This window comes from Micromonospora sp. AB353 (genome assembly GCF_049538395.1).
GTDB classification, from domain to species: Bacteria; Actinomycetota; Actinomycetes; order Mycobacteriales; family Micromonosporaceae; genus Micromonospora; species Micromonospora aurantiaca.
Window position 1 is genome coordinate 1 of the sequence record NZ_JBMVFV010000005.1, and the last position, 56,161, is coordinate 56,161.

Annotated in this window: 52 protein-coding genes, 3 tRNA genes and 1 pseudogene (1 of these 56 cut by a window edge); 37 read left to right on the plus strand and 19 right to left on the minus strand. The window is 70.3% G+C overall.

Annotation, left to right across the window (positions count from 1 at the left end):
- On the minus strand, nucleotides 1-633 hold a 633-nt coding region (locus tag ACPCK6_RS03800; RefSeq protein WP_423480344.1), incomplete at its 3' end, for an RICIN domain-containing protein.
- Nucleotides 634-941: 308 nt separating this feature from the next.
- Between ACPCK6_RS03800 and ACPCK6_RS03805 the strand changes: the two genes are divergently transcribed.
- The 7 genes from ACPCK6_RS03805 (at nucleotide 942) to fxsT (ending at nucleotide 14,073) form a co-directional block, all read left to right on the plus strand.
- On the plus strand, nucleotides 942-2,987 hold the full coding sequence (locus ACPCK6_RS03805; protein ID WP_423480345.1) for a hypothetical protein: 2,046 nt from the start codon (nucleotides 942-944) through the stop codon (nucleotides 2,985-2,987).
- 10 nt (nucleotides 2,988-2,997) lie between these two features.
- Entirely contained in the window at nucleotides 2,998-5,259 is a 2,262-nt protein-coding gene (locus ACPCK6_RS03810; protein ID WP_396881930.1) for a hypothetical protein, read from the plus strand.
- Nucleotides 5,260-5,531: 272 nt separating this feature from the next.
- A complete protein-coding gene (locus ACPCK6_RS03815; protein WP_318336107.1) occupies nucleotides 5,532-5,705 on the plus strand; it encodes a hypothetical protein in 174 nt (57 codons plus the stop codon).
- 6 nt (nucleotides 5,706-5,711) lie between these two features.
- On the plus strand, nucleotides 5,712-8,018 hold the full coding sequence (locus tag ACPCK6_RS03820) for an FxsB family cyclophane-forming radical SAM/SPASM peptide maturase (RefSeq protein ID WP_423480346.1): 2,307 nt from the start codon (nucleotides 5,712-5,714) through the stop codon (nucleotides 8,016-8,018).
- Nucleotides 8,015-8,821: an AAC(3) family N-acetyltransferase gene (locus ACPCK6_RS03825; protein ID WP_396881928.1), complete on the plus strand. Its 807-nt coding sequence runs from the start codon at nucleotides 8,015-8,017 to the stop codon at nucleotides 8,819-8,821. The genes ACPCK6_RS03820 and ACPCK6_RS03825 overlap by 4 nt, the downstream gene beginning before the upstream one ends.
- 129 nt (nucleotides 8,822-8,950) lie before the next feature.
- A complete protein-coding gene (locus ACPCK6_RS03830; RefSeq protein WP_396881927.1) occupies nucleotides 8,951-10,141 on the plus strand; it encodes a TIR-like protein FxsC in 1,191 nt (396 codons plus the stop codon).
- Nucleotides 10,138-14,073, plus strand: a complete 3,936-nt coding sequence (gene fxsT, locus ACPCK6_RS03835; protein WP_423480347.1) for an FxSxx-COOH system tetratricopeptide repeat protein — start codon at nucleotides 10,138-10,140, stop codon at nucleotides 14,071-14,073. The genes ACPCK6_RS03830 and fxsT overlap by 4 nt, the downstream gene beginning before the upstream one ends.
- On the opposite strand, the gene ACPCK6_RS03840 is transcribed toward fxsT, so the two are convergent.
- A complete protein-coding gene (locus ACPCK6_RS03840) occupies nucleotides 14,051-14,971 on the minus strand; it encodes an alpha/beta fold hydrolase (RefSeq protein ID WP_423480348.1) in 921 nt (306 codons plus the stop codon). The two genes, fxsT and ACPCK6_RS03840, sit on opposite strands and share 23 nt — an antisense overlap.
- Before the next feature lie 41 nt (nucleotides 14,972-15,012).
- On the minus strand, nucleotides 15,013-18,489 hold the full coding sequence (locus tag ACPCK6_RS03845; RefSeq protein WP_423480349.1) for an NACHT domain-containing protein: 3,477 nt from the start codon (nucleotides 18,487-18,489) through the stop codon (nucleotides 15,013-15,015).
- A gap of 165 nt (nucleotides 18,490-18,654) precedes the next feature.
- Between ACPCK6_RS03845 and ACPCK6_RS03850 the strand changes: the two genes are divergently transcribed.
- The 5 genes and pseudogenes from ACPCK6_RS03850 to ACPCK6_RS03870 all read left to right on the plus strand — a co-directional run bounded on the left by ACPCK6_RS03850 (nucleotide 18,655) and on the right by ACPCK6_RS03870 (nucleotide 22,017).
- Entirely contained in the window at nucleotides 18,655-19,263 is a 609-nt protein-coding gene (locus tag ACPCK6_RS03850; protein WP_423480350.1) for a class I SAM-dependent DNA methyltransferase, read from the plus strand.
- Nucleotides 19,264-19,335: 72 nt separating this feature from the next.
- On the plus strand, nucleotides 19,336-19,866 hold the full coding sequence (locus tag ACPCK6_RS03855) for a response regulator (protein ID WP_423480351.1): 531 nt from the start codon (nucleotides 19,336-19,338) through the stop codon (nucleotides 19,864-19,866).
- Nucleotides 19,867-19,914: 48 nt separating this feature from the next.
- Nucleotides 19,915-20,256, plus strand: a complete 342-nt coding sequence (locus tag ACPCK6_RS03860; RefSeq protein ID WP_396881921.1) for a DUF1330 domain-containing protein — start codon at nucleotides 19,915-19,917, stop codon at nucleotides 20,254-20,256.
- Between the two features lie 95 nt (nucleotides 20,257-20,351).
- Nucleotides 20,352-21,160 (plus strand): annotated as a pseudogene (locus ACPCK6_RS03865) (P1 family peptidase).
- Nucleotides 21,161-21,336: 176 nt separating this feature from the next.
- On the plus strand, nucleotides 21,337-22,017 hold the full coding sequence (locus ACPCK6_RS03870; RefSeq protein ID WP_423480352.1) for an excalibur calcium-binding domain-containing protein: 681 nt from the start codon (nucleotides 21,337-21,339) through the stop codon (nucleotides 22,015-22,017).
- 41 nt (nucleotides 22,018-22,058) lie between these two features.
- On the opposite strand, the gene ACPCK6_RS03875 is transcribed toward ACPCK6_RS03870, so the two are convergent.
- The gene (locus ACPCK6_RS03875; RefSeq protein ID WP_423480353.1) at nucleotides 22,059-22,436 is read right to left on the minus strand and encodes a winged helix-turn-helix transcriptional regulator; all 378 of its coding nucleotides are present in this window, start codon (nucleotides 22,434-22,436) and stop codon (nucleotides 22,059-22,061) included.
- A 78-nt stretch (nucleotides 22,437-22,514) separates the two neighbouring features.
- On the opposite strand from ACPCK6_RS03875, the gene ACPCK6_RS03880 reads away from it, so the two are divergent.
- The 3 genes from ACPCK6_RS03880 (at nucleotide 22,515) to ACPCK6_RS03890 (ending at nucleotide 24,391) form a co-directional block, all read left to right on the plus strand.
- On the plus strand, nucleotides 22,515-22,925 hold the full coding sequence (locus ACPCK6_RS03880) for a RidA family protein (RefSeq protein WP_396881918.1): 411 nt from the start codon (nucleotides 22,515-22,517) through the stop codon (nucleotides 22,923-22,925).
- 388 nt (nucleotides 22,926-23,313) lie between these two features.
- Entirely contained in the window at nucleotides 23,314-23,991 is a 678-nt protein-coding gene (locus ACPCK6_RS03885) for a hypothetical protein (RefSeq protein WP_423480354.1), read from the plus strand.
- 7 nt (nucleotides 23,992-23,998) lie between these two features.
- Entirely contained in the window at nucleotides 23,999-24,391 is a 393-nt protein-coding gene (locus tag ACPCK6_RS03890; RefSeq protein WP_423480355.1) for a hypothetical protein, read from the plus strand.
- 173 nt (nucleotides 24,392-24,564) lie between these two features.
- On the opposite strand, the gene ACPCK6_RS03895 is transcribed toward ACPCK6_RS03890, so the two are convergent.
- On the minus strand, nucleotides 24,565-25,632 hold the full coding sequence (locus ACPCK6_RS03895) for a polysaccharide deacetylase family protein (RefSeq protein WP_423480356.1): 1,068 nt from the start codon (nucleotides 25,630-25,632) through the stop codon (nucleotides 24,565-24,567).
- A 623-nt stretch (nucleotides 25,633-26,255) separates the two neighbouring features.
- The gene (locus tag ACPCK6_RS03900) at nucleotides 26,256-26,927 is read right to left on the minus strand and encodes an HNH endonuclease family protein (protein ID WP_423480357.1); all 672 of its coding nucleotides are present in this window, start codon (nucleotides 26,925-26,927) and stop codon (nucleotides 26,256-26,258) included.
- Between the two features lie 568 nt (nucleotides 26,928-27,495).
- Here ACPCK6_RS03900 and ACPCK6_RS03905 point away from each other — a divergent pair.
- Nucleotides 27,496-28,749, plus strand: coding sequence for a DNA cytosine methyltransferase (locus ACPCK6_RS03905; protein WP_423480358.1), 1,254 nt, complete (start codon nucleotides 27,496-27,498; stop codon nucleotides 28,747-28,749).
- A gap of 74 nt (nucleotides 28,750-28,823) precedes the next feature.
- Complete coding sequence (locus tag ACPCK6_RS03910; RefSeq protein WP_423480416.1) at nucleotides 28,824-29,525, plus strand: very short patch repair endonuclease; 702 nt, start codon at nucleotides 28,824-28,826, stop codon at nucleotides 29,523-29,525.
- A 19-nt stretch (nucleotides 29,526-29,544) separates the two neighbouring features.
- Here ACPCK6_RS03910 and ACPCK6_RS03915 read toward each other — a convergent pair whose 3' ends face one another.
- Nucleotides 29,545-30,279, minus strand: a complete 735-nt coding sequence (locus tag ACPCK6_RS03915) for an Eco29kI family restriction endonuclease (protein ID WP_423480359.1) — start codon at nucleotides 30,277-30,279, stop codon at nucleotides 29,545-29,547.
- A 218-nt stretch (nucleotides 30,280-30,497) separates the two neighbouring features.
- On the opposite strand from ACPCK6_RS03915, the gene ACPCK6_RS03920 reads away from it, so the two are divergent.
- Nucleotides 30,498-31,958 carry a hypothetical protein gene (locus ACPCK6_RS03920; RefSeq protein WP_423480360.1) on the plus strand — a complete coding sequence of 487 codons (1,461 nt, stop codon included), beginning with the start codon at nucleotides 30,498-30,500 and terminating at the stop codon, nucleotides 31,956-31,958.
- Between the two features lie 829 nt (nucleotides 31,959-32,787).
- Here ACPCK6_RS03920 and ACPCK6_RS03925 read toward each other — a convergent pair.
- The 3 genes from ACPCK6_RS03925 to ACPCK6_RS03935 all read right to left on the minus strand — a co-directional run bounded on the left by ACPCK6_RS03925 (nucleotide 32,788) and on the right by ACPCK6_RS03935 (nucleotide 34,961).
- Entirely contained in the window at nucleotides 32,788-33,288 is a 501-nt protein-coding gene (locus ACPCK6_RS03925) for a hypothetical protein (RefSeq protein WP_423480361.1), read from the minus strand.
- 114 nt (nucleotides 33,289-33,402) lie between these two features.
- Nucleotides 33,403-34,098, minus strand: a complete 696-nt coding sequence (locus tag ACPCK6_RS03930) for an HAD family hydrolase (RefSeq protein WP_423480362.1) — start codon at nucleotides 34,096-34,098, stop codon at nucleotides 33,403-33,405.
- Nucleotides 34,095-34,961 (minus strand): GntR family transcriptional regulator, encoded by an 867-nt coding sequence (locus ACPCK6_RS03935; RefSeq protein ID WP_423480363.1) that lies wholly within the window; start codon nucleotides 34,959-34,961, stop codon nucleotides 34,095-34,097. The genes ACPCK6_RS03930 and ACPCK6_RS03935 overlap by 4 nt, the downstream gene beginning before the upstream one ends.
- 185 nt (nucleotides 34,962-35,146) lie before the next feature.
- Here ACPCK6_RS03935 and ACPCK6_RS03940 point away from each other — a divergent pair, with 185 nt between their 5' ends.
- The 13 genes from ACPCK6_RS03940 (at nucleotide 35,147) to ACPCK6_RS04000 (ending at nucleotide 43,823) form a co-directional block, all read left to right on the plus strand.
- The gene (locus tag ACPCK6_RS03940) at nucleotides 35,147-35,545 is read left to right on the plus strand and encodes a hypothetical protein (RefSeq protein WP_013477439.1); all 399 of its coding nucleotides are present in this window, start codon (nucleotides 35,147-35,149) and stop codon (nucleotides 35,543-35,545) included.
- The gene (locus ACPCK6_RS03945; protein ID WP_423480364.1) at nucleotides 35,545-35,751 is read left to right on the plus strand and encodes a hypothetical protein; all 207 of its coding nucleotides are present in this window, start codon (nucleotides 35,545-35,547) and stop codon (nucleotides 35,749-35,751) included. Before ACPCK6_RS03940 ends, ACPCK6_RS03945 begins: the two co-directional genes overlap by 1 nt.
- A 262-nt stretch (nucleotides 35,752-36,013) precedes the next feature.
- Nucleotides 36,014-37,660, plus strand: coding sequence for an FtsK/SpoIIIE domain-containing protein (locus ACPCK6_RS03950; RefSeq protein WP_423480365.1), 1,647 nt, complete (start codon nucleotides 36,014-36,016; stop codon nucleotides 37,658-37,660).
- Nucleotides 37,657-37,968 (plus strand): spread protein, encoded by a 312-nt coding sequence (locus tag ACPCK6_RS03955; protein ID WP_423480366.1) that lies wholly within the window; start codon nucleotides 37,657-37,659, stop codon nucleotides 37,966-37,968. Before ACPCK6_RS03950 ends, ACPCK6_RS03955 begins: the two co-directional genes overlap by 4 nt.
- A 27-nt stretch (nucleotides 37,969-37,995) precedes the next feature.
- Entirely contained in the window at nucleotides 37,996-38,184 is a 189-nt protein-coding gene (locus ACPCK6_RS03960) for a hypothetical protein (protein ID WP_356987282.1), read from the plus strand.
- Complete coding sequence (locus ACPCK6_RS03965; protein ID WP_423480367.1) at nucleotides 38,181-38,441, plus strand: hypothetical protein; 261 nt, start codon at nucleotides 38,181-38,183, stop codon at nucleotides 38,439-38,441. Before ACPCK6_RS03960 ends, ACPCK6_RS03965 begins: the two co-directional genes overlap by 4 nt.
- Entirely contained in the window at nucleotides 38,426-39,010 is a 585-nt protein-coding gene (locus tag ACPCK6_RS03970) for a hypothetical protein (RefSeq protein WP_423480368.1), read from the plus strand. The genes ACPCK6_RS03965 and ACPCK6_RS03970 overlap by 16 nt, the downstream gene beginning before the upstream one ends.
- The gene (locus ACPCK6_RS03975; protein ID WP_423480369.1) at nucleotides 39,007-39,153 is read left to right on the plus strand and encodes a hypothetical protein; all 147 of its coding nucleotides are present in this window, start codon (nucleotides 39,007-39,009) and stop codon (nucleotides 39,151-39,153) included. Before ACPCK6_RS03970 ends, ACPCK6_RS03975 begins: the two co-directional genes overlap by 4 nt.
- A gap of 84 nt (nucleotides 39,154-39,237) precedes the next feature.
- Entirely contained in the window at nucleotides 39,238-39,681 is a 444-nt protein-coding gene (locus ACPCK6_RS03980) for a hypothetical protein (protein ID WP_423480370.1), read from the plus strand.
- A 214-nt stretch (nucleotides 39,682-39,895) separates the two neighbouring features.
- The gene (locus ACPCK6_RS03985) at nucleotides 39,896-40,657 is read left to right on the plus strand and encodes a DNA cytosine methyltransferase (RefSeq protein ID WP_423480371.1); all 762 of its coding nucleotides are present in this window, start codon (nucleotides 39,896-39,898) and stop codon (nucleotides 40,655-40,657) included.
- Nucleotides 40,654-42,369, plus strand: a complete 1,716-nt coding sequence (locus tag ACPCK6_RS03990; protein WP_423480372.1) for a replication initiator — start codon at nucleotides 40,654-40,656, stop codon at nucleotides 42,367-42,369. The genes ACPCK6_RS03985 and ACPCK6_RS03990 overlap by 4 nt, the downstream gene beginning before the upstream one ends.
- 15 nt (nucleotides 42,370-42,384) lie before the next feature.
- On the plus strand, nucleotides 42,385-42,591 hold the full coding sequence (locus tag ACPCK6_RS03995) for an excisionase family DNA-binding protein (protein WP_184680303.1): 207 nt from the start codon (nucleotides 42,385-42,387) through the stop codon (nucleotides 42,589-42,591).
- Nucleotides 42,591-43,823, plus strand: a complete 1,233-nt coding sequence (locus ACPCK6_RS04000; RefSeq protein ID WP_356987269.1) for a tyrosine-type recombinase/integrase — start codon at nucleotides 42,591-42,593, stop codon at nucleotides 43,821-43,823. Before ACPCK6_RS03995 ends, ACPCK6_RS04000 begins: the two co-directional genes overlap by 1 nt.
- A gap of 76 nt (nucleotides 43,824-43,899) precedes the next feature.
- Here the strand turns inward: ACPCK6_RS04000 and ACPCK6_RS04005 are convergent.
- Both ACPCK6_RS04005 and ACPCK6_RS04010 read right to left on the minus strand, forming a co-directional pair.
- A tRNA-Arg gene (locus ACPCK6_RS04005) sits at nucleotides 43,900-43,972 on the minus strand.
- Between the two features lie 36 nt (nucleotides 43,973-44,008).
- Nucleotides 44,009-44,099: transfer RNA gene (locus ACPCK6_RS04010), tRNA-Ser, on the minus strand.
- A gap of 863 nt (nucleotides 44,100-44,962) precedes the next feature.
- Between ACPCK6_RS04010 and ACPCK6_RS04015 the strand changes: the two genes are divergently transcribed.
- Nucleotides 44,963-45,565 (plus strand): hypothetical protein, encoded by a 603-nt coding sequence (locus ACPCK6_RS04015; protein ID WP_423480373.1) that lies wholly within the window; start codon nucleotides 44,963-44,965, stop codon nucleotides 45,563-45,565.
- 100 nt (nucleotides 45,566-45,665) lie between these two features.
- Here the strand turns inward: ACPCK6_RS04015 and ACPCK6_RS04020 are convergent, their stop codons facing one another.
- Nucleotides 45,666-46,439 carry a CPBP family intramembrane glutamic endopeptidase gene (locus tag ACPCK6_RS04020; protein WP_030499361.1) on the minus strand — a complete coding sequence of 258 codons (774 nt, stop codon included), beginning with the start codon at nucleotides 46,437-46,439 and terminating at the stop codon, nucleotides 45,666-45,668.
- 122 nt (nucleotides 46,440-46,561) lie between these two features.
- Between ACPCK6_RS04020 and ACPCK6_RS04025 the strand changes: the two genes are divergently transcribed.
- A complete protein-coding gene (locus tag ACPCK6_RS04025) occupies nucleotides 46,562-47,683 on the plus strand; it encodes a globin domain-containing protein (protein ID WP_396881894.1) in 1,122 nt (373 codons plus the stop codon).
- A 69-nt stretch (nucleotides 47,684-47,752) separates the two neighbouring features.
- On the opposite strand, the gene ACPCK6_RS04030 is transcribed toward ACPCK6_RS04025, so the two are convergent.
- Entirely contained in the window at nucleotides 47,753-49,285 is a 1,533-nt protein-coding gene (locus ACPCK6_RS04030) for a peptide deformylase (protein ID WP_396881893.1), read from the minus strand.
- A 321-nt stretch (nucleotides 49,286-49,606) separates the two neighbouring features.
- Here ACPCK6_RS04030 and ACPCK6_RS04035 point away from each other — a divergent pair, with 321 nt between their 5' ends.
- Nucleotides 49,607-50,389: a hypothetical protein gene (locus ACPCK6_RS04035; protein ID WP_423480417.1), complete on the plus strand. Its 783-nt coding sequence runs from the start codon at nucleotides 49,607-49,609 to the stop codon at nucleotides 50,387-50,389.
- Nucleotides 50,390-50,393: 4 nt separating this feature from the next.
- Here ACPCK6_RS04035 and ACPCK6_RS04040 read toward each other — a convergent pair whose 3' ends face one another.
- A complete protein-coding gene (locus ACPCK6_RS04040) occupies nucleotides 50,394-52,172 on the minus strand; it encodes a DUF6311 domain-containing protein (protein ID WP_423480374.1) in 1,779 nt (592 codons plus the stop codon).
- A 209-nt stretch (nucleotides 52,173-52,381) separates the two neighbouring features.
- Here ACPCK6_RS04040 and ACPCK6_RS04045 point away from each other — a divergent pair, with 209 nt between their 5' ends.
- Nucleotides 52,382-53,086 (plus strand): class I SAM-dependent methyltransferase, encoded by a 705-nt coding sequence (locus ACPCK6_RS04045; protein ID WP_013289245.1) that lies wholly within the window; start codon nucleotides 52,382-52,384, stop codon nucleotides 53,084-53,086.
- 53 nt (nucleotides 53,087-53,139) lie between these two features.
- Here the strand turns inward: ACPCK6_RS04045 and ACPCK6_RS04050 are convergent, their stop codons facing one another.
- From ACPCK6_RS04050 to ACPCK6_RS04060, 3 genes are all read right to left on the minus strand, one after another.
- The gene (locus ACPCK6_RS04050) at nucleotides 53,140-53,673 is read right to left on the minus strand and encodes a YbhB/YbcL family Raf kinase inhibitor-like protein (protein ID WP_091413270.1); all 534 of its coding nucleotides are present in this window, start codon (nucleotides 53,671-53,673) and stop codon (nucleotides 53,140-53,142) included.
- 40 nt (nucleotides 53,674-53,713) lie between these two features.
- Complete coding sequence (locus tag ACPCK6_RS04055; RefSeq protein WP_423480375.1) at nucleotides 53,714-54,403, minus strand: DNA alkylation repair protein; 690 nt, start codon at nucleotides 54,401-54,403, stop codon at nucleotides 53,714-53,716.
- Nucleotides 54,404-54,762: 359 nt separating this feature from the next.
- A tRNA-Ser gene (locus tag ACPCK6_RS04060) sits at nucleotides 54,763-54,852 on the minus strand.
- Between the two features lie 95 nt (nucleotides 54,853-54,947).
- On the opposite strand from ACPCK6_RS04060, the gene ACPCK6_RS04065 reads away from it, so the two are divergent.
- Together ACPCK6_RS04065 and ACPCK6_RS04070 are read left to right on the plus strand one after the other, a co-directional pair.
- Nucleotides 54,948-55,076: a hypothetical protein gene (locus tag ACPCK6_RS04065; RefSeq protein WP_423480376.1), complete on the plus strand. Its 129-nt coding sequence runs from the start codon at nucleotides 54,948-54,950 to the stop codon at nucleotides 55,074-55,076.
- Between the two features lie 9 nt (nucleotides 55,077-55,085).
- On the plus strand, nucleotides 55,086-56,060 hold the full coding sequence (locus ACPCK6_RS04070) for an NAD(P)H-quinone oxidoreductase (RefSeq protein WP_423480377.1): 975 nt from the start codon (nucleotides 55,086-55,088) through the stop codon (nucleotides 56,058-56,060).
- Nucleotides 56,061-56,063: 3 nt separating this feature from the next.
- On the opposite strand, the gene soxR is transcribed toward ACPCK6_RS04070, so the two are convergent.
- A protein-coding gene (gene soxR, locus ACPCK6_RS04075; RefSeq protein WP_269703510.1) for a redox-sensitive transcriptional activator SoxR crosses the window boundary here: on the minus strand, nucleotides 56,064-56,161 show its 3' portion. 355 nt of this gene lie beyond the right edge of the window; the window shows 98 of its 453 coding nt (coding positions 356-453); its start codon lies off the right edge, out of view; it ends in the stop codon at nucleotides 56,064-56,066.

The window sequence follows — 56,161 nt, forward strand, 5'->3', positions numbered from 1 at the left end:
CCCACCCGGCGGCGGGGTCGTCGGAGGTGGCGTGGTGGGGTTGCCGCCGCCACCGTCCACCCGGACGAGCTGCCACTGCTGGTTGGCGCCGTTCCAGTCGTCGTACTGGACGATGTTTCCGCCGTCGGCGGTCGAGGCGCCCTGCACCTCCACCACCTTGTTGCTGTGGCGGCTGATCAGCCGGACGTAGCCGCTGTCGGAGTCGGCCAGCCGGAACTGCTGGTTGGTCCCGTTGAGGTCGGAGTACTGCACGATGCTGCCGCCGTTGGCGGTCGACCAGTTGTAGACGTCGAGCACCTTGCCGGACAGCCGTGACTTCAGGCGGTAGTAGCCGCCGCCGGAGTCGACGAACTGCCACTGCTGCTGGTTGCCGTTGTTGCGTGACCACTGCACGATCCGCGCGCCGTCGTTCGTGGCCAGGTTGTAGACGTCGAGCGCCTTGCCGCTGTTGCGGTTGACCAGGACGTACCAGGCGTTCGTGTCGACGCTCGCGGCGGCGGCGGGCGCGGACACGGCAGCCACTGCGGCGGCGCCGACGAGTACCGCGGTCGCGCCCGACGCGACGACTCGCGGCAGCCATCCGCGCCGTCGCGGCGGCGACACCGTCGATGGGGACCTACCGAATGCGAACATGTTCCTCCCTCTGAACACACGTTGTGAGCGCTAACAATTCGTCGTCACGCACTGATCCCACACCCGGCCTGGCACCCGGCGACCCGCGCCCGCCCGGTGGGCCATCGATGCCGCCGTCCCGTGCCATCGACTGTGAGCGATAACACGTCGTACGTCAAGTCGTAACAATCGATGGACCGACGAGCGCGCGGTCGGCGGGACGATGTCAGCTTCTCGACCCAGCACTACCGCCGCCCGCACTGCGGCCCGACAGTGCACACGGCTGGAGGGGGGTGGGGGAATTGGGGCAGCCGGCGAACGAATCCGTCATGATCCGGGACTGGTTCAGCGTGCCGCGGGTGCCCGTCGAGGACCGGGCCGCGGTCTTCGGCGCACGTACCCAGGATCCACGGGTGGAGTTCGTCGCGCTGACGGTCAGGTACTGGATGGACGCGCACGCCACGCGCTCGATGACCCGCGAGCGCGTGCTGGCCGCGATGACCGGCCGTATCACCCCGGACAACGTCTGGGACCTGGTCTCGATGCTCGCGCGACTGCGACTGGCCGAGGCGTTCTTCGACCTGGCCGCCTCCGACGTCGACTCCGACGGCACGTTCCGACGCTACCTGCTCGGTCTCGACCCCGCGCTACTCGACGCGATGCGGCACTACGCGGCCTGGAACGGGATCAACCCGAAGCTGTTCCTGGACGGCTTCGCCGTCGGCGTCGGGGAATCAGTGGCGACAGTGGTGGTCGACCTCGGCAAGCTCGTGCAGGTGATCGGCCGCCTCCAGCAGGAGCAGTTCACCACGCTCATCGTGCTCACAGTCGACCCCCGCGCCGGTGTCCAGCGCCTCGCCGACCAGGCGACAGTCGTACGCCAGGCGCTGGCCGGCATCGTCGCCGCGCTCGACCCGACGACCGTCCCGGAGCGGCTGCTGGCGCTGTGGCGCGGCTGGGCGGCCGAGTTCGCCCGGCACCTGGAGAACCTCGACCCGTTCGCCGCCGGCCGGCTGCTCGGGCGCGTCGCCGGCGACCTCTACCAGGTGCTCACCGGTCTGGTGCATCTCGCCCGGCTGCTCGGCGGCGTCGCGGTCCGCGCCGCCGTCCGGTACGTGCCGCTGCTGCTCGCGGGCGCCCGGGAGGCGCGCCTGCTGACCGCCCGGACGGCCGCGCTGCTGGTGGCGATCGGCCGGGCGGCGATCCTCGCCGCGCCCCAGGTGGGCCTCGCGGTGCTGCGGACGCTCTTCCCCCCGAAGGTGCTCGACGCGCTGTTCCGGCAGGGCCGGGTGCTGCTCGCCGACGCCGAACTCACACTGACCCTGTTCAACCAGGCGGCGCACGCCGAGGCGTTCGCCGGCGCCGGGGCGGGTACCCGGCTCGGCGCGCTGGTGAGTCTCGACGGCCGGCCCGTGCTGATGGCGAGCATGTCGGAGACGGTGTCGTCGGCCGGCCGGGCCGCGACCCGCGCCGAACTGAACGAGGCGCTCGACGAGATCATCAAGCGGGTCGAGGACCTGCGTGAGCTGAAACCACCGAAGACACCCCGGGACATCCAGGCCGCCGTCGTACGCGCCGCCATCGCCCGGCAACTGGAGCAGCGGCTGACCACCGCGTTCAACAGGGCGCTCCAGACCGTCGCGTACGAGGAGTTCCGCGCGTTGCGCAAGGCCGGGCAGGCGCAGCCGTGGCGGCTCGGCCAGCAGGTGCACCGGCGGATGGCCGCCGAGATCGCGCAGCTCGTCGGCCGGTCACCGGGCCTGGAGCCGTTCGCGGAGAAGTCGCTGGCGACAGTGGTCGAGACGGTCCGCGCGGCCCACCCGGAGCTGGCGCCCGCGCTGCGCGGCTCCGAGACGGTGCTGCGCCAGACGGTCGCCCAGATGCTGCTCGGCCACCCGGACCGGGATCTGCTGCTGCGGCTCGTCGGGTTCACCGGCAACCCGGCCGCGACCGGCGCGGAGAAGGCACTCGCCACCCACCTGGCCGAACGGTTCCGGTGGAAGGCGTCCACCACGGTCGGGGACCTCCGCTCCGACCTGCTGCTCGTCGACCCCGAGGCGGCCCGCGTCACGAACGTCGACTGGACCTCCTCGACGAAGCTGGAGCGCTTCGAGAAGACCTGGGGGACCGTCGCCGACGACCTCGGGGAGACGTTCGACGGGCGCTGGGAGGCGATCGCGGAGGCGTACCAGCGCGCCGCCAAGGGCGGTGTGCCGGCGGAGGTCGTCGCCGGCCTCGACGAGCTGACCGCGCACGCCGTACGCGAGACGGTCGTCCGCCAGGCCGCCCTCAGCCAGTTGTTCCCCGGGTTCTTCGTCACCTCGCACGAGATGACGTACCGGGGCCTGCAAACCCTGTTCAACCTGCCGCAGTAGAGGAGCACCGATGGGCAGAGTCGTCGTCGCCGACGCCGATCCGGCGACGCTTGGTTTCAGCACCGCGCATTCCGACCGGTACGTCTACTCCAACTACTTCGTACCGGTGCGGCTCACGTTCGGCGGTGGCGAGACGCCCATCCTGCCGTTCTACGTCAAGCAGGCACTGATCGAGGCGATCCGCTACGGCGGGCTCGACGGCGACCGGCTGCCGCACCTGCTCAAAGAACTCGGCCTCGCCGACCTGTGGAAGGCCAACGAGATGGACGCCGCCACCGAGGCGCTGCCCGGCGCCGACTCGGGCATGTCGTACCGGGAGCCACCGGCGCGGCGCCAGACGCTGCTCGGCGACCAGCAGGCGGAGTTCCTCGCCGGCCTGCTCCAGTCCGACGTGGGCATCGCGTTCCTCGACCGCACCCGGATCCGGCCGGTGGGTTTCGCGCTCGGCGAGCACGTCTACGCGCTGGCGCTCGCCCCCGGTGAGGAGGCGGTGCTGGAGCAACGCACCTACACCAAGCGCGAGCTGACCCTGGAGGAGCAGAACGAGTCGGAACAGCAGACCGACGTCGAGCTGACCAGCGCGCTCACCACCGAACTCCAGGAGGGCTTCGAGCGGCAGAAGTCGCTGACCGACACCTGGGGGCTCAACGCGAGCCACACCGGCCAGTACACCAGCCCGACCGGCATCTGGGGCACCTTCAACGCCAGCCACACGATCGGCTTCGCCAGCAGCGTCACCGCGGCGAGCCAGGAGACGAGCCGCCGGGCCGTGAAGGACAGCCGGACCGCCACCTCGAAGGTCGCGGCGCGCTACCGCACCCAGCACAAGACCGACTTCAAGCTGGTCACCGAGACCGGCACGGAGTCGTCCTCGAAGCGCACCGTCCGCAACCCGAACCGGGCCACGCCGATCACGCTGCACTACTTCAAGGTGTTGCAACGGCTGGAGCTGGCGCACGAGCGGTACGGCGCGCGGGTCTGCTGGGCCCCCACGATCAAGGATCCGGCGTTCGCCTTCGCCCAGAAGATCATCGGCGGACGGCAGCGGATCCGCGACAACGCGGTAGCCGCGCTGCCCCCGATGCCGGTGAAGCCGGAGCGCCCGCCGCGTGGCGCACCCGCCGCGGTGGAGACGCGCGTCGTGTACTCCCCCGTGGTCACGCTCGACAAGTGGGGATTCACCGGCGACATGAGCGCCGACTACGACGTCGACGTCGCGTTCGACGCCGGCTGGGAGTGGGACGGCGACATCGACACGATCCGGCAGAACCTCACGCTGATCACCCGCCGTCCGCCGGACGCGATCGCCGCCCGGGTGGTGGGCGTGCCGGTGGTCACCGAGGCCGACGGGCGGCCGGTGCTGCGCGTACGCGTGCACGTCGGCGCCCGGAGCTGGCTGGCGGGTCCGGGTGCCGACGTGCAGCTCGCCGCCGGGTTCCGGCGTACCCCGACAGTGGTGGACCAGACCGCCGACGACGCGGCGTACAACGCGCTCGTCGCGGGTTACCTGACCGATCTCCAGGAGTGGCAGGACCGGCGCGACGAGGCACTGGCCGCGGCGGAGGCGGCCGGGGACGAGTTCGAGGCGCGGCTGCGGGCCGGCTTCTCGCCGGTGAACGAGATGGTCTCGCAGATCGTGGAGTCGCACTTCCCGGCCAGCGTGCGGGACGAGGCGTGGGAGATCGACTTCTGGCACCGGGTCTTCGACTGGGAGCGCGCGTCGTTCGTGGCGTACCCCGGCTGGTGGTCCGGCGGCGACGCCCGCGCCCCGGAGCGCGACCCCGGCGACTTCGTCAACGCGAGCTGGGCGAAGCTCTACCTGCCGGTCCGGGCCGGCATGGAGCTGACCGCGCTGCGGTGGATCTTCGGGAAGGTGGTGGCGACGCGCCTGGCGCCGGAGGTGGAGCGGGAGCTGGAGGCGTTCGTGGACGAGCTGACGACGTACCGGACCGGCCACCTCGGCAGCGGCGACGAGATGCCCGAGCTGACCACCGAGTGCCAGGACGTGCCCGAGCGGGTGTACTGCCTGGCGAAGTGGACCGAGCTGATGCCCACCGACGGCACCCACCTGGAGGTGGTGCAGGGCATCACGACCGCGGCCGACGCGGTGACCGCCAAGGAGATCAGCGACGCGGAGGCGCTGCGGGCGGCGCTGCTCGACGGCGAGGTGCAGACCAACCGGCTCCGGACCAAGGCGTACGACCAGATGACCGAGCCCGCCGACGTCGACATCCGCCTCGGCTCGCCGTCCGGGAGCGGCCCGGCGCTCTGAGCCGCTCGTCCACCCCGGTCCCTCGTCTGACCAGGGGATCGGGGTGGACGATTTCTGTAAAAGTCTGGACTTTTGATTCGTGGCCTAGATGGTTAAAAAGGCGCATAATTGATCCCTTCCGGTCGCTACCGCCGATGACGACGAGGCCGGTCGGTGAACCGTCCAGAGATTCACCTTCGCGCCAATGGGTCCATTGTGCTGGATCCCCTGAGCTAATAGTGTGCCGTCGCCGCTGTGCTCGACGGGCGCATACACGAACCTAAGGAAAAGTCATGACTACCGTACCCATGCGCCAGGAAGAGCCCCCGGTGTCGCTGGGCAGGGTCCGCGCGGAGCCCCTCGACCGGCTCTCCGCAGCGGACATATCCCCGATAGTGCGCCGGGTGATGGCGGCTCATCTCGATGAGACCCGGGTTCCGGCGGCGAAGTTCGGCTCGTTCATCTGATCTGCGATGTCCCCGGGGCCGGCCCGCGCGGCGCTCACCGAGTTCGTCCTGAAGGTGCACGCCAGGTGTGACCTGGCGTGCGACCACTGCTACGTCTACGAACACGCCGACCAGAGCTGGCGCCGCCGCCCGGTGCGGATGACGCCGGACGTGCTCCGGGCCGCGGCCGGACGGATCGCCGAGCATGCCGACGCCCACCGGCTGCCGGACGTCACCGTCGTCCTGCACGGCGGTGAACCGCTGCTCCTCGGCCCCGAACGGCTGGGTCAGGCGCTCGCCGACCTGCGGCGCGTCATCGGCCCGGTCACGCGGCTGCGGATCGGCATGCAGACCAACGGCGTACTGCTCTCCGAGCGGTTCTGTGACCTGCTCGCCGACCACGACGTCGCGGTGGGCGTGTCGCTCGACGGCGACCGGGCCGCCAACGACCGGCACCGGCGCTTCCGGTCCGGCGCCGGCAGCTACGACCAGGTGCTGCGCGCGCTCGCGCTGCTGCGCCGCCCGGCGTACCGGCGGATCTACTCCGGCCTGCTGTGCACGGTGGACGTGCGCAACGACCCGATCGCGGTGTACGAGGCGCTGCTCGCCCAGGAGCCACCACGGATCGACTTTCTGCTCCCGCACGCCACCTGGGACGACCCACCGTGGCGGCCGGCGGGCGGCGGCACCGCGTACGCGGGCTGGTTGCGCACCGTCTACGACCGCTGGCTCGCGGACGGCCGGCCGGTCGCCGTCCGCCTCTTCGACTCGCTGCGGTCCACCGCCGCGGGCGGACCCAGCGGCACCGAGTGGCTCGGTCTCGACCCGGTCGACCTGGCGGTGATCGAGACGGACGGCGAGTGGGAGCAGGCGGACTCACTCAAGACCGCGTACGACGGCGCGCCGGCCACCGGCATGACCGTCTTCTCGCACGCGGCCGACGACGTGGCGGCCAGCCCGCTCCTGGCCCGCCGCCGCTCCGGCCGGGCCGGTCTCAGCGACGAGTGCCGGCGGTGCCCGGTGGTCGACCAGTGCGGCGGCGGACTGTTCGCCCACCGGTACGGCGCCGGGCACTTCGATCATCCGAGTGTCTACTGCGCCGATCTGAAAGAGCTGATCGTGCACGTGAACGAGAACCCACCGGCACCCGTCCGGCTCGACGCCGGCCTGCCCGACGACTTCATCGACCGCCTCGCGGCCCCGACCGGCGACCGGGTCGCCATCGGCCGGCTCGTGGAGGCACAGATCGCCATCGTCCGCGCCCTGCTCGCCGAGGTGGCCGACCGGCTGCCGGCCGGCGGGGCCGGAGCCGACGGCTGGGAGGCGCTGACCGCGCTCGACCGCAGCGCGGCGGAGTCGGTGGCCCGGATCGCGGCCCACCCGTACGTGCGGGCGTGGGCTGTCGACTGCCTCGCCGGCACAGGCAGCGGCGCGCGGCAGGGGCCCGACTACCTGAGCGCGCTCGCGGCCGCCGCCGCGCTCGGCGCCGGCACCCCGGTACGCCTGGACGTGCCGGTGCGATCCGGCCGCCTGCACCTGCCGACGGTGGGCACAGTGCTGCTGCCCGAGGTGGGCGACGGCACCGCACGGGTCGAGACCGGCCCCGGCTCGCTGCGGGTGACCGCCGGGGACGTGAGCGTGGCGATCCGACCCGGGACGCCCGGGGACGCGCCCCGGTGGTGGCCGACCCGCGTGCTCGCCGCGGCGGACGTGAGCGTCCTGCTGGAGGACGGCGACCCGCACCGGGACTGCCACCGGCTGCCCGCCGGTGACCGGCTCGACGACGCGGGCGCCGTGCGCTGGGCCGAGACGTTCGCGGCGGCGTGGCAGGTGATCCGGGACGAGGTGCCGGGCCACGCCGAGGAACTGCGTACCGGGCTGCGGGCCGTGGTCCCGTTGCGGCGCAGCGGCGCGGGTGTCAGCGAGGCGTCGACCGCCCGGCAGGCGTTCGGCGGCGTCGCGGCCACGGAGACCGACGCGGGCTCGCTCGCGGTGCTGCTCGTGCACGAGTTCCAGCACAGCAAGATGAACGCGCTGCTGGACGTCTGCGACCTGGTCGACGGCACCCGTCCGATCGACATCACCGTCGGCTGGCGGCCCGACCCGCGCCCCGCCGAGGCCGTCCTGCACGGCATCTACGCGCACGCGGCGGTGGCCGACATCTGGCGGATCCGGGCCGACCGCCAGGTCGACGGCGCGCAGGCGGTCTACCGCCGGTACCGCGACTGGACGGCCGAGGCGATCGGCGCGCTGCAACGGGCGGACGCGCTCACCCCGGCCGGTTCGCGGCTGGTCCGGCAGGTCGCCCGCTCGATGTCCGGGTGGCCGTCGTGACCACCGCCGTCCCGCCCGCGTACCGGGTCGACACGCTCACCGCCGATCTGCGCGCGCTCGGGCTCGGCCCCGGCGACGTGGTGCTCGTGCACTGCTCCCTGCGCGCGCTCGGACCTGTCGACGGTGGGCCGGCCACGCTGGCCGGCGCGCTGCGGGCCGCCGTCGGCCCGTCCGGCACCGTCGTGGTCCCGGCGCAGACCCCTGACAACTCGGTGAGCAGCCCCGCGTACCGCGCCGCGACCGCCGGGCTCACCGACGAGGAACGCCTGGCGTACGAGGAACGGATGCCCGGCTTCGACCCGGCCGTGACGCCGTCGTTCGGGGTCGGCGCGTTCGCCGAGCACGTACGCCGGCTGCCCGGCGCGGTCCGCAGCCGGCACCCGCAGACGTCGTTCAGCGCGTGGGGGCCGCGGGCCGAGGAGTTGATGCGCGTCCACGACCTCGACTCCCATCTCGGGGAGCGGTCCCCGCTCGCCGCCCTGGAGGCGGCCGGCGCCCGGACACTGCTGCTCGGTGTCGGTTATGCGACATGCACCGCGCTGCACCTCGCCGAGTACCGGTTGCGGCGCCCGGCACCGCGTCGTCCGTACCGCTGCTACGTGCTGCGCGACGGCCGCCGGGAACGGCTCGACTTCGAGGCTCCGCACCTGGATGCGGCCCCTTTTCCGGCGATCGGCGCGGAACTCGACCGGGCGGCGTTCACCCGGCACGGGACGGTCGGTGACGCACGGGCCCGGCTGCTGCCGATATCCGACGCGGTCGGCGCCGCCGTCGCGTGGATGGACGCCCACATCGGACGGTGAGGGCCTGGTAACCCGGGCGCAACCTCTCTACCCTGATCGATAGACGCCGCATCGTGTCGACTGGGGAGCAGCGCGTGATCACTACCGGTTGGGGGTCAGACACTCGTCCCGTGGAACGGTCGTGTCGTCGTGACCTCTGAGCGGCCCACGCTGCCGGGCCCGCCCTATTTCTTCCTCAGCTATGTCCCCCCGCCGACACACAACGACCGCACCCCGGGCGACCACTGGGTCCGCCGCTTCTACCACGATCTCAACCTGGCGATCGACGGCCGGCCCGGCGACCGGGTACGCCGGCAGGGCTTCGCCGACTTCATGGTGCGGCCGCCGGAGGCCCGGACGGAACGAAAACGCACCGCGCTGGCCGAGGCCGAGGTGTTCGTCCCGCTGTACTCACCGGACTACCTCAACCGCGACGACTCGCGCCGGGAACGGGAGTGGTTCCGGCAACGGTTGATCCGGGCCGGCCGCCCGCCGGACGGCGACAACATCCTGCCGGTCCTGTGGATCCCGTCGCCCGCCGCGCTCCACGCGCCGGACCAGTCCCGGGCCGTGGCGATGGCCGCCGACGTGGACGTGTACGCCGCGAACGGCATGAGCGCGCTCTGCCGGCTCCAGAAGTTCCAGGACGCCTACAAGGAGGTGCTGGGCCGCCTGGCGCAGCACATCGTCGACACCGCCGAGCAGACGCCGCTGCAACCGGCCGAGCCGCCGACCGGCCCGACCGACCTGCCGTCGTCCCCGACCAGCGAGGTGCCGTTCCGGGCGGTGGTGATCGCACCCGACCAGCCGGCCGACCCGGGGCGGCTCAACGGCCGGTCCGACACGCACGCCGGCCGGTGGCGCCCGTTCCGCGGCCGGCCGCCGGTGATCGAGGACGTGACCGACGCGGTGCAGCGACTGCGGATGCCGATCGACGTCCGCGACTTCGTCCCCGACGCCGGACTGTTCCGGTCCTGCCCGGGCGTACTCATGATCGATCCGCTGGTGGTCGCGACGCCGGACGGCGCGGAAGCCGTCCAGGCGGCCGTCGACTGCCTGCACGGCTGGGTGGGCGTCGTGCTGATCAGCGAGGACGCCCACCACGCCCACCGCTCGCACGCGGCCGGGCTGCTCGACCGGGCGGTGACCATGCTCTCCGCCACCACACGCCCGCTGAAGATCACCACGTGGGACGACTGGCGGACCGAGATCCACGATCTGGTCCGCCGGATGCGTCGCCGCTACCTGGAGGCGGGACCGACCTACCCGCCGCCGGGACCGCCCATCAACAAGCCCCGGCTCTGGGAGAACCCGCCGTCCGACGAGGGAGTGGACACATGACCCGACGTGAGGGACAGGTCGTCACCTTCTACTCCTACAAGGGCGGCACCGGCCGGACGATGGCGCTGGCGAACGTCGCCTGGATCCTCGCCGCCAACGGCAAGCGGGTGCTCGCCGTCGACTGGGACCTGGAGTCCCCCGGCCTGTCGCGCTTCTTCGCGCCCTTCATCGACCGGGACGCGCTGGAGAGCACCGGCGGGGTGATCGACCTGATCCGGGAGTACGAGTGGGCGACCACCACCAAGCAGGACAAGGGCGACGACCGCTGGCACGAGCAGTACGCCCGGGTGCACAAGTACTCGTTCTCGCTGAACTGGTCCAACTTCCCCGGTGACGGGACGCTGGACTTCCTCGGCGCGGGCCAGCAGAACAACGACTACGCGGGCGCGCTGGCCGGGATGAACTGGGACGAGTTCTACGAGCGGCAGGGCGGCGGCTACTTCTTCGACGCGCTGCGCGCCGACATGAAGCGCAACTACGACTACGTGCTGATCGACAGCCGCACCGGCTTCTCCGACGTCGCCGACATCTGCACCATCCAACTGCCGGACGTGCTCGTCACCTGCTTCACCCTCAGCGAGCAGGGCATCACCGGTGCGGCGAAGGTGGCCCGACTGGTCGAGCACCGGTACGGGTCGCGGCGGATCCGGGTGCTGCCGGTGCCGATGCGTATCGACCCGGCGGAGAAGGTCAAGGCGGACACCGGGCGGGCGGTGGCGCGGCAGCGGTTCAGCGGTCTGCCCAGCGGCATGAGCGAGGCCGAACGGGACCGGTACTGGGCCCGGATGCAGGTGCCCTACCAGGCGTTCTACGCGTACGAGGAACTGCTCGCCACGTTCGCCGACCAACCAGGCGTCAACGGGTCGCTGCTGTCCGCGTACGAGCTGCTGGCCCGGGAGATCACCCGGGGCGAGGTGGAGTCGCTGCCGCCGATGAGCAGCGCGATCCGCGAACGGGTCAACGCCCGGTTCACCCGGACCTCCAACTCGGTGGAGAACGAGATCATGCTCCGGCACGCCCCGTACGACCGGGTGTGGGCGGAGTGGATCGGGCACCTGCTGGTCTCGGCCGACGTCCGGGTGACCGACCCGTGGTTCACCGACGACGAGGCGCCCCGGACCGCCCGGGAACTGATCATCGTCTCCGAGGCGAACGCCAACGAGGAGGCGGTGCTCGCCGCGCCGGACCGCTCGCCCGACCAGGTGCCGCTCGTCGTCTACGTGGCGGACGTGCGACGCCTGGCGAACGTGCCCGCCGCGCACACCGTGTCGGTCGCCGGGCTGGAGGCACGCACCGCCGCCGCGCGGATCCTGCGCCTGGTCGGCCGCGAGGGTGTGCCCGCCGACCTGGAACTGCCGACCGGTCCCCGGTTCCCCGGCCGGGACAACACGGTGTTCGAGGTGCCGGGCCGTAACAAGCGCTTCACCGGCCGCGAGGCGGACCTGCGCGAGCTGCGGACACTGCTGCGCAGCAGCCCGAAGGTGGTGCTCTCCGGCACCGGGCCGGTGGCGTTGCAGGGCATGGGCGGCATCGGCAAGAGCCAGCTCGCGCTGGAGTACGCCCACCGCTACCGGGCCGCGTACGACATGGTGTGGTGGATCGACGCCGACCAGGTGCCGTTCATTGAGTCCGCCATCGGTGACCTCGCGCCCTACCTGGGCGTACCGTCGTCGGAGTCGAACCGGGAGAACGCCCGGCTGGTGCTCCAGGCGCTGCGCCGCACCGACCTCCGGTGGCTGCTGATCATGGACAACGCCGACGAGGTCGAGGGCGTCCTGCCGTACGTGCCGGACGGCAAGGGCCACGTCGTCATCACGTCCCGGAACCTGCAGTGGGTCGAGCGGGCCACCACGATCCCGGTCGACGTGTTCAAGCGCGCGGAGAGCATCCAGCACCTCACCGAGCGGGTGCCGACCATGCGCGTCGACCAGGCCGACCGGATCGCCGCCCTGCTGGGCGACCTGCCGATCGCCGTCACCGCCGCCGCTGCGTGGCTGGCCGACACCGGCCACTCCGTCGACAGCTACCTCACCGAGATCGCCAAGTTCGGGCCGGGCGCGGTGATGGAACCGAACAGCAACGTCTCCGTGGAGGCCACCTGGGAGCTGTCGCTCAACCACCTGCGGACCCGGAACCCGGCGGCCTACCGGGTGCTGCAACTGTGCTCGGTGTTCGCCCCGGAGATCTCCGCCGACCTGGTCTACAGCGACGAGTTCGCCGAGGCGCTGGTGCCGTTCCACCCGCAGGCCAAGGAACGGCTGGTCCGCCAGCAACTGGTGCAGCAGGCCAACCGGCTCGCCCTGGTCCGGGTCGACCTGCGGGCCGAGAGCCCGTCCGGCGGCGAGCGGGGCCGGGGCGGCCTGGTGCTCATGCACCGCCTGCTCCAGCACGCCGTCCGGTCCCGGATGACCGAGGAGGAACTCGACGAGGCGCGCCGCCAGGTCCACCTCGTGCTCGCCGCCGCCCGGCCCGAGGGCGAGGTGGACGACCCCGACGGCTGGCCCCGGTTCCGGGTCATCTGGCCCCACCTGGAGGCGTCGAAGGCACCGCTGAGCCACCGGGTGGAGGTGCGGGCGCTGATGATCGACCGGGTCCGCTACCTCCAGTTGCGCGGCGACCTGGAGACCGGCCGGCGGCTCGGTGAGGAGGTCGCGCAGACCTGGGAGCAGATGCTCGCCGAGGAGACCGACGCACGGGCGCGCGACGACCTGCGCCGGCAGTTGCTGCACCTGCAGTTCAACCTCGCCAACATCCTCGCCTTCCTCGGGCAGTTCACCGAGTCCCGCGCGCTGGACGAGGAGGTCCTCGCGGCCCAGCGGGAACTGCTCGGCGAGGACCACCCGCACACCCTGATGACCGCCGGCGGGCTCGCCCGCGACCTGCGCGGCATGGGCAAGTACAACGAGGCGCTGCGCCTGGACGAGATCACCTTCAACGCGTGGAAGCGGAACTTCACCGAGGAGCACCCGCGCACCCTCGTCGCGCTGAACAACCTCGCCACCACCCAGCGCCTGATGGGCGACTTCCGGGAGGCCCGCAAGAACGACGAGATGGTGCTGGCCGGGCGCCGCGCGATCCTCGGCGAGGACCACCCGGACACGCTCGCCTCGTCCGCGTACGTGGGCATCGACATGCGCGACGCCGGCGACTACGAGCAGTCCATCGCCCGGCTCCGCGGCGTACACCGGGACCTGCTGCGCACGGCCGGGGCCGAGCACCTGATGACCCTGCGCGCGCAGACCAACCTGGCGGTGTCGCTGCGCTCGGCGGGGCACGCGGTCGAGGCGGGCAAGCTCCTCGAAGCCGCGTACGAGCTGCTGAACGAGCGGTTCGGGCCGGACAATCCGGAGACGCTGACCTGCCGGCTGAGCCTGTCCGTCAACCTGCTCACCGTCGACCTGTTCCAGCGGGCCAGCCGGGAACTGACCGAGGTGCACCGCGTCTACCAGAACAACCTCGGCCCGGGGCACCCGCTGACGCTCGTCTGCTTGGTCAACCTCGCCATGGTGGCCCGCCGCGCCGGGGACTTCGCCGAGGCCCGGCAACTCGCCGGCCGGTCCGCTGACGCGCTCGCCGACGTGCTGGGCGACGACCATCCGTACCCCCTCTCGGGGTGGATGAACCAGGCCATCTGCATCGCCGAGCAGCCCGACCCGCCGGAGGGCCGGGAGGCGGCGGACCTGGAGGCGCTGGCGCTGTTGCGACGTGCCCACGACGGCCTGGACCGGATGCTCGGCCGCGACCACCCGAACACGCTGCGCTGCCGGGCGAACCTGACGGTGATGCAGGAGCGGGTGGAGGGCGGCCGGCGGGCGGAGCTGGAGGCGATCACCCGCGAACTGACCTACCGGCTGGGCGAGAGCCACCCGGCGGTCGAGACCCTCCGGGAGAACCGGTTGCAGCGGCGCATCATCGACCCGCATCCGATCTGACGGTGGCCCGCTCGACGGGGTCGGCCAGCCAGGCGAGGATCTCCGGCAGCACCTCCACCGCGCCGAAGTGCGCGCTGCGCGGCTGCACGTGCAACTGTGCGCTGGGGATCTGTTCGGCCAGCCAGCGGGTGTGGCTGGCCGGAGCGAAGTTGTCGTCCGCGCCGTGCCAGAGCCGGACCGGCATCCGGATGTCCGGGAGCGTGACGCCCCAGTCGGCGCGCAACGCCAGCACGTCGTCGATCCAGCCGTGCGGCCCCTGGCGCAGCGCCTCGGCATAGGCGTCGGTGAGCTGCCGGCGGATCGGCACCCCGGCCACCACCCGGCGGTCGGCCTCGGTCATCTGCCCGACCAGCAGCGCCAGCAGCGAGCCCGGGTCGTCCATCGTGCGTTCGGCCCGCAGCCGCAACTGCTCGGCGAGCATCGGCACATCGTGCTCGGCGGCGCCGTAGTCGCGCACGTTGGCGTCGGTCATGCCGCCGAACCAGTCCAGCCCGGTCGCGCCCGCCGGGGCGAGGCCGACCAGGACGGCGGTCCGCCGTACCCGGTCCGGCAGCAGCGCGGCGCAGGCCAGGGCGTGCGGGCCGCCGCCGGAGCGCCCCACCACCGAAAACCCGTCCAGGCCCAGGTCGTCGGCGATGGCCGCGACGTCCGCGGCGGCGTCCGCGACGCGGCGGCCGGGCAGCCGGCTGGAGCCGCCGTAACCCGGCCGGTCGTACGAGATCAGCCGTACGCCGAGCCGGTACAGCACGATGGGCCGTGGTCGTGGACCGTTGCGGCTGCCGGGTGTGCCGTGCATCAGGAACACGGGCCAGCCGCGTTCCGCCCCGGCGATGTCGACCGCCAGGTTCCTCCTTCCCGTCCGGACGATGTGCTCTCGGTGCCTGGGCGAGTGTGCCAATCGGGGCCTCCGGACGGGTGGTGGCGGTACGGGCGGCGTGGTCAGACCGCCTCGGCGGCCGGGATCGGGCCGGCGTGGCCGGGCTGACCGGCGTGGTCGTCGGATGCGGCGAGGACGCGCAGCGTGTCGAGGGCTGAGGCCAGCGAGACCTCGGCGGGCACCCGGTCGTGGGCCCGCAGATAATCCAGGAGCAGCCGGCACAGGCTCGCCTCGTCGAGGAACTCGTCCGGCAGCCGGTGCGCGAGCAGGGCGTGCATCGTCTTCGGCGGGATCTTCGGCCACGCCAGGTCGGCGTACTCGTCCAACGCCATCAGCAGCCACAGCGCGGTGCGGTTGTCGGCACGCGCGGCGGCGAACTGCTCGGCCATCTCGGCCGACACCACGCCGTCCTCCAGCGGCAGCTCCGCGAGCCGGTCCTCGATGTCGGCGAGCACCCTCCGGACCCGGGGCACGTACCGCTGCGGCAGCCGGTGGAGCCCGTGCCGCAGGATGAGCGCGTGCAGCACCGCGTGGTCGTCGGTCGAGCCGAGCGAGTCGACCAGCTCCGGGAACTCGTCGATCAGGTACGGGCACGAGATGATCAGCTCGGGTGGTGCGGTGGGCGAGTCGGGCAGCCGGCTCAGCGCCACCCGGGTCAGCCCGCACACCACCTCGCGGGGCAACTGCGCGCCGTCCTCGGCGAGGCATTCCAGCAGGACCGTGGCGCTCGTGCTGGACACCGCCTCCGGTGACTCGACGGCGCGCGCCCACAGCCGCCGGTAGCTGCGCTCGTCGTACAGGATGAGCTGGTGCAGCGACGGCACCGGCCAGCGGCGGGTGGCGAGCGACACCAGGTCGGCGTGGAACCGGCCCGCCTCGAAGCTGTCCGGCTGCTGACCGCGCCACGTCCGCGCGCCCGCCTGCAACTGGCCGTAGGTGGTGATGTCGCCGAGCAGCCGCGCCTCCTCGGCGGCCACGTTCACCGTCTCCCCGCGGCGTTCGCGCCGCCGCTCGGCGATGATCCGGCCGTCGGCGTCGCGGTTCAGCCAGCTGATCATCGCGAGCTGGCCCTTCTCGTCCAGCCCGGCCCGCCACAGCCGGACCGTGGACACCCAGGTCGCCTCGTCCATCAGGTCGGTGTGGCGTACGCCGTCGGGTGACACCAGCGCGGCGAGCGCGACCAGGTTCGCGGTGTACGCGGCGAGCAGCCGCACCGGGTCGTACGGCGCGGGCCGGTAGCCGTTCACGCCGGCCAGGTCGGTCCGCTGCCGGGCCTCGGCCAGCAGGCCGGAGATGGTCTCCACGATCGCGTCCCGCTCCTGCGGATGGCGGGAGCTGAGATCCCGCGCGAACTCGACCAGCGCCTCCCGCTTGACCAGCGGCTGGTGGGAGAGCAGCGCCCGGAACTGACCGGTGTCCAGTTGATAGCCGAAGCCGGCCGGGCTGCGGGTGTGCCGGCGCAGCTCGGCCAGGCTCCGCAGCGCCCCGACGACGTACTCGGCGATCAGGAAGTCCCCGATCGTGGTGTGCAGGAACTCGTACGTGCGCCGGGCGTCCTCGCCCTGCACGTCGTCCGGGCCGTACACCACGAAGAACGCGGCGGTGACCAGCTGTTCCGGGCCGAGCACGTCGCCGAGTTCGAACCGGGAGCCGTCACCGCTGCGAGAGCCGAAACAGTCCAGGTCGAGGCGGAGCGCGGCCCGGTTCACCAGTTCCCGGTTGCGGTTGAACATGGCGAACGCGGTGATCGCCAGGTCGCGCCGGAGTTGGTGCTCGCGGGCCTCCCGCTCGTGGTGCGCGAGCGCGGTCGGTGCCTTCTCGCTGACCTGCCGCCTGATGAACGCGGTGAGCAGGCCGGTGAACAGGTCGGAGCGGGAGATGGCGGTGCCGGGACGGCGGTCGGCCCAGTGCTCGTTGTAGTAGATCGCGAGCAGCGTGAGCAGCAGCGGCTGGCGGGCCAGCTCGCCGTGCGACAGCAGTTCCCCGGCGGACAGCCGGCGGTAGCCGGGCCGGTCCTCGTTGGCCGCGTTGACGGCGGTCAGCCAGGCCGTCACCTGGGCGTCGGTCAGGTCTTCCAGCCGGACCAGCACGGTGCCCTGCGGCACGCTGGCGCGGTCCATCACCAGGATCCGGGACGTGATGATCGGGATGACCGAGTAGCCCAGGTCCCACTGGGCCTCCTGGAACTCGGCCACCCGGTCGATGTACTGCGAGTGGGCGGTGCCGGTGACCTGGACCAGCTCGTCGAACCCGTCGAAGATCACCACGACGGTGGTGTGCTGGGTGGCCCGGCGCAGGTCCGCCCAGCGGATGCGCTCGTCCATCACCTGCTCGATCGCGGCCTCGATCTGCTCGGCCGGCGACGTGTCCCCGGACATCCGGCGCAGCGGCACCACTATCGCGGTGAACCGGCTCGCCGGCAGCCGGGCCGCGATCACCCGAGTCAGCAGCGTCTTGCCGGCGCCCGGCTGGCCGAGGAGCAGCAGCGGACGGTGCAGGCTCGCCGGGTCGGTCAGGTACCGGGAGAGGAACCCGACGAGGTCACCCCGGCGCGGCTGGTCGTCCCACCAGGACTCCCGCTCCGGTGACGTGTGCTTGCCGTACTCGGCGGCCCGGAAGTCGGGGCTGATGAATCCGCTGTCCACGTTCGGCAGCCGCAGATGGAAGTCGACGTCCTTGATCCGCAGCAGCGGCTGCCGGAACACCGCCGCGAGCGAGCCGGTGAGCCGGTCGAGGGATTCGCGGAGCAGGTCGGGCCGGTCGGTGGCGACCGGCCCGGACAGCTCGGCGAGGTTGCGGTAGAGCTGCGCCAGCGCGTCCAGACGGGCCGAGACCTCGGTGGTCAGCGTGCGGTTGTCTCTCAGGTTGTGCTCGATCGCCTGCCGCATCATCCGGAACCCGAACTCGGGGAGGTCCGTGGCGAGCCGGTCGAACCGGTCCTGGTAGTGCGACATGGCCCGGCTCACCACGCGGGAGCGCAGCGACGTGAGGTCGAGCCCGCGCCGCACCGACGGCCAGGCGGCCAGGCCCTCGCAGAACGCGATGGTGGCGTCGTAGAGCCTGACGTACGCGGCCTCGACGTCCCGGCGGGTGTCGTCCATGCCGTACACCGAGGAGGGCAACGGGAAGTAGCCGCCGTCGATCTCCTGCGGGAGCGTGTGATGCCGCCGCTCGGCCGGCACCATGCCGACCTTTTCCTCGTCGGTCAGTTCGAGCCTGTCGAAACCCGGCCCGACCTCGTCCCGGAAACCGTCGAAGAACGCGGAGAGGGCCAGCACGGTATGGCTGGCCTCCAGCAGCTCGTAATACGATTTCCCGCCGGTTGTCCGGATGCGGCCGGCCTGGTTTCCGGTGGCGTCGCGGACGAGCTGCACGAGTGCGTTCTTCGGGCCGAGCAGCGCGAGCGCCGTACCGTGGGAGAGGGCTCCAGCGCCCAGGATCCCCGCGCTGACGACCTTGTCGGTCTCGGTGATGCGCGTGCTGCCCGGGGCCAGCAGTCTTAACGCATCTCGATAGCTGAGGCTCGAACGGCGCGGCATGCCGCCCCTTCCGCTGCTGGCGATCGGATTCTTCAAGGATAGAAACTTCAGTGACGGAAAGCTATCGATTCCTCACCGGGCGGCGGCTTTACGACGACTTTTCCATTCATTCATCTCATTCATCCGGTATATGCGGCGAAGGCGTCCGACCCCTATGGTCGACGGGTGGACCACACACGGGTACGGCAGGCGTACGGGGCGGTCGCGACGCTCTACATCGAACTGTTCGGCACCACCGGCAAGGTGCACGCGGACGACCTCGCGCTCATCGGCCGGCACCTGACCGTCCGGACCGGTCCGGTGCTCGACCTGGGATGCGGGCCCGGTCACCTCACCGGCCATCTCCGTTCGCTCGGCGTCGACGCCACCGGGATCGACATGGTTCCCGAGTTCGTCGCGCACGCGCGGGCGACGCACCCGGACGGCGCGTACCGGCTCGGGTCGCTGGACGACCTCGCCGTCCCCGACCACTCCGTCGCGGGCATCCTCGCCTGGTACTCGCTGATCCACCTCCCGCCACCGGACCTCGACGGCGTGCTGGCGGAGTTCCGCCGCGCGATCGTGCCGGGTGGACGGCTCGTGGCCGGCATCTTCGTCGGCGACGAGGTGAGCGCCTTCGATCACAAGGTCGCCACCGCGTACCGCTGGCCGGTGGACGAGTTCTCCGCGCGCCTGCGGCGGGCGGGGTTCACGGAGGTCGAGCGCCTGACGCGCCTCGACGACGAGGTCCACCGCCCGCACGCCGCCGTCGCGGCCGTGGCGTCCGGCGCCTGAGCGCGCTCCATCGTCACCAGGCCGCAACCGAACGCGGACCGCGGGGTGACACGGCGCTGTCACCGTCGGAGCATGGCCGCACGATGGGGTACGAGGACACGCCGGGCCGTCGCGACGCCGGCCGCCGCCCTGATCGTGCTGGCCGGGCTGACCTCCTGTACGCCGGAGGTGAAGGGCGTCACCGGCCTCACAGTGGACGCCCACGGCCGTCCGCACGCGGCGCTCGCCTGGTGCGCGGACCGGCCGCCCGACCTCGTGGTGCTGACCTCCGTGGCGGAGTCCGCCTCGCCTGGTGCGCCCACGCCGGAGCGGCCGTCCTGGCCGAGACGGAAGTACGACGTGCCACGCGACGCGACCGCGCCCGCCCTCGTACCCCTTGAGGGTTTCCCGCCCGGGCCGGTGGTCGACGCGCAGGCGGCCTTCCGGGTCTCCGGCGCCACCCACGACAACAACTTCCGCACCGAGGGCGTGGACTTCCGGATCGCCGAACTGGCCGAGCTGCGGCCGGGTTCGGTCCTGGTCACCGACTTCGACGACAGCGGGGAGGTGCGGCGGACGGTCCCGCTCGACGAGTTCACGGAAATGGGCGAGAACGACTGCTGACCGCTGTGTCAGGATCGGCGTTCGGAGTTCGACGGCCGGAAGGACACCATGCCCGCGTACGCCATCGCCCACCTCCAGGACGCCGCCCCGCACCGGGACATCGCCGAGTACGTCGAGCGGCTCCCCGGCACCCTCGCCCCGTACGGCGGCCGTTTCCTCGTGCACGCCACGCCGCACGAGGTGAAGGAGGGCACGTGGCCCGGCGCCGTCGTGATGCTCGGCTTCCCGGGCATCGCCGAGGCCCGGGCCTGGTGGGACTCACCCGCCTACCAGGAGATCGCGCCGCTGCGCTCGCGGCACATCGAGGGCGACATCATCCTGGTCGAGGGCGTCCCCGACGACTACTCCCCGACCGGCATGGCGCAGGCGATCCGGGCGGCGGCGTCCTGAGCCGGCCCGGGCGGCGCGTCCGCGCCCTCGGGATCGTCGTCGGGTCGCTGCCGACCGGGCCACACAACGCGATCACCGACGTCCCCGGCGTCCTGGTGGGTCACACCACCGTCGACGACGGCGCCGACCTGCACACCGGCGTCACCGCGATCGTGCCGAGCGGGCTCGGCCCCGGACGGTGGACGCTGCCCGCAGCGGTGTACGCCGGCAACGGCCACGGGAAGCTCGTCGGCTCGACGCAGGTGGACGAACTCGGCGTACTGGAGTCCCCGGTCGTGCTGACCGCCACGCTGTCGGTGTTCCGGGCGGCGGACGCGCTGCTCGGGCACCTGATGGAGCGCCGGCCGGACGGGCTGTCGTTCAACCCGCTGGTCGGTGAGACGAACGACGGGCACCTGTCGGACATCCGCCGCCGCCCCATCACGGAGGAACACGTCCTCTCCGCCGTCGCCGGGGCGAGCGGCTGGCTCCCCGCCGAAGGCTGCGTCGGCGCCGGTACCGGTACCACCGCCCTGGGCTACAAGGCGGGCATCGGCACCTCGTCCCGCACGGTCCGGACCGCCGGCCACACGCGGACAGTCGGGGCGCTGGTCCAGTCCAACTTCGGCGGCTCGCCCGCCGGGCGGTGTTCGCGATGGCCCGGGTGGGCGCGTCGTTCAGCACCACGAGCGGGGACTACGCGATCGCGTTCACCACGTCGGATCAGGAGCCGATCCCGGACGGCGCGATCGATCCGGTGTTCGCCGGCGTGCTGGACGCGGTCGAGGAGGCGCTGCTCAACTCGCTGTTCACCGCCGTCACCACTACTGGCGTGGGCGGTCGTACCAGTCACGCGGTTCCCCACCGGGCCGCCGTCGAGCGGCTGGCGGCGGCGGGACGGCTCACGGCCCGGCCGTACGCCTGATCCACCGCGCCTCTCACCGTCGGCCGTTCGGCGAGGGCGCCGAGTCCGATCATCCGCCGCATCGATGCCGATGTTCCGGCCGACGCCGACCGTTTCGTCGCTTATCACGCCGGTAAGGGCCGGTCTGTCGGCTCAGCGACACTCCCGTGCGGACACGTCGCTCCACACTGCCCGCTGTGACCGAACTCCCTCCCCAGGATCCGCGGTGCGAACAGGCGCCGCTGCCCGACAAGCCCGGCATCCCGCTCTCGGCACCGCCACGGCCGTCGTGGTGGAGCCGCCGGTCGGCTGCCATCAAGGTGTTCCTCGGCCTCGCCTGCAGCGGCGCGCTGCTGGGCATCGGCATGACCGGATGCGCCACTTCCGAGCCGAGCGGATCGCCGGAGAAGGTGGCCCAGGGGGTGCCGACAGTGGCGGCGCCCACCACCACGGCCCCCGCGCCCGAGGTCAGCACCGTGTCGCCCGAGCCGTCGCCGTCACCGACCACGGTCGCGCCGACCACCGCGAAGCCCGCGTCGAAGCCGACCCCGCGCAAGACCACGAAGCCCGCCGTCTACTACAAGAACTGCGATGCCGTACGCGCAGCCGGCAAGGCGCCGCTGCGGCGCGGCCAGCCGGGGTACCGGACCGGGCTGGACCGTGACCTCGACGGCGAGGCGTGTGAGCCGGGTGGCGGCAACGGCGACTCCGGCGGCGGCAGCACGGGCGGCGGCAGTTCGGGCGGCGGCGGCAACGACCCGCGCTTCGGCACCTGCAAGGAGGCGAACGCCAACGGGTACGGCCCGTACCGGCAGGGCAAGGATCCGGAGTACTACTGGTACATCGACCGGGACAACGACGGCATGGTCTGCGAGTGACATCCGGCACCGGGGCGGATCGGACGGTGCCGCCCCGGTGGTCACTCCAGCTCGTCGTCGAATGCCCTGCGGGCGCGCTCGATCTGCGCCATGTGGGCGTCGGCCCAGTCGAGCAGCACGTCGACCGGTGCACGCAGCGTCTTGCCCAGCGGGGTGATCCGATACTCGACAGCGACCGGGCGGGTCGCCACGACGTGACGTTCGACGATGCCGTTGCGTTCGAGTCGCCGCAGCGTCGCCGTCAACGACTTCTGTGTCACCGCCGGAATGGCGCGGCGCAGCTCGTTGAAGCGGCACGGACGCTCGCACAGCTCGTTCAGGACGCTCAGCGACCACTTGTCCAGCACCTGGTCGAGCAGCTCGCGGTGCGGTGCGTCGATGCGCAGCTCGCCCGTACCGGGGGTGGCGGTATCGCTCATGAAACCAGGTCTCCTTGAAGTGTCCTCCGTCAACTAGGTATCAATGGTAAACCTCAGTTGCCCAGTGGAGGAGCACCGATGTCCGTCACCCGTCTCAGCCCTGCCGGTCTTCAGCCGCACACGCCGTACCACCACGTCGCGGTGGCCACCGGATCACGCCACATCCACGTCAGCGGCCAGGTCGCACGACTGGCCGACGGCTCACCCGTCGCACCCGGAGACCTGACCGGTCAGGTCGCTCAGGTGCTGCGCAACACCGGCCGCGCCCTCGCCGGCGCGGACGCATCGTTCGAGGACGTCGTCCGGTTGACCTTCTACGTCACCGACTGGACGCCCGAGAAGATCGGACCGTTCATGGCCGGGATCGAGTCGGTCGCCGCGGAACTCGGGCTGCCGCAGCCGCTTCCGCCCGCGTCGCTGATCGGGGTCGATCACCTCTTCGAGCCCGACGTGCTGGTGGAGTTGGAGGCGACAGCGATCGCGCAGTGAGCACCCTTCTGCTCGACGTACATAACATCCACCGTCATTCGCGCATCCACGGAACGAGTCCCTGCCTCGGGTAGATCCACCACCAGAGGAGGCACGCGGGTGGCCAGTAGGTCACGGCGGCGACGGCGAGATACCAGGGACGCCATCCGTCGAGCAATCCGCGGTAGTCGTGGGCGTCGGCCCAGCCGTGCACGGCCCAACTCCACAGCGCATAGCCGGCAAGGAGAGCGAGGGACCAACCGATCCGTGCGGACTTCCCGGGTCTCCGCCCGCGCCGGCGGTCCGGCGCCTCTCGCGCATGCGACGCCACGCGTACATCATGATCCTGCCTTGCAAGGTCGCCGGCTCCGCGCGGGGCGGTCAGCCGACCTGATGGGGAGTGGAGGCCATGATCCGGCGGAACGACCCGCTCGCCCTGACGGCGATCGCCATGGGCACGGCGGCCGGCGCCTTCGTCCTCGTAACGCCCTCCCACATCCCCTATACCCCCCAGATGCTGCTGCTGTTCCTTACGCCGATCGGCACGCTCGTCCTGCTCATGTACCTCGCGGGGCCGGCTGCCTTCGTGGCGGTGACCCGCACGCACGTCGTCGTGGCCAACCCGCTCGTCAGATACCGCGTTCCCCGGTCACTTGTCGACGGGGTCAGGATCGACGGGTTCGACATCGAGCTGCGGGTCTCGGGGCACGCGCCCATTCCGATTGCCGCCCTGACCCCGGGCGTGGGTGGCCACAACCGGGTGCCTCCGGGCGGATACCAGACGCGCTTGAACAAGATCGCGGCGCTCGTGAACCACACGCCGGCGACGCTCGTAGCCGGCACGATGACGCGCCGGTACCGGTATGTGCACCTCTTTCTCTTGGCGGTGGACGTGCTGGCTCTGATCGGGATGGTGCTCTCCATCAGCACCGGCGCCCCATGGCCGCAACGGGCGAGAGACTACTGGCGATGGTGCACGGCGACACCGTCGGCGACGCGGAATGCCTGGCGGATTCCATGGCTGCGCTGTGGGACGTATGGGCCGCAGAGCGGTCAGGCAGCCGCTACAGCTCAGCGACCGCGCTGACGTCGCCGTGCTCGGCGTGCTGAACGGCCGGGCGGTGCTCGTCCAGGGCCTGGACGTCGGCGCCGACGACTTCGACTTCGACCCGGCGGGCATGGACGATCTGCAGTTGCGGGACGCCGTGACCGGCGGACTCCTCCGCGAGTTCGACGATCACGGGAACGGCCGTTGCAGCACGGTGGCGCTGGTCACCGCCGCCGGACGGCCCTGGATCGTCTCAGGCCACGAGGGTGGTGTCGTGTTGCTCGACGACGGACTCCGGCAGGTCGGCGACGCCTACGACGGGCACGACGGCGAGGCCGTCGACCTGGTTGCCGTAACGGGGGCCGGCGGTGACCTGGTGATCGCCTCCGTCGGCGACGCGATCAGCGTGCACATCAGGCGGGCCACGCTCCCGGGCTGAGCCGGCCCACCCCGCCCCGGGCCTCGGGCACGGGGTGTGGTGGCAGACGGAAACGACGGCGACATCGCCCCATCGTGAACGCCGCGATGGGGCGATGCCCGAACGTCAAGTCCGCCGCTTTCGACCGAGCCCAGCCCTGAGCCGTTTCCGGTGGCCTGGGCAGGCCACCGGGATCAGCCCGCGGTGCAGGAACGGATCTGAGGTCTGGCGCTGCTGTTGCCGTTCATCATCGTGGTGAAACCGAAGGTGTTGCCGCTGCCGTTGGACCGCATCGTCATCACGTAACCGGTGCTGTCCCAACTGGGGGAGCCGTTCCAGGTGGTGGAGACCCGCTGCGGCGGGGTCAGCGCCACGACCACGGTCCAGTTGCCGGCCCCCTGAACCGTCACCGAGGTGTTGTACCGGTCGCCCCAGACGTTGGGGGTCGTCGCCGTCGCCGTGCAGCCGCCGCTGGGAGGCGGAGTGGTCGGCGGCGGAGTGGTCGGCGTGCCGGTCGGCGGCGGAGTGGTCGGCGGCGGAGTGCCGTCCGGGGCCACGGCTCGGCCGGTGCTCGGTGAGATCATGCCCGGACAGAGGTTGCGGCTGGTCAGGTTGGCCATGATCTGCGGAATGGCGTCGCGGGTGTTCTGAATGCCGTCGTGCATCAGGATCACCTGGCCGGCCTGGAGGCGGCCGGCGTTGGAGACGATCTGGCCGACGCTGGCGCCGTTCCAGTCCTGGGAGTCGACGTCCCAGATCACCTGGCGCAGGCCGAGCGACGAGGCGACCGACTGGAGGGTCGAGTTGGTCTCCCCGTAGGGCGGGCGGAACAACTGCGGCCGGACGCCGGTCGCCGCCTGGATCGCCGAGTTGGTCTGGGAGAGGTCCGACTGCATCTGACTCTGACTCATCGAGGTCATGTGCGCGTGGTTCCAACTGTGGTTGGCCACCCACATGCCCGCGTCGACCTGGGCCCGCGCAGCGGACTGGTTGCTCTGCACGTTCTGCCCGACGTTGAACATGGTCGCCCGTACGCCGTTCGCGCGCAGCACGGACAGCAGGGCGCTGGTGCTGCCGGTCGGCCCGTCGTCGAAGGTGAGACCCACGTAGCCGTTGCAGGTGGCGGCGCTGGAGGGAGTGGCGGCGACCGCGAGACCGGCGGCGCTCAGCGCCACAGTGGAGGCGAGCACTGCCAACCGGACGGTGAGACGCGATTTTCGGGGGGCGGACGGGCGGCGGGAGCCGCCGATGCTGGCGTACATGCGCAGGTCCTCCTTGGGACGGGTGACACCTGACGACGCATGGCTTTAATCGACATAGGTTGATGTCGCCGTGTTCGGAGTATTGCAACGGCGTTTCGAGCACGTCAACGATTTTCCGGAAGTTTTCCGGAACAGGCTGGCCACACCTCGCGGGCCGGCTGAGCACGGCGGGCGCGGCCATCAGCCGACACGGGGCGCACTGGTCGGCACGCAACCCGCAGAAACGATCAAGGCCGTGACCCGCGTTTCCGCGGGTCACGGCCTTGATCGTGAAGTGCGCCCGAAGGGACTCGAACCCCTAACCTTCTGATCCGTAGCTCCGGGCGATGGGGTCCGGTCGGGTCGCCCGCGCCGTCGACCGGTGCATGGCGGTCCCTCGCGCGGCGCTGCGGGTCGATCGGTTGCTGTACTCCGCTGCTGTACTTCGGACGGCGCGACCCGGCGTTGGGACATTGTTCTTGCTGCCGGCGATGGTCGGCTTGCTCTCCTGTGTTGTCCGTCGTCGGTCGCCGCCGCTTTCGCTGCCTCCTGGCTGTCTCACCTCGCCCGCCTGACGCAGGTACCTGCTCGCCAGCCCGGCCGCTGGTCCGCCTCCTCGTCGTCGGCTGAGACGGTTCCAGCAGTTAGGAGGCGCAGGTGTTGAGCATGCTCTGCAGGGCGGATTTCTCGGAGGATTGAAGCGTCAGGCCCCAGTTGTACTTCACGGTGATCCACATCTTGCTGTAGGTGCAGCGGTACGACGTCAGGGGCGGCTGCCACGTTGAGGGATCCTGGTCGCCCTTGGACTGGTTAACGTTGTCGGTGACCGCGATCAGTTGCGGGCGCGTCAGGTCGTTGGCGAAGCTCTGCCGACGGCTCGTCGTCCAGGAGTTGGCCCCTGATCGCCACGCCTCCGCCAGGGGCACGACATGGTCGATGTCGACATCAGAGGCGGCGGACCAGGTCGCACCGTCGTAAGGGCTGTACCAGCGGCCGGACGTAGCGGCACAGGAGCTGTTGACCACAACGGACGTGCCGTCACGCTTGAGCACCTGTTCGCGGGTGTTGCAGGCGCCGGTGATGGTGATCCAGTGGGGGAACAGATCCCGCGAGTAGCCAGCCGTCGAGCCCTGGGCTGCCACTGTCAGGGCGTTGAGCTGCGATTGTGCTGTCGCTTTGGATGGGATGCCGGGAGGGGTGGCCGAGGCTGACTGGCCGTTCACGACGGCGAGAACGGCACCCGCGAGTGCGGCGACAGTGATCGCGGCGGCGCGGCGCCTGGCACGCGTGGTGGGGGTAATGGGCGCGTTAGGCATGGCTGCGGCCTTTCGTCAGGGGGACAGCAACCTTCCCTGACGATCATGTCGATCGATTGGCATCCCTGTAAAGAGCGGCTGTCCGGTTGTCGAGCATCGCTGCCTCCGCCTTGCAATAATCAAGCCCGCTGCCTGCCAGCGTCGGTGGTAGCTGCTGACCTGCTCATCATGTCGGCTTCCGTCGCCCTCGGGCGGCGTCCGTCGGTCCGCTTGGCTGTACCGATGGCTGTACAGCCACCATCTGATCCGCACCTCGGCGCAGTGCGGCCTTGAACGACTGCCACAGGTACCGGGTGATTCTCATCGGCTACAAAGGCGCCGGCTGTGGGCGGTCGGTTGCGGCGCTTCGCTGCTGCACTGGTGAGCCGAAATCCTGAGTCGCGCACGTGCGTCGGATGAGGCGGAGCGGGCTCATCGACCCCTCACAACCTTCAGAGCCTCTGTGGCGCTCACCTGTACTGGCGCGGCGCTAGTTGATCTACGTGACGATCGACTGACTAGCTGGAAGTTCTTCGATGACACGCACATGGGTTCGAGACTTGATCAAAATCCGCGGTATTGTTCTCGCATGACGAGCCGCAAGAAGCCCGCCGCCAAAGCAGGCCCTGGTGTGGGTACCAGTATCGAACTGTTCACGGGTGGCGGCGGCTTGGCGTTGGCGATGCATGAGGCGGGGTTCCGTCACCTCTTGGCGGTAGAACTGGAACGGCGGGCGTGCGGCACGCTGCGGCTGAACGGCGCCCTCGACTACGAAGAGGGGTCTCCCCTTCCCAGGTCACTGGGCGACCGCTGGCCACTCCGGCAGGAGGACGTGCGGGAGGTGAAGTTCGACCGCTGGCTAGGCCAAGTCGACGTGGTCGCTGGCGGAGTGCCGTGCCAGCCATGGAGTCTGGGCGGCGCTCACAAGGGCTTCGACGATCCCCGCAACCTGTGGCCGGAGCTGTTCCGCTGTGTCCGCGAGACTCGGCCGCGCGCGATCGTGGCGGAAAACGTCAAGGGCCTGCTGAGGCCGTCGTTCAAGCCGTACTACGACTACATCATCCGAGAACTGTCAGCCCCCTTCGAGCAGCGGATCGAGGGTGAGGACTGGCAGGACCACGACAAGCGTCTGATCAAAGCGCTGCGGGCTCATGACGTTGACCTGACCGAGCGGTACGACGTCAAGTACAAGCTCGTCAACGCGGCGGACTACGGAGTGCCACAGACGCGGTGGCGAGTGTTCGTCGTGGCCTTCCGCAAGGATCTCGGGCTGGCTGACTGGGAGTTTCCCGAGTCAACACACTCGGAGCTCGCGCTGAAGCACGCCCAGGACAGCGGAGAATATTGGGAGGAGCATGGCGTCCCTCTGCGGGAGGATCTGCTGCCTGAGGTGCTGCCACTGCCTGACGACAAGCCGCGCTGGCGGACCCTGCGAGACGCGATCTGGCCGGCTTCGCCGTCATCGCGCTCCCTGCGCCTACCGGAGCCCGTAGGTGACTACATCGAGCACCCAGATTGGCTGCACCACGTCGGATGGCCTGGTGCCCGCCAGTACCCAGGTCACACTCCGAACGACTTGGACCGCCCTGCCAAGACGGTAAAGGCGGGCGTTCACGGGGTACCGGGCGGCGAGAGCGTCATGCGCCTCGATGATGGTTCGATCCGCTACATGACGGTCCGGGAGACCGCACGGGTCATGACTTTTCGGGATGATTGGCGGCTTGACGGCCCGCGCGGGGAGCAGATGCGCCAGCTCGGAAACGCTGTCCCGGTGCGGCTCGGACGAGTGATGGCAGATTCAGTGGCAAGGGCACTACAGCAGGCGGCTGGCGAGCGGGTATAGGCGACGATCGGCATATGGCCACTCAGTGGCGGGACGTCCCGCCGACCACTTCCGCCTGGAGGCCGGCCAAGGGGATGCCAGCCAGCAAACGAGCGGAAGAGCAGGACAAGGCCGCAGGCGGGCGAGAGAACAGGCTTCTGCCGACTGATTCTGGTCGGGCTGTCTTGGCATCCATATACCTGCGATTGCCCCCTAAGTCCCGTCGGCTGTACGCGTACCTCCGGTGGCCGGAAGGACGCAAAACGCGGGAGCGGTATGTCTGCCAGGTCGGCTGCGAGACTCGCGAAGAGAACCTGGCGCAGGCGTGGCGCCAAGCCCTCAGCATCGGACTGATTTCGCTTCAGCGGCCGAAGAAGTCGACCGAGTCGTGGGCTGCAACCCCGGCCGTGCGTAGTGTCATGCGCGCGAATCGGGCTCGCGACACACGTCCGGAAATCGCCCTTCGTTCGGCCGTGCACGCCCTCGGGCTGCGATATCGGGTAGACCGTCAGCCATTGTCTGGCTTGCGGCGTAGAGCTGACTTGGTCTTTGCTGGGCCACGCGTAGCCGTTTTCGTTGATGGCTGCTTCTGGCACGGCTGCCCTGAGCACTACCGACCCTCCACGCGGAACAGCGACTTCTGGTCGGGCAAGATCGAGGGCAACCGGAAGCGTGATGCAGAGACCAATGAGCGGTTGAGGGCTGCTGGCTGGACCGTTATTCGTGTATGGGAGCATGAAGATCCGCAACACGCCGCCAAGCGGATAGCAAAAATCGTCCTAGGCGTGGGGGACTAGGGCGTTAGCGGCGGCCTGATCAGAACAGTCCGTCTTGATCCGCCGCTGGCTCCTCTTCGTCAACCATCGCCATCTGCACCTGATCATCGATAACAGGCACGGCATCCAGATTTGGTGAGCTAACTCGAGAGAGATGGAAGATCACTCGCCCTCGGAGTTCGGCACCACTCACCGCGTTAGGCGGCAACTTGTACGCCCACTTCCTACCTGGGTGCAAGGTGTCCCAAAGAGATCGAGCCTGTTCTTCTCTACCCTTTCCAGGGGCATGGTTGCCGAACCCGTCCACTAGCAGGTTCCAGACAGGCCGGTAATGCCCGATCAGAAGTGCCTCAGCCAAGGGAACCCAGATGTCATCAGCGACCAGATACCGGCACTGAAAGTCCTCGATCCGTAGCCCACGTGCGCCCGCTGGCGTCGCACGTTGCGCGGCCCTGATGGACGCAGCGTGTTCTCGGAGTCTCTTCAGAAGTACCGGCTCGTTGGTAGTTGTTTCCAGTCCGAGGGCACCCTGCCTGGCACCTGGGGCACTGGCCTTGCCCACGTAGATTGGGATTTCCCCTGCAGGCCGAGCGGGCGGGGCAATTGATCGATAGAGATCCAAGGAACCCGTGTAATAGATTGCGTAGAGCCCTGCGCCTGGGAACTTGTCCTCTGGGGGCAGTGGACCGAGGTCCTCTGCGAGCAGGGCTCTCTCCACACTCTTACCCAGCTCTACCCGATCCAACGGGTTGTAGGGCTGACGCCGCTCCGCCATGCCGGAAGGCTAGCCTTTCATGATCTTCCTGCATAGGCCGACGCCCCGAGTGAGAGCGCCTGCTTCAGCGAAGTTCTCCTAACTGGACAGGCCGTACGCAGCAAGCCCTCCCTCAGCCCTGGCCGGTCGGCCAGCATCTCCCGCTAATTGACCTATATCGGTATAGCCTTTCGGATTCTCACTCGTCTCGTGGTGCCGAGCAGGCGTATGGTGGCCCGGTGAGTGAGCTTGCCCGCCGACCTGGCACATCGGCCGCGCCCGCTGCGACGGCCGCAGACATCGTCAACGACCTCATGCGGTTTCAGGAAACCGTCCTTGGTCAACTCGCACAGGTTGGTTTACCAACCGACGATGTGCTCGTGGACGTAGATGAGCGCGACGTCTTGCTGTCAAGCCTCGGCGGGGCCTTGCGCCGGCTGGACGATGCCCACCGAGAGCGCTCGCTGTACATCAGCAAGATGATCGTGGCTGGCGCCGTTGGCCTGTTCGATGCCGCACTCAACTATCTCTGGGATGAGACAGTGATGGAGTTGCGGCGGCGGGTTATCGGCTACGACCTGGGGTACTTTTACGACATTGCAGTCCTCGGCGACAAGAGGAAGCACTTCAGCGGCCCTGACGACCTACCGCTGGTCCAAGATGTCGACATGCTTCGGGCCTGCCGAGAGATCGGCCTATTGTCCGATGTTGGACACATCCAGGTCGACCACATTAGGCAGATGCGCAATCATGCTAGCGCAGCCCATCCAAACCACATCCAGTTGACAGGGCTTCAGCTCGCAAATTGGCTCGACACGTGCATTCGGCAGGTCATCACCCTGCCACAAGACCCCATTACAGCCAACACTGGTCGGCTGCTGCGGAACATCAAGTCTTTCCGCCTCGACGCTGACCAGGTAGCCACAACCGCCAGCTTCTTCGAGGAGCTTCCCGGCGACCGCGCCGACACGTTAGCCGCAGGGCTGTTCGGCCTTTACATCGACGCCAAACGGACTCCCGTAGTGGCTGATAATGTGCGGCAGCTATGGCCGGAGCTGTGGGAGTACGTTAGCGAGGATGCTCGGTATTCATTCGGGACTCGGTACGGACGTTACCAGGCCAGCCTAGACAACGACCTCGCTACAGCTGCCAGGGAACTCTTGGACCTGGTCGATGGCGCTGAGTACTTCCCAGAGCAAATCCGAACCGTCGAAATTGACAAGGCCATCGACAGCCTCGTCTCAGCCCACACCGGATGGGACAATTTCTATAACGAAGTGGCGCCAGCACGTGCGTTGGAGGCTCTTGTCGGGCAGGGCAATGTGCCCGAGGCCGTCAGCCGCAAGTTCGTGCGAGCCGTCGTTAAGGCGTTCCTCGGAAACGGAAGTGGAGTTTCTCGCGCCGCAATCCCCTCATACGAGCGATTGCTAGGAACACTTGATCCTGCCCAAGCTGGACACGCGTTGCGCGCCTTCATGGACCCAGAAATTTCGAGTATTCTCTGGAGTTCCGTTGGCCGGCGGCAGTGGAGCGAATTGCTGGACCTTCTTGAGCCAAAGTTGACGCGCAAATCGGACCGTGATCTTTACGATGCGGTGCGTGCTTTCACTGGTACGCCCGACCAGCTCTATATGGACTCAGGGATCAAGCGGCTGACTGAGCCTCGCCGTCTTCCGAGGCTCCGAAAGCCGAGCGCATAGCAGCGCAGAGATGCATTGCTGCTATCCCGTCTGCCGCCGACCCACACTCCGTGGAGCGGGCCAGGGCCGGGGTGACAAGGTGGAGCGCCCTACTGGACGTACGACCTTGTCACCCCGGCCCTGGTCTGCTCGGCTTGCCTGGGTCGGTGGCTGGCGGGATGGCATCCCACCTCAACCACTCTCTTACCTGAACCGTTCGGCAACTTCATCCCGGAGTCGTCTGGCCCCCGCCGGAGGCACAGCTCTAACCCGCTCTCTCACCCCTCCACCCCTCACACCACCTCCACCCCTTCCCTCCCTGGGGCCTGAGCGACCGGCGCCGTCGTTCGGCAACTTCGCCGCCGCGGTTGGCCTGCCGGATCTCGTGCTGCTTCGGATCGTCGGCATGGGGGATGGGTATCCGCCTGGCCCTGGTCGTTCTTCGGAACTCGTCACCGGTCACGTCACTGACCTAGGTGTGACGCGCGGGGCGGGGCGTGGGGTTCGGGCCGGCTGACTTTTCCGCCCCGGCGCCCTTGCGCCGGGGCGGCGGCTCCGCAGGAGCCGTTTACCGCGCCCCGGCCCGCGCCGCGCGGAACGCGCTTGATCCAGTACAGGCCAATTCGGCAACAGATCACGGACAGCGCCCCGCAGTCGACTGGCTGGCGCGAAGAACGCAATCCCTGTGCCGTCGTCTTCCGATGTCGCCTCGGGGACCGCTGTGGCTCACCTCGTGCGTGACGGTGACTGCCTCGTCCGTTCCGTGCATGGTCGCCTGCCAACTTCCCGCAACGACACCACCGGTTCTCATCCAAACGACCGGCTCGGACTTCCACCCGCCCCGCACGGCTCAGTCCAAACTGTCGCCTACAAGCCGGCAGACGTCAGCTCGTACATGCGTCCCGCACCACGGAGGCAGCTCTACCGACCACACGCGCCAGCCGCCGTCGTCCTTCCGCAGCTTCCACTTCCACGGGTGGTCGGCGCCAGCGAGGATCTGCGAGCCGTCCCACCACACGGCGCGTACCTGCTGCGCCACCGTCGCCCTGCCGTTGCCCTGATGCTCGATGGTCATCGGCCCCACGCTCTCCAACTTCGATGGCGGGCGGGCTGTGCTGGTTATCTCGGCGCGGTAGTCGCGCCACTGCCGGCGGAGCTCGTCGTGACGGGGACCGGCTAGCACCCGCGACAGCCCCAGCTCGTCACCGGCACTGAGTTTCAGGAGCCAAAGCGTGGCCGCCGCTTCCGGCGTCGCCTCACCGCGCTCCGCTTCTAGCTGCTTCCGCACGGCCAACGAGGCGGGCACGGCAACAAGGCCGACGCAGGCCATCGCCACAAGTGCCACAAGCACCCAGGGCCATCCCCGCGGCGACCTTGCCGCTGCTCTGACTCGGTGCGGTCGCCATCCGTGCGGTTCCTCCCCCATGGTCATCATCTGCCGACGATACGAAGCAACCGGAAAAGATCAAAGACCCTCGACCTGCATGAGGGCCTGCGCGATCTGCCGCATCGACGTAACCACCGCGTCGGCACCCGCCTCTTGGAACGCCGCCACCTTTGCGGGCTTGTTCGCGTACCCGATCACACGGGCGCCTGCGGCTTTCGCTCCCTCGATGTCGGAGAGCGAGTCGCCAACCAACACACACAGCGCCGGGACGACTCCAAGGGACGCCGCCGCGTCAACGATGGGCGCAGGGTTCGGCTTCATGCGCAAGGGATCGGCGTATGCCCGGCCAACAGTCTTGACGACATGTTGGCTCAGTCGGTGCTCTCTCAAGTAGGCGTCCACTGCCTGGGGCGAGTTGTTGCTTACCACCGCGATTGGCAGGTGTAGCTGGCGCGCGGCCACGATGACCTCTCGCCCGTAGGCGGTCGGTTCCGCCGTCGATGCCGCGTTCACCTCAGCTTCGATCAAGGCGTCTTCTACGAGTCGGGTCAACTCGTAATCCGTCGAGCTGCCGGTGTGCCTCAGCACCTCCAGCGGGTCCGATTCGCCGGCTAGGTCCTTCGTGAGCGCGAAGCCCTGGCTCACCAGTAGGTCCAGGATCTCCCTCGCAACCCGTGGGGCTGGGTAGTTGGCGAAGATGCTGCATACCGGCCCGTCGAAGTCGAGCAGCAATGCGCGGACATCCCGGCACAACTGCTCAAGGCTGGCGGTCATCCTTCGTGCCGATAGGCGATGGTCGACCAAAGTGAGTCGAACCACTGGCGGGACGCTTCGACGAACTGAGTGCCGTGCGAGGTGTCGTCGTCGGTGACGGCGTAGTGGAAGAGCGGGACGTCCTTGCCCATGAGGTCGTAGATGGCGGTGGGCTCGCCCTTGATGGTGACGGTCCGTTCGACGGCGGGATAGAAGCCGAAGAACACCTCTTCACCGTTGAGGACGTAGAGCTTGAATTGTGGTGAACCGCGATGCATCCGCACCTCGACCGCGGCCGAACGAATCAAGCCCAGGTCGCCCAGCTCCGTGACCTGATCAATGATGCCGTCGACGGCCCTGCGGGTGATGCGGTCAGCTCGTTCCCGGACGGCCGGGTCGTCGGACTGTGTCTCAGCCCTGGCCGGTAGCGCCATGGGGACTGACATGTCGGAGACGAGCACACGTACTGCGATCGTCTCCGGGGCGAGGCGACCGACGCGGACCTTGTCCAGCACCTCGGCTAGGGCGTCTCGCAGGGTCTCGCCAGAAAAGCCGGCGAAGTCGATGGTGACGTGGGCTCGCTCGAACGCTGCTTCGATGTGGGGTCGCAGCTCCACTGCCCGTTGCGTCTGGGCACGAACGAAAGCGCCGCTGCCTTGCCGGGTGATGATGAGGCGTTCTGAGCGGAGCACCTCCAGCGCTCGTTTGATGGTCTCCCGTGCCACCCCGTAGCGGGAAGCAAGTTCAGGTTGCGACGGCAACTTGTCGCCGGGCGCCAGTCGGCGCGTAAGGATCGCGGCCCGGAGCTTGTTTGCGATCTGCTGTGACGCCTGCTTCGGGTCATCGGGGTCGAGTTCACCCAGGTAGTCCAGGTTTTCGGTCACACATCAAGGCTACCTGCTGGCTAGCCAAGCTAGGAAACCCTGACTCCAACTCTTGACCTGGCTAGCCAAGGCGGCCTAGCCTCAGTGCATGCCACTTGGCTAGCCAGGCAGGCCAAGCCTGGTGTACGAGCTCGCCCGGACGGGTCCGGCTGAGCAGGAAGCGCTTTGCGCTGAAGGAGGAACCCGTGGCTCTTCGTGGTGGTACTCGGTTCTCGGTTCCGTTCGAGGCGGTCTTTCCGCATGGTGCGGTGTTCGTGCCGGACTCGATCGCGGAGGCGCAGGACTTCAATGAGGCGACTCGTCAGCGGACGCCGGCGAAGGACAAGGTGACGGGGCAGCGGGTGTGGCAGTGCCGGGTGATGGACATGGACCCGGAGTTGGGGTCGCGGTCGCGTGAGGTCGCGATCAAGATCCTGGCCGATCACCAGCCGGTGCCGCCGGTGGGTCCGTTCCAGCCGGTGGAGTTCGAGGGCCTGACGGTCACCCCGTACGTGGGCAGCAACGGCCGGCTGGCGTTCTCCTACCGGGCCACCGGCCTGGTGGCGCCGAAGACCCTCGCGGAGACGCGCGGCAAGGCCGCCTGATGGCCACCGGCAACGCTCCCTCGGTCCGGCGAGAGCAGGTCGCGAAGCTGATGCGTCTTGCCCGCGCACAGTCGAAGGCCGCCGACCGCGACGTGCTCAGCGTGGAGTTCGAGGAAGCGCGCGCAGCGACCCATGCGGCGTTGCGGGAGTCGACGCCGGAGGAGAAGTACCAGGCGCGGCGGGCTCTCGGGTCCGCCACCAACTGAGCACATATGGCGCGGGGCGGTCTCGGCCCTAGGAAAGCTCGACCGCCCCGCTGCCCTCTCAAACCCTCTCGGCCTGGAAGGGCAGGTTCATCATGCCTGTTGTCCTGGACTGGACGCGCACTGCCGGTGCCGGCGATCCGGTCCCGTGTGTCATCTGCGGTAAGCCCGCGATCTGCCGGAGCCCGTCGGGCAAGCCGGTGCACAAGGTCTGCGCGGAGAACTGGACCGAGCAGCGCAACGCTAACCGCCGGGCGGTGGCGTGATGGTGCGGGCGCCGCTGGTCAACTTCCGCCGGTTCCAGATCACCGCGCCGTGGCCGCTGCTCTGGACCGTCACCGTCCTGTTCCTGCTGTTCCGCCTCCTGGTCGCGGTGATGCGCCTGGGCGTGTTCGCGGTGCGGCACTGGCGTGCCTGGCCGCTCGTCGCCCTGGTCCTGCTCGCCGTCGACGTCTGGCGGGCGCACGGCTGGTGGCCTCACCTCCTGGTCCTCACCGTCCTCGCGTCCGCTGGCGGCGTGTGGTGGTGGCGTGGTCGGGACTCCTTCCACCGCCTCATCGTCCTGCGGGCGGTCTCGGTGTGGCGGCGGTTGTGGGTGTATCGGCGGCAGTGGCACGAGGTGATGTCGCTGTGCGGGCTGGTGAAGAAGTACGACGGCGGGGAAGTGGTGCCGCGGCTGTTGTCGGTGCGCTGCTCCTACGCCACCGACGAACTCGTCTTGCGGATGCCGAAGGGCCAGAACCCCGAGGTCTACCACAAGGCTGCCCGGGATCTCGCGTACTCGTTCGGCACGCGGCACTGCCGGGTGTTCTCCACCCGCCGCCACCCCGTCCCGCACCGCACCGGCCGTCTTGCGGTCGTGCTGCGGCTGATCGACCGGGTGCGGTTCCGGGACCGGCCCCGGCACGTGTGGCTGGTGTTCATCCGCCGCGACCCGCTGACCCGCATCGTCGCTCCACTGCCCGTGCCGGCCCGTCCGGATTTCACCGCCCTGCCGCTGGGGCTGCGGGAAGACCTGGCCGTCTACTGCTTCCGGCTCCTCGCCACGCACGTGCTCATCGGCGGCGCGACCCGGATGGGCAAGGGCTCGGTCATCTGGTCCCTGCTCCGGGCTCTGGCGGCTGGGATCCGGTCGGGGTTGGTGCGGGTGTGGGCGATCGACCCGAAGGGCGGCATGGAACTGGCGATCGGCCGGCCACTGTTCTCCCGCTACGTCGATGACGACTGGTCCCGCATGGCCGACCTGCTCGAAGACGCCGTGGCCCGGATGCGCGCCCGGCAGCAGATCCTTCGCGGGAAGGCCCGCGTGCACACCCCGACGGTGGATGAGCCGCTGATCGTCGTGGTGATCGATGAGATCGCCGCGCTCCTGGCCTACCTGCCGGACTCCGAGATTCGTACCCGGATCACGCAGGCGCTGGGGCTGCTGCTGTCGCAGGGTGCCGGACTCGGCGTCCTGGTCGTGGCTGCCACCCAGGACCCCCGCAAGGAAGTCGTCTCCGTGCGCGACCTGTTCCCGACGCGCATCGCCTTGGGCCTGACCGAGCGGGGCCACGTCGATCTGCTGCTCGGTGACGGTGCCCGCGAGCGGGGAGCCCTGGCCGATCAGATCCCGCTGTCGGGCAAGGGCGTGGCCTACGTGCTGCTCGACGGCCAGCCCGAACCGGCCCGCGTCCGGTTCTCCTACCTGGCCGACGACGTGATCCGCGACCTGGCCGCCACGTTCCCGGCCCCGCCGGAGACGCAGCCCGAGCCCGCTGTCCAGCCGGCGCCCAAGCCTCGCGCCAGCACCGGCAACGGGCGGCACACCTACCGGCCCACCACGGCGCCGAAGCAGGGCGCTCCGCTGCTGCCGCCGTCGCTGCTCAACGCCCTGGACCTCAACACCAGCAACGGGAGTGACCCCCGATGACCCACCACGAGATCCCCGACGGCACGCCGGTGCGGATGCCCTACGCCGACGAACCCGACCACCAGGAGCAGGAGCCGCGCCGCTTCTACCGGCTGCGCGCCCCGCACATCGACAAGGCCTCCGTGCCGGTCACGGTCCGCGTCACCCCCGACGCCGACCTCTACATCGCCGTGGGTGCCGGCCGTCGGCGCATGTACCTGACCCCGGCTGAGGCGTGGGCGCTGTGGCGCTGCCTGTCCGAAGCCGTCGCCTCCACGGGCGAGCCGCCGGAGTGGATCCGCGTGCACGTCAACCCCACCACCCGCTAACCCTCGCCTGCCTGCTTGGAGATCCTGATGGCTACTCGTCGTCTCGCTCGCCGGCCGATCCGCCGGACCTGCCTCGACCTGCTGCACGTCGACCCCGACCAGTCCTGCCCCTACTGCGCACCCGACCCCGACGCCGTCGACGTGATCGCCGCGGCGCTGCGCCAGCACGCGGAGATCGCCGCCGAGGACGCCGAAGCGTGGGGGTGGGCGGCATGAGCACGCAGATCTGGTCGTGGCTGCTCATGGCCGTCGGCGTCACCGGCCTCTACCTCGCCGGGAAGCGTTCCTGGACCGGCTGGGCCGTCGGCCTCGCCGCCCAAGGACTCTGGCTGGCCTACGCCATCACCACCCGCCAGTGGGGCTTCCTCGCCTCCTGCTTCATCTACGGCGCGGTCTACCTGCGCAACCTGTACGCCTGGCTCCACCCCACCCCGGTGACTGAGCGGGAGGTGACCCGATGCGCCGCTTCCTGAACGCCGATGGCCTGGAGGCCGTCGCGCTGGTCCTCATCCTCCTCATCGTCGCCGCGACCGCCGGGTGGGCGTCGTTCTCCCACGTCCACGACTGGACCATGCGCCACGTCCCGCCCGGCACCCCCGACGCCTTCGGCTGGGCCAACGCGGTGCTGTCGGACCTGGTTCCGGTGGCGTGTCTGCTGGACATCCGCCGACGTCGACGCCATCGCCAGCCGATCGGCTACCCGGTGTTCCTGATGTTGGCGTTCGCGTCCTTCTCTCTCGCCGCGCAGCTCGCCGTCGCGGACGCGAGTCCGTCGGGGTGGTTGCTGTCGGCGCTGCCGGCGCTGGCGTTCATGGCCCTGACCAAGCTCGTCTTCACCGGCACCCCCACCCCCGCACCCGCCCGGCCGACCCCGGCTCCCGCTCGGGAGCGCGTCGACGCCGATCCCGTCGACGTCCCGACTGTCCCGGCGCCCGTTTTCACGCCCCCGCCCTCGGCTCCGGCTCCGGTTCGGTCGGCGCTCGTGTCGTCGGTCGTCCAGGCCCCGCGCAACGGACACATCGTCTCGGAGGTGACCCGATGACCCAGCCCAAGCAGACGCCCCTGACCGACACGTGCGCCGTGTGCAACGGACCGATCGAGTACGTCGACGTGAAGGACCCGTACTGGCGGCACACGGACATGCGCAACCTCGCCAAGCCCCACGGCGCCCGCCCTCGCCGCTGACCCCGACCGCTGCGGCGCGGCCGACTCACTCTCGACCGCGCCGCAGCACCCGGACACCGACCGAGCCAGAGCAGGAGAACCGCGATGCACTCGCCCACCCGTACCGCTCTCGCCCACCGGACCCGTCCCACCACACTGACCCGCCGCGTCGTCGGCACCCCCGCCCAGGTTGCCGCCGCGCTCGCCGTGCTCAGGGAGTCGGGGCGGCTGATGTTCGCCGATAGCCCCTACCAGCATGCTGACGGCCGGGTCACGGTCACCGTGCGGTTCCTCGACACCGCCCACACCACCCCACCGCCGGTGCGTCGGCTGCGCCGCGGCCGGGTCATCGCCGCCACCGCCATCACCACCGCGGCTGTCGGCGCCCTGGCCGGAATCGGCTACCTAGCGACCCAGGTCGCGCACACCGTCCAGCGCAACGCGCCCGCCGTCGTCGGCGTGGTCCTGGTCCTGCTCGTCCTGGCCGTGTTGCTGCTGCGTCGCAAGGCGACCTGCGGCGGGCTGCACTGCTCGGGATGCCGGCACTGACCGCCACGGCTCGGCCCGTCTACTGCGCGCGTTGCTGTGGCCGGGCCACCGCCCTCGTCGAGGCCGGCCGTCCGGGTACCGGCCGTTACCGCGCCGAGACCGCCTGCGCCCGGCACGAGTCGGCCGCCCGTCGCTGGGCCGGACACGCCGGTCCACCCCGCAGCACCCCTATTACCCCTGTTCAGGCTGTCTTGTTCGAGTTGGAGGTAGCGCCGTGAGTACGCCGCTGACCTACCTGTCGCTGTTCTCCGGGATCGGTGGCCTGGATCTCGGTCTCGACCGTGCCGGGATGACCTGCGTCGGTCAGATCGAGGCCGACCCGTTCTGCCGTTCCGTGCTCGACCACCACTGGCCGGAGGTCCCCAAGCATGACGACGTCCGCACCGCCCCCACCTGGTGGCGCTCCCGTCCCCGTCCCGCTGTTCGACTGGTCGCTGGCGGCTTCCCCTGCCAACCCTTCTCCGCCTACGGCCTGCGCCGCGGCATCGCTGACACCCGTTGGGGCTGGCCCTGGTTCCGCGACGTGGTTCGCGCAGTACGACCCGACTACGTCCTCGTGGAGAACGTCGCAGCTCTGCTTCGCGATACCCGCGCCTTCGGACGCCTGCTCGGTGACCTGGCCGAAGACGGGTTCGATGCGGACTGGACGGTGCTATCCGCGTGCGCCCTGGGTGCGCCACACACACGCGAACGCCTGTTCCTGGTGGCCTACACCCCGCGCCGTGATGGCCAACAACCGCTGCACCTACCGACCGCACTACCGACCCGACGCCCCCGCCCTGGAACAACGAGTAGCCCTACGCGGGCAGACCGGTGGCTACCTGAACCCGCCGTGGGTCGAGTGGCTCATGGGCTTCCCAAGCGGCTGGTTGCCTCTCACCTGCATGCCCTCGGCAACGCCGTCGTCCCCCAGGTCGCCGAAACGGTCGGCCGCCTGATCGTCGCCGCCGACACCACCTGGGAGGTGAGCCGATGACCACCCCGACTCTGCCCGGTCTCACCCCCGACCCGGTGACCGTTGCGGCTGAGCCCACACCGACGCCCGGCACCCGTGCGGCCCGTTTCGCGCTGCCGATGTCGCGGAAGATCGTCACGGAGATGGCCGCTGAGTACGGCGTCTGCCTGCACCCGGTCACCCTGCGCCGTACCGACCTGCACACCGGTCTGACCGAAGTCGTGGACCTGCCGTGCGGCTCGACCCGCGAGGACAAGTGCGAGCCGTGTGCGAAACGCGCTCGCCGGCTGCGGCAGACGCAGATCCGGGAAGGCTGGCACCGCGCCGACGAACCCGCGCCCGGCCCGAACCCGGCCACCGACGCGCAACGTGAGTTGATCCTGCTGCGGGCGCATCTGGAGTTCGCCCGCGATGAGGCCCAACGTGCCGCGCAGTTCGACCAGGTCCCCGCCATCGATGAGGCGATCGGGGAGGTGGAGGAAGCCATCGCCGCCGAAGGACTCCGCGGCGCTGTCGCCCCCTCCCACGACTCCGACGACGACAACCACGGACGCCGCAAGCGCTCCACCCGCCGCCGCCAAGACGCACCCGACCTGCCTCGCAAGAAGGTCGAGCCGCGCACGGTCGGGAAGGTCTACACCGCGCCCGACGGCACGCAGCATCGGCCGTCGATGTGGCTGTCGCTCACCCTGGACAGCTATGGCCGGGTCCTGCCCGACGGCACTCCCGTCGATCCCGACACCTACGACTACCGGCGAGCAGCCTGGGACGCGGTGCACTTCGCCCGGCTCCTCGACCGGTTCTGGCAAAACCTGCGCCGCTGCGTCGGCTGGAACGTCCAGTACGCCGGCTGCGTCGAGCCCCAACGCAGGCTCGCCCCACACGCGCACTTCGCCATCCGCGGCACCATCCCCCGCACGGTGCTGCGGCAGGTCGCCGCCGCCACCTACCACCAAGTCTGGTGGCCACCCGCCGACGAACCCGTCTACACCCTCGACCGGCCACCGCTCTGGGACGCCGACCGCGCCGAGTGGATCGATCCCGACAGCCGGGAACCGCTCCGCTCATGGGCTGACGCCCTGGACCTCATCGACACCGACCCCGACGCGCAACCGGCGCACGTGGTCCGCTTCGGCACCCAGGTCCACGCCGAAGGCGTCACCCCCGGCACCGTGCACGCCAACCGCACGATCGGCTACATCACCAAATACATCACCAAGAGCGCGGCCGACTGCCACAAGCCCGACACCGACCGGCAGCGAGACCACCTAGACCGGCTGTGGCACGAACTGCGGGTCACCCCGTGCAACGAGCGGTGCGCCAACTGGCTGCTCTACGGCATCCAACCGAAGAAGGCACACGGACGCCTGCAAGCCGGACGCTGCAAAGGCAAAGTCCACCAACGCGCCACCCTCGGCATCGGCGGCCGACGCATCCTCGTCTCCCGCGACTGGTCCGGAAAGACCCTCGCCGACCACCGCGCCGACGCCCGCGCCTGGGTCCGCAACCTCCTCGGCATCACCACCGGCGCCACCGACGCCGACACCGCCAGCCAGGACGACCCACCCGCGTACGCCTGGGAACTCGCCCGCCCCGACGACCCCGACCTACCACCCCTGCAACACCGGCTCCTCAAAGCCCTGTCCCAACGCGCCCAGTGGAAGGCGGCACTCCTCGCGGCGAGAGACAGAGCCTCAACCGGTTCCGCCCCACCCGCCGAACAGACCGCCTGACCGAGAGAGGACACCATGAGCACCCGTTCCCAGCTCTTGGCCCCGAAGTGGTACTCGCCCGCTGAGGTCGCTGCCTTGCTCGGCTTCGGCCTGTCAAAGGTAAAGATGAAGATTGCCACCGGTGAGCTGCGCTCGGTGAAGGACGGCAAGTACCGCCGGATCCTGCCGGAGTGGGTCGACGAGTACATCCGCGATCAGGTCGAGCGGCAGGAGGCTGCCTGATGACGGGCCGTACTCGCGCCAACGGCGAAGGATCGATCTTCCCCTACCGCAACGGCTACGCCGCTTACGTCTGGGTCAACAAGCCGGACGGCAAGCGCGATCGTAAGTACGTCTACGGGCAGACCCGGGAGATCGTCCACGAGAAGTGGCTCAAGCTGCATCACCAGGCCAAGGCCGGTCCGGTGGCCACCCGCGTGCCGACTCTCGCCGGCTACCTCGGGTACTGGCTGGAAGAGATCGTGAAGCCGAATCTCGCGCCGGCTACCTACGTCTCGTACGAGGGGTTCACCCGTCTCTACATCGTGCCGGGCATCGGGGCGAAGCGGCTCGACCGTTTGCAGGTCAAGGACGTCCAGACCTGGATCAACAAGGTGGCTCGGACGTGCCAGTGCTGTGCCCAGGGCAAGGACGCCGCCAGGCCGCCGGCTAAGCGACGCTGCTGCGCGCTCGGCGCCTGCTGCAACGCCGTCCCGTCCGACAGCGCGGTCAAGGGGCTGCGGGCGACGCTGCGAGCCGCGCTCTCTCAGGCCGTGACCGAAGAGCTGGTCAGCAAGAACGTGGCGGCACTGGTCAAGCTGCGTGTCACCCGTAAGAGGGCGGGCACGGCGTGGGACAGCGAAGAGGCACGCCGGTTCCTGGAAGCGGCACGGGCTGACCAGGATCCGATGTACGCCGCCTGGGTGCTGCTGCTGGTGCTCGGGCTGCGCCGCGGGGAACTGCTCGGCCTCGGCTGGGACGACATCGACCAGGAGGCAGGCGAACTCGACGTCTCCTGGCAACTTCAGCGCGTCGGCGGGCAGCTCCTGCGCCGCGAGACCAAGACGGCGGAATCCGACGCCTCGATGCCGTTGCCCGAGATCTGCCGGACCGCCCTGGCCATCCGACGCGCGGAACAGGCGGCGGACCGGAAGGCTGCCGGCGAGGTGTGGCAGAAGTCGCCGCTGGTGTTCACCACCCGGTTCGGCACGCCGATCGAGCCTCGGAACTTCAACCGGGCCTGGGAAGCGCGAATCCGCCGCTACGGCCTGCGGGAGATCACTCCGCACGGCGCCCGACGGACCTGCGCGAGCATCTTGGCCGATCTCGACGTGCATCCACGGGTGGCGATGCAGATCCTGCGGCACGCCGATTTCAAGGTCACGATGGAGATCTACACGCGCGTCAGCTCGAAGCAGACGCGTGAGGCGTTGAAGCGCTTGGGCGACCGGATGAACGGCACGGAATCGGCATGACCGCTGCTGTACTTTGCTGCTGTACCGCATGCAAAAGGGGCCGCCCCGGTTTCCCGAAACGGCCCCTGACCTGCTGTGCGCCCGAAGGGACTCGAACCCCTAACCTTCTGATCCGTAGTCAGATGCTCTATCCGTTGAGCTACGGGCGCTTGGTGCTCGGCCAGTCTACACAACCGGCTTTCGCGCGGAGACTCCGGGATTCGAACCCGGGAGGGGCTTTAAGACCCCAACCGCATTAGCAGTGCGGCGCCATAGACCAGACTAGGCGAAGTCTCCCTGGTGACCCCGAGGTCACCGCGCCCGAGGATACAGGCCCGCACCCGCCCGGGGCAAAGCGGATACCGGGACCGGCCCCCGCCACCGCGTTTCCGTCGTGTGCCGGATCACGTCCACGGCTACGCTCCATCGATATGCAGGAGCAGCCGCCGAGCGATCCGCCCCGTCGCGAGCCCGCAGCCAAGGCCCGGCGGAGCCGCTCCCCACGACCGACGTTCAGCCCACCGGCACCGGACCCCGCCGCCGAGAACGCGACGAGCGACACACCGGCGCCCCGGCGTCCGCGCCGGTCCGCGCCCACAGTCGTCTTCCAGCCGCCGACGCCGGCCGCCGCCGCACCGCCGGCGCCGCACCCGCGTCCGGCCGCCGATCCCTCACCAGCCGATCCGAGTACGCCCGCCGAGCAGGCCACCCCGGAGGCTTCCACGGCTCCTTCGGGTACGACTGCCGCACAACCTCCGCCGAGCGTCGGGGAGGGCACGACCTCGACCGATGCGCGGCCCGTCACGGCGGAACAGGATCAAGCCATCGAGCCTCCGACAGCGCCAGGCGCACCACCGGTCGGGGCAGAGGCGCCGAAACGGACGCGCCGCGCTCCCGCCGCCAAGAAGGCCGCCCCGGTCGCGAAGAAGGCGACCCCGGCGGTGAAGAAGGCCGCCCGGAAGGCGTCGCCCCCGAGGCGGGAGACGGCGATCACTGCCCCTGAGCCCACAGAACGCGAAGCGCCACAGATCGAGGTCACCGCCGCCGACACCACGGCATCCCCCGCGGGGCAGTCCGCCGAGACGACGCCCGGCACGGTCGTCGCGCGGGCACCCGCACAACCCGACGTCACGCGTACCCCGGAAACGGGCTGGCGGGCGGTGGGGCCGCAGCTGCGCGACCACCCCGGGTTCGCGCCGGAGCTGCTGGCCCTGGCGGCGGTCGACGCGCTCGGGCCGCGGGCCTCGGCCTGGGCGGAGCAGGTCCGGCGGGCCTACCCGGAGGCGGACGCCGACGGGGTGGCCCGGCTGGCGACGCGGCGGTTCGTCCGGATGGCCGGTACGGGTGGGGCGCTGGCGGCGGGCGCCGGGTTGTTCGCGCCGGTCGCGGAGCTGGCGTCGGTGCTGTGGACGCAGGCGAACCTGGTGCTGCATCTGGCGGCCGCGTACGGGCGGGATCCGGCGCATCCGGATCGGGCGGCCGAGCTGCTGGTGCTCACGCTGGTGCACCCGGACGACGGCACCGCGCGGGCGGCGCTGGCGGCGGCTCGGGCTGCCGATGCTCCGGCGGAGGGTCCGTGGGGGCGGGTGGCGGAGGCGGCCTGGCGGCTCGCGACGCCGGTGGCCGCGCAGGCGGGTGGCTGGCTCGGGCTGCGGTTGGCGGCCCGGTTGCTGCCGGGTGCGGCGGCGTTGGCGGCCGCGACCGGCGGTACGGCAGCCGCGGAGCGCCTCGCCGCGCGGGCGGTCGCCCGATATCGGGTGTGATCGACACCGGTTCGGCGAGCTGGCGCGGTCAGGCGGGGCCCGATGCCGCCACTTCCCCGACCTCGGGGCGGACGGAACGCGTGCCGGGCCGGCAGCCGGATCAGAGCCAGTCGAACCAGGACTTCGGCAGCATCGCGTAGCCGACGAACGCGAAGATGTCGAGCAGCGTGTGCGCGACGATCAGCGGGGCGACCCGGCGGGTACGCAGGTAGAACAGCCCGAAGATCACGCCCATCACGGCGTTGCCGACGAACGCGCCGAAGCCCTGGTAGAGGTGGTAGGAGCCGCGCAGCAGCGCGCTCGTGGCGAGCACCGCGCCGATCCGCCAGTTGAGCTGCCGCAGCCGGGTGATCAGGTAACCGACCACGATCACCTCCTCCAGCACGGCGTTCTGCACGGCGGCGAGGATCAGCACCGGCACCGTCCACCAGAGGTCCGGCAGCGCGGCCGGGACCAGCGTGGCGTTGAGGCCGAGCTGCGCCGCCGCCCAGAACAGCGCCAGCCCGGGCAGGCCGATGAGGGCGGTCAGGCCCGCGCCCCGGGCCAGGTCCGAGCCGGGCCGGCGGAAGTCGACGCCGAGCGTCCGTGCCGGGTCGCCGGGGTCGCGCGCCAGCAGGTGTACGGCGAGCAGCACCGGCAGCAGCGCGAAGACGATCCCGAGCAGCTGGTACGTGAGGTCGAGGTACGGCCGGGCCGACGCGGAGGTGTTCAGCGCGGCGGTCTGTTTCGACAGTCCGCCGGTCGCGGTCAGCTTCGCGATCAGGGACACCAGGGCGTACACGGCCGACTGGCCGAGAGACAGACCGAGCACGAGCAGCGTCTCGGTGCCCAGCATCCGGCGGGAGACCGGACGGGCCAGCTCGTCAACCGTCACCGGACCATGAAAGCACTTCGGCGACCGGGCCGGACGGTCGCACAGCCTGTGCGACCGGCGTACACGCTCCGTGGACATTCTATGCGGGCCGATCCGCCCGTACGGAGAAGGAGCGTGCCCCTGTGGAGAACTTCGCGCGGCTGCTGAAGGAGAGCTGGACCCTGGTCGAGGAGCACCGGGAGCGGCTCAGCGGTCACTTCTACGCCCGGCTGTTCCTCCTCGACCCGGAGCTGCGCAAGCTCTTCCCGGTGCAGATGAACGGCCAGGGGGACCGCATCCTGGAGGCCATCGTCACCGCGACCCAGACGGTGGGCGATCCGGAGAGCTTCGACGAGTACCTGCGCGCGCTGGGCCGGGACCACCGCAAGTACCACGTGTCGGCCGAGCACTACGCGACGATGGGCGTCGCACTGCTCGACGCGTTGCGCAGCACCGCCGGGGACGGCTGGAACCTGGAGTACGACCAGGCGTGGCGGGAGGCGTACGCGGGCATCAGCGAGCGGATGCTGGCCGGCGCGGAGGCCGACGAGAACCCGCCGTTCTGGCACGCCGAGGTGCTGACGCACGAGCGGCACGGCCCGGACACGGCGGTGCTGACCGTTCGCGCGCTCCAGGATCCGCTGCCCTGGCGGGCCGGCCAGTACGTCAGCGTGGAGGTGCCCCGCTATCACCCGCGGGTGTGGCGGACGTACTCGGTGGCGAACGCGCCGAACGACGAGAACGTGCTGGAGTTCCACGTGCGCACGCCATCAGGTGCGGCCGGGTGGGTTTCCGGGGCGCTGGTACGCCGTACCAAGCCGGGTGACCTGCTGCGGGTGGCCGCGCCGATGGGCTCGATGACGCTTGATCCGGAGTCCGCCCGGGACGTCCTCTGCGTGGCCGGCGGCGTCGGCCTGGCCCCGATCAAGGCGCTGGTGGAGGAGCTGACCCGGGTCAACCGCACGCGCTGGGTGCACGTCTTCTACGGCGCGCGCCGCCCGGACGAGCTGTACGGGCTGCCCGGCCTGGAGGACCTCGTCGCGTCCCACCCGTGGTTGTCGGTGACGCCGGCGTGCAGCGAGGACCCGGACTTCGTCGGCGAGCTCGGTGACGTCTCCGAGGTGGTCACCCGGTACGGCCCGTGGACCACGCACGACTGCTACGTCTCCGGCTCGGCCGCCATGGTCCGGGCCACCCTGCGGGCGCTCGCCGCCGACGACGTCCCGCCCGACCACATCCGGTACGACACGTTCGGCAACCTCTGAACCTTGCTCCCCCCCGAGCCGGGTCGCGTGCCCCCGCCCCCTGGGGCACGCGACCCGGCCCCCCGTATCTCAGTAACGCCAGGGGGTGCCGGTCTCGCGGTACTCCTCCACCGGCACCAGCGGCACGCCGGGTGCCATGCGGTCGACGTACAGCCGCCCCTCCAGGTGGTCGATCTCGTGCGCGACCAGCCGCGCCATCGCGTACTCGAAGGACGTGATCACCCGGCTGCCGTCCCACAGGGCGTGTTCCACGTCGATCCGCAGCGGCCGGGGCACCAGGCCGCGGTGGTCGAAGAAGGACAGGCAGCCCTCGTACTGCTCGTCGGTCTCGGCGGCGGCGTCGACCACCCGGGGGTTGAGCAGCACCACCGGATCGGCCGCCCGGTCGGCCGGGCGCACGAGCGCCGCGGACCAGCCGATGCCGAGCTGAGGCGCGGCGAGGCCGACGCCCTTGCTGAACGGGTGCAGCTCGTCCAGCCGGACCAGCATCGCGGCGAGCCGATCCATCACCTCCCGGGCGTGCGCTTCGTCGGCCGGCAGGTCGAACTGTCGGGCCCGCTGCCGCAGCAGGTCGTCGCCGCGCTGCACGATGCCCACCGCGCGCATCCGGTCGCTGGCCCGCACCCGGGCGCCGCCGGTGGGCGCGCTGTCCGGTTCGGCGTCCGGCTCGGGGCTGCGGAACCGCCACTGCATCCGGTAGCGGGCGTTCAGCGGCGGGTCGTCGGTCCCCCAGTCGAAGACCACCCGGCCACCGTCCACCGCACGCTGGATCGGGGTACGCAGCGGCCCCTCCTCCGCCGACAGCGAGGTCTCCGCACCCCACACCTTCGGGTCGAGGTCCGCGGGCAGGTCGAGCCGCACCGCCAGGTGCCGGGTGGGCAGTCGTACGGCCCGCTGGAACCAGGGGCCCCACTTGTCCCGGCCGACGCGGTACGCGTACTCGATGGTGACCCGGTCCCCGGGGTAGAGCGGGAAGCGTCCCTCGTCGTTCTCGAACAGCAGCCAGATCTCCTTGAACGCGTCCCGGTCGTGCTTGGCCCGCCAGTGCATCGGCTCGCGTCCGTTGCCGTCGTCCCGGTACGCGGTGAGTTGCAGCTCGGCGAAGGTGAGCGGGTGTTCCCGGTGATGCCGGTTGGAGCGGCCGGGGTCGTTGGGGTAGCGGTCGACGGCGACCCGGACCAGGTAGCGGGTGACCGGTTCGGTGCCGGCGTTGTACAGCTCCCGCCGGATCGCGCAGTGGTAGCCGTCACCGGTGTGGGTGAGCGTCGCGACCTCCCGTTCCACCACGAGGCCGGTCCCCGGGGGCAGCCACTGGCCAGGGACGGGCGGGTCGCGGTGGGCCACGCCGGCCCGGCCGTGCCGCAGCTCGTCGTACTCCCGGAAGCGCTGCCAGATCGCGCCGCTGGCCTCCAGGACGGCCTCGGCCCGGCGGGCGAAGTCCTCGGTGGGCCGGTGCCGGCGCCCTTCGACGTGGCTGACGTAGGACGGGTCGAAGCCCATCATCGTGGCCAGTTGCTTCTTGGACAGCCCTCGGCCGGTCCGGTGCCGGGCGAGTTCGGCCGCGAACGAGTCGGCGGCACGCTCGATCGGTGAGGTCGTCATCAGCTTCCTCGTACGCGGGAAGACCATTTTCACGTTGAGTGGCCGAACGTGTACGGAAACTGCCTCGTATTCGACACTCACCTTGACTTTTCAGCGGCGTACATCGATCCTTATGCCGTCTGCCGCCGGCTCTCCGGCGGCGTTTTCCGTCTCCGAGGCCGGGTAGTACCCGACGGCCGTGGAGTGACGGGGGCCTCCCCGCGATACCGCGGCACCTCTTCCCCTCCCGCCAGGAGGGCGGTTAGGCTAGCCTTAGCTTGGGTCGACGGCACGCGCCGACCGCAGGGCGACAGGACAGGGGACGGCCAGGTGACTGCGGTGATGCCGGGGCGCGACGCCGCCACCCCGCTCGCCCCGGTCACAGCGACCCTGCGCGCCATGTTCGGCACCGACGACCTGCCCGGGCTCGCGCCCGGCCTGCTTGTGCACGACGAGCTGGACCGCTGGTCCCCCGCCACCCGGCTGATCGACGGGACGCTGCTGTCCGAGTTCCTGATCCGCGCCGGGCGCCGCTGGGGCGGCACCCCGCACGCCTGTGCCGCGCTGGCCTGGAAGTCCTACAGCTACTGGACCGCGCTCCCCGCCGTGCTCGGCTGGGCGTCCGCCCGCCGGGTGCCGCTGCTCGACCCGGCCGACGTGCTCGTGCACTTCGAGGACCACCACCAGCTCCTCACGCTGGGGCTGCGCGCCTCCACCCCGGTGGCGGTGCTGCCGAGCGACCCGCTGGCGCTCGCCGGCGCTCCGGGCGTCCTGGTGGTCCCGGACGAGGCGGCACTGCTCGGCGCACTGCGCGCGTCCCTGCTCGACGCCCACTTCGCGCCGCTGATCGGCGCCATCCAGGGCGAGGTCCGGATCGGCACCCGTACGCTGCTCGGCTCGGTGGCCTCCGGCATCGCCCACGGCGTCCTGCGCGCGTCGGACGCGCTGCCCGGCTCTGCCACGGCGGCCGTCGGCACGCTGCTCGGCGCGCTCGACCTGAGCGACCTGGTCGAGCTGGTGCCCGGCCCGGCCGGTGAGCCGACGGTGCAGCGGCGCACCTGCTGCCTGGCGTTCACGCTGCCCCGGCCCAAGGTGTGCCAGGGCTGCTGCGTCCGCCAAGCCTGACCGCTCAGTCGGCCAGCGGCCGGACGTCCCACAACCACACCCCGCCGGTACGCCTCGGCGTGATCCCGCTCAGCTCGGTCATCGCCCGGCGCAGCGCCTCGGCCTGCGGCAGCCGGGGGTCGAGGATCACCGCGCCGGCCCGCCAGTAGCGCAGGTCGTCCACGGCGGCCACCCGGTCCTGCGGCGTGATCGGCGGGACCGCGTCGGTGCGCCGTACCGTCTCGAAGAACGTGCTGGTGGGGCGCGGCGGCGCGGTGAACAGGGCGATCCGGTCCCCGCCGGGGCGGGTGTCCGGATAGAGGAAGTAGCCGCGGGCCAGCGGCATGTCCAGCCGGGTCTCGGCGGACCAGCGCAGCGGGACCGCGTACGTGGTGTCGGGCAGCGGCAGCGTGACGATGCTCCGACCGTCGGCGACGTAGGGACGCCAGGCACCGGAGCTGACGAACGCCGGGGTCGGATCGAGGCGCTTCGCGGGCAGCGGGGTCGGCAGGATCGGCAGCAGCGCCATGGCGAGCACGGTGACGGTGGCGAACCGGATCTGGCCGCGCGCGTCCGGGTGCCATACGGCGATCCGCCGGACCCGCTCGGCGCCGAACGCGAGCAGCACGCCGATGATCGGCGTGAGCGCGAGCGACCAGCGGGTGGGCACCACCGAGTGCAGGACCGGCAGGTTCTCCAGCGCGGCCCAGGGGCCGGGGATGCCGGTGTCCTGCCCGTCGTAGCGGATCTCCCGGCCAAGCGAGAAGAGTGCGAACACGAGCCCGACCGCCGCCAGCCCGAGCACCACGGCGTTGCGGCGCAGCCACCAGACGAGCGCGATCACGAGGACCACCAGCGGCCAGCCGAAGAACGCGTTCTCCTCGGTGGCGTTCTTGACGAGCGGTTCGCTGCCCCGGGCGTCGCCCGCCACCGACTCCCGGGACCAGGCCACGTACGCGGCGAGGTCGGTGGAGTAGCCGCGGATCAGCGTGGAGAGCCCGCTGTACGCGCCGGGGCCGAAGAACTGGACCCAGAGCGGGTACGCGAGCAGAACCCCGGCGACCACCGCGGCCACAGCGAGCCCGGCGACGAACGGGCGGGCCGACGAGCGCAGCGCGGGCCGGCCGAGCGCCAGCGCGAGCACCACCACGCCGAGCCCGATCGCGGTCATCAGCAGGATCTCCAGGTTGAGGAACGCCTGCCAGACGATCACCAGCCCGAGCAGGAAGCCGTTGCGCAGCCACCGGCCGGGTTCGGCCAGGCGCAGCGTCCGCCAGATGATCAGCGGCACCACGAACTGGCTGACGATGTTGGGGTGCGAGTTGGCGTGCGAGATCATCGCCGGCGCGAACGCGCAGAAGGCGGCACCCAGCCAGGCCGGACCGCGGGACTTCACGACAACTCGGGAGAGCAGGAAATACCAGGACACGCCGGTGGCGGCGAGCCCGAGAGTGAGGAAAATCAGAAAGGACCAGCGCGGACCTGCCCAGAGCGTTATCGGGGTCAGCGGCAATGAAACGGATAATACGGACGTATTAGCCATGAGATTGACGACATCCGGCACATTCATCCGGTCCGAGGTGAACGGATAGGCGAAATCAGTGACGACGCGCGCACCATGCGCCATCATCCATTCGAATTGCGCCTGATCTGTCCGATTGTCCCGGATGCCATTGCGCGGATCGACCCACAGTCGAGCGGTCACCCAGAACGCGAGCAGCACGAAGCTGAGCACGGCGAGCGCGTCGATCCGCCTACCCTGCCCCGATTTCGGCGCGCTCGCGCCGCTTTCCGGAGTAGTCATGACATTTCAGAGCGTAGTCAGGGTATGACGGGCACGTGCAATGTTCCGGGGAATCACGTACTATGTGCCGAGTTCGCCGAACGCCGAACAGGCACCCCCTCCGGATCACAATTCGGCCCCCCTCCGTCCCCCGATTTCCCCCTCAGCCATCCAGATGGTTGACTCTGACGGTCCAGGCGCGGGTCAGTCATATCGTGAGGAATCGACGCATGGCAGAAATCACTGGGGATCAGCGCGTCCAGTCCGAGGTGCTCGAAGGCCTGGCGACGGCTGTCAACCACCGGCAGTGGTTCGTCGAGCTGGCGGTGCCCTACCTCGGTGACAACCCGATCGAGATCGGCAGTGGCCTCGGCGACTACGCCTCCGCCTGGGCGGCGTACGCACCCCGGATCACCGCCACCGAGGCCGACCCGGACCGGCTGATCCAGCTCAAGGAACGGCTGTCCGACCACCCGGGCGTCGAGGTCCGGCAGATGCTGCTCCCGCACCACGAGCGCGGCGACTACAGCGCGGCCGTCTCGTACAACGTGCTGGAGCACATCGACGACCACGTCGGCGCGCTGCGCAGCATGCGGGACCTGGTCCGCCCCGGCGGCGCCGTGGTCATCATCGTGCCGGCGTTCCAGTTCGCCATGAGCCCCGCCGACATCGCCACCGGCCACGTCCGCCGCTACACGAAGAAGACGCTCGCCGCGGCGATGACCGAGGCGGGCCTCACCGTCGAGCGGATCCACTACGCCAACGCGCTCGGCCTGATCGGCTACTTCATGGCCACCAAGGTCTTCCGGCTGATGCCGAAGGAGGGCCCGATGGTGAAGGTGTACGACACGCTCGTGCTACCCGTCACCAAGGCCGCCGAGCAGCGCGTCCGGCCGCCGTTCGGCCAGTCCGTCTTCGCCGTAGCCCGCGTGTAAGGAAGGGCCCCTTATTAACAGACGTCTGTTAATAAGGGGCCCTTCCTTACACCTCACTCCTTGATCTGGTACGTGGGGCGGATGACCGCCCGGGCCAGGGTGTGGAACGCCAGGTTGAAGCCGACGAAGGCCGGGCTCGCCCCGGCGGGGATGTCGAGACGGTCCACGTCCACCGCGTGCACCGCGAACACGTACCGGTGCGGGCGGTCCCCGGCCGGCGGCGCCGCGCCCCCGTAGCCGGTGTCGCCGTAGTCGTTGCGGACGCTGAACGCGCCGTCCAGGTCGGCCTCACGCACGCCGGTGGGCAACTCGGTGACGGACGCGGGCAGGTTCACCAGCACCCAGTGCCAGAAGCCGCTGCCGGTCGGGGCGTCCGGGTCGAAGCACGTGACCACGAAGCTCTTCGTCTCGGCCGGGAAGCCCGACCAGGACAGCTGCGGTGAGACGTTCTCGCCGCCGGTGCTGCCGTGCGCGTACCGCGCGTCCATCGGCTCGCCGTTGTGCACGTCGTCGCTGGTGAGGTCGAACGACGGCACCGTCGGCAGCAGCTCGTACGGGTCCGGGGCGATCGGTCGTTCCAGGGTCATCGAAACGGTCCTTCCGGGTACGCGAATGTCCTGCGCCCCTTCATACCCCGTTGTCCGCGCCACCGTGCTGTCGGCGCACCATCTCGTTGATCCAGACCGGCGCGTACGGGGACGTGCACCCGGGCGGCGTCGGATAGTCCTTCAGCACCCCGAGCCGCTCGCCGATCCCGATCGCGCGCTCCCGGTACGCGGCGTGCTCGATCCCGATCTGCGCCAGGCAGTGGTTCATCGCCCACTGGAGGCGCTCCGGCGCGTCCGCCATCTCCGCCTCGATCACGTCGAGCAGACCGGCCAGGTCCAGCCCGTCCGGATTGCGCGCCACCCGCTCGGTGGTCAGCGCCCAGCCGGCGCTCGCCACCACCGGATCCGGATCGGCCGACCAGGCCAGTCGTAGCGGCTCGGCGTGCGGGCTCTTCTTCACCACGTAGTTCACGAGCCAGTCGTGCACCTTCGGCGTCCGCGCCTCGCGCAGCATGGTGTCCAGCTCGTCCCGCCCGTACGCCTTCGGCTGGCAGATCAGCATCGCCAGCAGCCGGGCCGCGCTGTCGCCGGTCGCCCACAGCTCGCGGGCCAGCTCCTGCTGCGTCTTCAGCCGCTTGGCGACCGCCCGCAGCTTGCCCAGGTTGACCCCGTGGTCGTCGCCGTGGCGCTCGTTCACCGCACGGATCTTCGGGTCGTCGAGCGCGGCCAGCTCGGCCGTCACCTCGGCCACCGTCGTCGTCTCCGCCACCAGGCCCTCCCGCCGTCGCCGCACCCCGCAGCCTACGACCGGCCCGACGCTCCGGCTGTTCCGCCGCCCCGCCGTTCCTCCCCTCGGCCGCCCTGCCGTGCCGTCGCCCACATCCCGGCGCCCCACGCCGTCGCGCTGGTCGCGACCCCGGGCTGACGCACGGGTACGGTGCTCGCCCGCGACGACCGCAGTAACGGGCGGGTGACCGAGGGGTGGAACCCGGAGCGATGCGGCCATTCGGGGCTGAAGACCGACGGTCTGATGCGCGGCGCCCCGGGGAGAAGGACCATCTCCCATTACTTCTCTCCAGCCGACACGCCCGGCGGGCTGACTGAGCTGCGTGAAGGGAGATCAGCTACTGGCGGAGGGTGTGGGATTCGAACCCACGAAGACATCGCTGCCTTACCGGTTTTCAAGACCAGCGCCATCGGCCACTAGGCGAACCCTCCCGGCACGCCCCCGAGGGGTGCGCGACCGGGACCAGTCTGCCACGAACCCCGTACCGGGCAAGCCGCCGTCCCACCTCCCCTGCGAGAACGTGTGCGTGTGGGAGCACCCGGCAGTGGTGCTGATCAGCGGAATCACGGCCGCCGGCAAGTCCACAGTGGCCGACGGCCCGGCGCGGCAGCCGTCCCGGACGGTGCACCTGCGCGGCGACGGGCGGATCGGGTAAGACTGAACCATGCGCGCGATCACGATCACGGAACCCGGCGGACCCGAGGCGCTCGTCTGGACCCACGTGCCGGACCCGGAGCCCGGTCCCGGTGAGGTGATCGTGGAGGTGCGGGCGAGCGCGGTGAACCGGGCCGACCTGTTGCAGCGGCAGGGGCACTACCCGCCGCCGCCGGGCGCGTCCGCGTACCCCGGTCTGGAGTGTTCGGGGACGGTGCGTGCGCTCGGTCCCGGCGTGACCGGCTGGTCGGTGGGCCAGGAGGTGTGCGGACTGCTCGCGGGCGGCGGCTACGCCGAGCAGGTCGCGGTGCCGGCTGGGCAGTTGCTGCCGGTGCCGGCCGGGGTGGACCTGGTCGACGCGGCGGCCCTGCCGGAGGTGGCCTGCACGGTCTGGTCGAACGTCGTGGACCTGGCCCGGCTGGCCGAGGGCGACACGCTGCTGGTGCACGGCGGCGGCAGCGGGATCGGCACGTTCGCGATCCAGCTCGGCGTGGCGCTGGGCGCGACGGTGGTGGTGACCGCCCGTTCGGCGAAGCACGAGCGGCTGCGTGAGCTGGGCGCCGCGCACACGATCGACTACCGCGAGCAGGACTTCGTCGACGAGGTACGCCGGATCACCGACGGCCGGGGCGCGGACGTGATCCTGGACATCATGGGCGCCTCCTACCTGCCCCGGAACGTGGCGGCGCTGGCGACCGGCGGGCGGCTCGTGGTGATCGGCATGCAGGGCGGCCGCAAGGGCGAACTCGACCTGGGGATGCTGCTGGCGAAGCGCGCGGCGGTGCACGCGACCGCGCTGCGGTCCCGCCCGGTGGACGGCAAGGCGGCGATCGTCCGGGGCGTACGCGAGCAGGTGTGGCCCCTGGTGGAGGCGGGCCGGGTCCGGCCGGTGGTGCACGCCCGGGTGGACATGGCCGACGCCGCCGCCGCGCACCGCCTGGTGGAGACCAACGACCACCTGGGCAAGGTACTGCTGGTGCGGTGAGGGTCAGCCCTGGCCGGGGCGCGGGAGCATGAGGCGCGGGCCGGGGCCCTCGGCGGCGAGTGAGTCACCGGGGTTGTAGAGCGTGCAGCGCTGCAACGACA

Bases quoted from the DNA above. Each gene is read 5' to 3' on its own strand.
- ACPCK6_RS03805 (WP_423480345.1), top strand. From the start codon at position 942: ATGATCCGGGACTGGTTCAGCGTGCCGCGGGTGCCCGTCGAGGACCGG.
- ACPCK6_RS03810 (WP_396881930.1), top strand. From the start codon at position 2,998: ATGGGCAGAGTCGTCGTCGCCGACGCCGATCCGGCGACGCTTGGTTTC.
- ACPCK6_RS03815 (WP_318336107.1), top strand. From the start codon at position 5,532: ATGACTACCGTACCCATGCGCCAGGAAGAGCCCCCGGTGTCGCTGGGC.
- ACPCK6_RS03820 (WP_423480346.1), top strand. From the start codon at position 5,712: ATGTCCCCGGGGCCGGCCCGCGCGGCGCTCACCGAGTTCGTCCTGAAG.
- fxsT (WP_423480347.1), top strand. From the start codon at position 10,138: ATGACCCGACGTGAGGGACAGGTCGTCACCTTCTACTCCTACAAGGGC.
- ACPCK6_RS03845 (WP_423480349.1), bottom strand. From the start codon at position 18,489: ATGCCGCGCCGTTCGAGCCTCAGCTATCGAGATGCGTTAAGACTGCTG.
- ACPCK6_RS03855 (WP_423480351.1), top strand. From the start codon at position 19,336: ATGGCCGCACGATGGGGTACGAGGACACGCCGGGCCGTCGCGACGCCG.
- ACPCK6_RS03860 (WP_396881921.1), top strand. From the start codon at position 19,915: ATGCCCGCGTACGCCATCGCCCACCTCCAGGACGCCGCCCCGCACCGG.
- ACPCK6_RS03875 (WP_423480353.1), bottom strand. From the start codon at position 22,436: ATGAGCGATACCGCCACCCCCGGTACGGGCGAGCTGCGCATCGACGCA.
- ACPCK6_RS03880 (WP_396881918.1), top strand. From the start codon at position 22,515: ATGTCCGTCACCCGTCTCAGCCCTGCCGGTCTTCAGCCGCACACGCCG.
- ACPCK6_RS03885 (WP_423480354.1), top strand. From the start codon at position 23,314: ATGATCCGGCGGAACGACCCGCTCGCCCTGACGGCGATCGCCATGGGC.
- ACPCK6_RS03895 (WP_423480356.1), bottom strand. From the start codon at position 25,632: ATGTACGCCAGCATCGGCGGCTCCCGCCGCCCGTCCGCCCCCCGAAAA.
- ACPCK6_RS03900 (WP_423480357.1), bottom strand. From the start codon at position 26,927: ATGCCTAACGCGCCCATTACCCCCACCACGCGTGCCAGGCGCCGCGCC.
- ACPCK6_RS03905 (WP_423480358.1), top strand. From the start codon at position 27,496: ATGACGAGCCGCAAGAAGCCCGCCGCCAAAGCAGGCCCTGGTGTGGGT.
- ACPCK6_RS03910 (WP_423480416.1), top strand. From the start codon at position 28,824: ATGCCAGCCAGCAAACGAGCGGAAGAGCAGGACAAGGCCGCAGGCGGG.
- ACPCK6_RS03915 (WP_423480359.1), bottom strand. From the start codon at position 30,279: ATGGCGGAGCGGCGTCAGCCCTACAACCCGTTGGATCGGGTAGAGCTG.
- ACPCK6_RS03930 (WP_423480362.1), bottom strand. From the start codon at position 34,098: ATGACCGCCAGCCTTGAGCAGTTGTGCCGGGATGTCCGCGCATTGCTG.
- ACPCK6_RS03945 (WP_423480364.1), top strand. From the start codon at position 35,545: ATGGCCACCGGCAACGCTCCCTCGGTCCGGCGAGAGCAGGTCGCGAAG.
- ACPCK6_RS03950 (WP_423480365.1), top strand. From the start codon at position 36,014: ATGGTGCGGGCGCCGCTGGTCAACTTCCGCCGGTTCCAGATCACCGCG.
- ACPCK6_RS03955 (WP_423480366.1), top strand. From the start codon at position 37,657: ATGACCCACCACGAGATCCCCGACGGCACGCCGGTGCGGATGCCCTAC.
- ACPCK6_RS03960 (WP_356987282.1), top strand. From the start codon at position 37,996: ATGGCTACTCGTCGTCTCGCTCGCCGGCCGATCCGCCGGACCTGCCTC.
- ACPCK6_RS03965 (WP_423480367.1), top strand. From the start codon at position 38,181: ATGAGCACGCAGATCTGGTCGTGGCTGCTCATGGCCGTCGGCGTCACC.
- ACPCK6_RS03970 (WP_423480368.1), top strand. From the start codon at position 38,426: ATGCGCCGCTTCCTGAACGCCGATGGCCTGGAGGCCGTCGCGCTGGTC.
- ACPCK6_RS03975 (WP_423480369.1), top strand. From the start codon at position 39,007: ATGACCCAGCCCAAGCAGACGCCCCTGACCGACACGTGCGCCGTGTGC.
- ACPCK6_RS03980 (WP_423480370.1), top strand. From the start codon at position 39,238: ATGCACTCGCCCACCCGTACCGCTCTCGCCCACCGGACCCGTCCCACC.
- ACPCK6_RS03990 (WP_423480372.1), top strand. From the start codon at position 40,654: ATGACCACCCCGACTCTGCCCGGTCTCACCCCCGACCCGGTGACCGTT.
- ACPCK6_RS03995 (WP_184680303.1), top strand. From the start codon at position 42,385: ATGAGCACCCGTTCCCAGCTCTTGGCCCCGAAGTGGTACTCGCCCGCT.
- ACPCK6_RS04000 (WP_356987269.1), top strand. From the start codon at position 42,591: ATGACGGGCCGTACTCGCGCCAACGGCGAAGGATCGATCTTCCCCTAC.
- ACPCK6_RS04030 (WP_396881893.1), bottom strand. From the start codon at position 49,285: ATGACGACCTCACCGATCGAGCGTGCCGCCGACTCGTTCGCGGCCGAA.
- ACPCK6_RS04035 (WP_423480417.1), top strand. From the start codon at position 49,607: ATGCCGGGGCGCGACGCCGCCACCCCGCTCGCCCCGGTCACAGCGACC.
- ACPCK6_RS04040 (WP_423480374.1), bottom strand. From the start codon at position 52,172: ATGACTACTCCGGAAAGCGGCGCGAGCGCGCCGAAATCGGGGCAGGGT.
- ACPCK6_RS04045 (WP_013289245.1), top strand. From the start codon at position 52,382: ATGGCAGAAATCACTGGGGATCAGCGCGTCCAGTCCGAGGTGCTCGAA.
- ACPCK6_RS04050 (WP_091413270.1), bottom strand. From the start codon at position 53,673: ATGACCCTGGAACGACCGATCGCCCCGGACCCGTACGAGCTGCTGCCG.
- ACPCK6_RS04070 (WP_423480377.1), top strand. From the start codon at position 55,086: ATGCGCGCGATCACGATCACGGAACCCGGCGGACCCGAGGCGCTCGTC.